Origin of the sequence: Pseudomonas putida (genome assembly GCF_028682175.1) — a bacterium.
GTDB lineage: Bacteria > Pseudomonadota > Gammaproteobacteria > Pseudomonadales > Pseudomonadaceae > Aquipseudomonas > Aquipseudomonas putida_AD.
The window spans coordinates 1-57,671 of record NZ_JANHKS010000021.1; the positions used below are offsets into that span (position 1 = coordinate 1).

Annotated in this window: 42 protein-coding genes (1 of these 42 running past the window's edge); 15 read left to right on the forward strand and 27 right to left on the reverse strand. The window is 62.0% G+C overall.

Features of this window, described 5'->3' with window-relative positions; translation table 11 throughout:
- Window positions 1-109 precede the first annotated feature (109 nt).
- From NPS29_RS15835 to NPS29_RS15855, 5 genes are all read right to left on the reverse strand, one after another.
- Window positions 110-658, reverse strand: coding sequence for an adenine phosphoribosyltransferase (locus NPS29_RS15835; protein ID WP_274133675.1), 549 nt, complete (start codon window positions 656-658; stop codon window positions 110-112).
- 64 nt (window positions 659-722) lie between these two features.
- Window positions 723-1,457, reverse strand: a complete 735-nt coding sequence (fnr, locus tag NPS29_RS15840) for a fumarate/nitrate reduction transcriptional regulator Fnr (RefSeq protein ID WP_274133676.1) — start codon at window positions 1,455-1,457, stop codon at window positions 723-725.
- A 121-nt stretch (window positions 1,458-1,578) separates the two neighbouring features.
- Window positions 1,579-2,961 (reverse strand): oxygen-independent coproporphyrinogen III oxidase, encoded by a 1,383-nt coding sequence (hemN, locus tag NPS29_RS15845; protein WP_274133677.1) that lies wholly within the window; start codon window positions 2,959-2,961, stop codon window positions 1,579-1,581.
- 93 nt (window positions 2,962-3,054) lie between these two features.
- Entirely contained in the window at window positions 3,055-4,419 is a 1,365-nt protein-coding gene (locus NPS29_RS15850; protein ID WP_274133678.1) for a heavy metal sensor histidine kinase, read from the reverse strand.
- Complete coding sequence (locus NPS29_RS15855; protein ID WP_274133679.1) at window positions 4,419-5,099, reverse strand: heavy metal response regulator transcription factor; 681 nt, start codon at window positions 5,097-5,099, stop codon at window positions 4,419-4,421. Before NPS29_RS15855 ends, NPS29_RS15850 begins: the two co-directional genes overlap by 1 nt.
- Before the next feature lie 160 nt (window positions 5,100-5,259).
- Between NPS29_RS15855 and NPS29_RS15860 the strand changes: the two genes are divergently transcribed.
- A complete protein-coding gene (locus tag NPS29_RS15860; RefSeq protein WP_274133680.1) occupies window positions 5,260-5,775 on the forward strand; it encodes a cupredoxin domain-containing protein in 516 nt (171 codons plus the stop codon).
- Between the two features lie 99 nt (window positions 5,776-5,874).
- Window positions 5,875-6,705, forward strand: coding sequence for an NADPH-dependent 7-cyano-7-deazaguanine reductase QueF (queF, locus tag NPS29_RS15865; protein WP_274133681.1), 831 nt, complete (start codon window positions 5,875-5,877; stop codon window positions 6,703-6,705).
- Window positions 6,706-6,911: 206 nt separating this feature from the next.
- Here queF and NPS29_RS15870 read toward each other — a convergent pair whose 3' ends face one another.
- Both NPS29_RS15870 and NPS29_RS15875 read right to left on the reverse strand, forming a co-directional pair.
- Window positions 6,912-7,175, reverse strand: a complete 264-nt coding sequence (locus NPS29_RS15870) for a DUF4404 family protein (RefSeq protein ID WP_274133682.1) — start codon at window positions 7,173-7,175, stop codon at window positions 6,912-6,914.
- 116 nt (window positions 7,176-7,291) lie between these two features.
- On the reverse strand, window positions 7,292-7,927 hold the full coding sequence (locus tag NPS29_RS15875; protein ID WP_274133683.1) for an HAD family phosphatase: 636 nt from the start codon (window positions 7,925-7,927) through the stop codon (window positions 7,292-7,294).
- A 205-nt stretch (window positions 7,928-8,132) separates the two neighbouring features.
- Here NPS29_RS15875 and NPS29_RS15880 point away from each other — a divergent pair, with 205 nt between their 5' ends.
- On the forward strand, window positions 8,133-8,834 hold the full coding sequence (locus NPS29_RS15880) for an MlaA family lipoprotein (protein ID WP_274133684.1): 702 nt from the start codon (window positions 8,133-8,135) through the stop codon (window positions 8,832-8,834).
- A 99-nt stretch (window positions 8,835-8,933) separates the two neighbouring features.
- On the opposite strand, the gene NPS29_RS15885 is transcribed toward NPS29_RS15880, so the two are convergent.
- Window positions 8,934-9,233: a PilZ domain-containing protein gene (locus NPS29_RS15885; protein WP_274133685.1), complete on the reverse strand. Its 300-nt coding sequence runs from the start codon at window positions 9,231-9,233 to the stop codon at window positions 8,934-8,936.
- Window positions 9,234-9,499: 266 nt separating this feature from the next.
- Between NPS29_RS15885 and rssB the strand changes: the two genes are divergently transcribed.
- Together rssB and rssC are read left to right on the forward strand one after the other, a co-directional pair.
- Window positions 9,500-10,681, forward strand: a complete 1,182-nt coding sequence (gene rssB, locus NPS29_RS15890; protein WP_274133686.1) for a two-component system response regulator RssB — start codon at window positions 9,500-9,502, stop codon at window positions 10,679-10,681.
- Window positions 10,681-11,163 carry an anti-sigma factor antagonist RssC gene (gene rssC, locus NPS29_RS15895; protein WP_081569474.1) on the forward strand — a complete coding sequence of 161 codons (483 nt, stop codon included), beginning with the start codon at window positions 10,681-10,683 and terminating at the stop codon, window positions 11,161-11,163. Before rssB ends, rssC begins: the two co-directional genes overlap by 1 nt.
- A 237-nt stretch (window positions 11,164-11,400) precedes the next feature.
- Here the strand turns inward: rssC and tal are convergent, their stop codons facing one another.
- On the reverse strand, window positions 11,401-12,327 hold the full coding sequence (tal, locus tag NPS29_RS15900) for a transaldolase (RefSeq protein ID WP_274133687.1): 927 nt from the start codon (window positions 12,325-12,327) through the stop codon (window positions 11,401-11,403).
- Between the two features lie 551 nt (window positions 12,328-12,878).
- Here tal and dusA point away from each other — a divergent pair.
- Window positions 12,879-13,889, forward strand: a complete 1,011-nt coding sequence (gene dusA / locus NPS29_RS15905; protein ID WP_274133688.1) for a tRNA dihydrouridine(20/20a) synthase DusA — start codon at window positions 12,879-12,881, stop codon at window positions 13,887-13,889.
- A gap of 81 nt (window positions 13,890-13,970) precedes the next feature.
- On the opposite strand, the gene NPS29_RS15910 is transcribed toward dusA, so the two are convergent.
- From NPS29_RS15910 to xylA, 7 genes are all read right to left on the reverse strand, one after another.
- Entirely contained in the window at window positions 13,971-14,255 is a 285-nt protein-coding gene (locus NPS29_RS15910; RefSeq protein WP_274133689.1) for a type II toxin-antitoxin system RelE/ParE family toxin, read from the reverse strand.
- A complete protein-coding gene (locus NPS29_RS15915) occupies window positions 14,245-14,487 on the reverse strand; it encodes a CopG family ribbon-helix-helix protein (RefSeq protein WP_274133690.1) in 243 nt (80 codons plus the stop codon). Before NPS29_RS15915 ends, NPS29_RS15910 begins: the two co-directional genes overlap by 11 nt.
- Before the next feature lie 108 nt (window positions 14,488-14,595).
- Window positions 14,596-15,186 (reverse strand): DUF4157 domain-containing protein, encoded by a 591-nt coding sequence (locus NPS29_RS15920; protein ID WP_274133691.1) that lies wholly within the window; start codon window positions 15,184-15,186, stop codon window positions 14,596-14,598.
- A 187-nt stretch (window positions 15,187-15,373) separates the two neighbouring features.
- Window positions 15,374-16,510 carry a sugar ABC transporter permease gene (locus NPS29_RS15925; protein WP_274133692.1) on the reverse strand — a complete coding sequence of 379 codons (1,137 nt, stop codon included), beginning with the start codon at window positions 16,508-16,510 and terminating at the stop codon, window positions 15,374-15,376.
- Window positions 16,511-18,079: a D-xylose ABC transporter ATP-binding protein gene (xylG, locus tag NPS29_RS15930; protein WP_274133693.1), complete on the reverse strand. Its 1,569-nt coding sequence runs from the start codon at window positions 18,077-18,079 to the stop codon at window positions 16,511-16,513. It lies immediately after the preceding gene.
- Between the two features lie 137 nt (window positions 18,080-18,216).
- Window positions 18,217-19,218 carry a D-xylose ABC transporter substrate-binding protein gene (gene xylF / locus NPS29_RS15935; RefSeq protein ID WP_274133694.1) on the reverse strand — a complete coding sequence of 334 codons (1,002 nt, stop codon included), beginning with the start codon at window positions 19,216-19,218 and terminating at the stop codon, window positions 18,217-18,219.
- Between the two features lie 224 nt (window positions 19,219-19,442).
- Window positions 19,443-20,759, reverse strand: a complete 1,317-nt coding sequence (gene xylA, locus NPS29_RS15940; RefSeq protein WP_274133695.1) for a xylose isomerase — start codon at window positions 20,757-20,759, stop codon at window positions 19,443-19,445.
- A gap of 171 nt (window positions 20,760-20,930) precedes the next feature.
- Between xylA and NPS29_RS15945 the strand changes: the two genes are divergently transcribed.
- Both NPS29_RS15945 and NPS29_RS15950 read left to right on the forward strand, forming a co-directional pair.
- The gene (locus NPS29_RS15945) at window positions 20,931-22,118 is read left to right on the forward strand and encodes a XylR family transcriptional regulator (protein ID WP_274133696.1); all 1,188 of its coding nucleotides are present in this window, start codon (window positions 20,931-20,933) and stop codon (window positions 22,116-22,118) included.
- A gap of 54 nt (window positions 22,119-22,172) precedes the next feature.
- Window positions 22,173-23,099: a Gfo/Idh/MocA family protein gene (locus NPS29_RS15950; protein ID WP_274133697.1), complete on the forward strand. Its 927-nt coding sequence runs from the start codon at window positions 22,173-22,175 to the stop codon at window positions 23,097-23,099.
- Between the two features lie 151 nt (window positions 23,100-23,250).
- On the opposite strand, the gene NPS29_RS15955 is transcribed toward NPS29_RS15950, so the two are convergent.
- From NPS29_RS15955 to NPS29_RS15965, 3 genes are all read right to left on the reverse strand, one after another.
- Window positions 23,251-24,348 (reverse strand): D-alanyl-D-alanine carboxypeptidase family protein, encoded by a 1,098-nt coding sequence (locus NPS29_RS15955; protein ID WP_425312515.1) that lies wholly within the window; start codon window positions 24,346-24,348, stop codon window positions 23,251-23,253.
- A 181-nt stretch (window positions 24,349-24,529) separates the two neighbouring features.
- Window positions 24,530-25,930 (reverse strand): sensor histidine kinase, encoded by a 1,401-nt coding sequence (locus NPS29_RS15960; RefSeq protein WP_274133699.1) that lies wholly within the window; start codon window positions 25,928-25,930, stop codon window positions 24,530-24,532.
- On the reverse strand, window positions 25,908-26,585 hold the full coding sequence (locus NPS29_RS15965) for a response regulator transcription factor (RefSeq protein ID WP_274133700.1): 678 nt from the start codon (window positions 26,583-26,585) through the stop codon (window positions 25,908-25,910). Before NPS29_RS15965 ends, NPS29_RS15960 begins: the two co-directional genes overlap by 23 nt.
- Window positions 26,586-26,742: 157 nt before the next feature.
- Here NPS29_RS15965 and NPS29_RS15970 point away from each other — a divergent pair, with 157 nt between their 5' ends.
- Window positions 26,743-27,546 (forward strand): molybdate ABC transporter substrate-binding protein, encoded by an 804-nt coding sequence (locus NPS29_RS15970; RefSeq protein ID WP_274133701.1) that lies wholly within the window; start codon window positions 26,743-26,745, stop codon window positions 27,544-27,546.
- Between the two features lie 11 nt (window positions 27,547-27,557).
- Here the strand turns inward: NPS29_RS15970 and NPS29_RS15975 are convergent, their stop codons facing one another.
- The 3 genes from NPS29_RS15975 to tnpB form a co-directional block, all read right to left on the reverse strand.
- Window positions 27,558-27,857, reverse strand: a complete 300-nt coding sequence (locus tag NPS29_RS15975) for a hypothetical protein (RefSeq protein ID WP_274133702.1) — start codon at window positions 27,855-27,857, stop codon at window positions 27,558-27,560.
- A gap of 128 nt (window positions 27,858-27,985) precedes the next feature.
- Window positions 27,986-29,713 (reverse strand): OPT family oligopeptide transporter, encoded by a 1,728-nt coding sequence (locus NPS29_RS15980; protein WP_274133735.1) that lies wholly within the window; start codon window positions 29,711-29,713, stop codon window positions 27,986-27,988.
- A gap of 238 nt (window positions 29,714-29,951) precedes the next feature.
- Window positions 29,952-30,203: an IS66 family insertion sequence element accessory protein TnpB gene (tnpB, locus tag NPS29_RS15985; RefSeq protein WP_274133703.1), complete on the reverse strand. Its 252-nt coding sequence runs from the start codon at window positions 30,201-30,203 to the stop codon at window positions 29,952-29,954.
- Window positions 30,204-30,213: 10 nt separating this feature from the next.
- Here tnpB and NPS29_RS15990 point away from each other — a divergent pair, with 10 nt between their 5' ends.
- Complete coding sequence (locus NPS29_RS15990) at window positions 30,214-30,432, forward strand: SDR family oxidoreductase (RefSeq protein ID WP_274133704.1); 219 nt, start codon at window positions 30,214-30,216, stop codon at window positions 30,430-30,432.
- A 68-nt stretch (window positions 30,433-30,500) separates the two neighbouring features.
- Here NPS29_RS15990 and NPS29_RS15995 read toward each other — a convergent pair whose 3' ends face one another.
- From NPS29_RS15995 to NPS29_RS16015, 5 genes are all read right to left on the reverse strand, one after another.
- Window positions 30,501-31,766 (reverse strand): hypothetical protein, encoded by a 1,266-nt coding sequence (locus tag NPS29_RS15995; RefSeq protein ID WP_274133705.1) that lies wholly within the window; start codon window positions 31,764-31,766, stop codon window positions 30,501-30,503.
- Window positions 31,767-31,795: 29 nt separating this feature from the next.
- Complete coding sequence (locus NPS29_RS16000; protein WP_274133706.1) at window positions 31,796-32,815, reverse strand: nucleoid-associated protein; 1,020 nt, start codon at window positions 32,813-32,815, stop codon at window positions 31,796-31,798.
- A 180-nt stretch (window positions 32,816-32,995) separates the two neighbouring features.
- Entirely contained in the window at window positions 32,996-33,661 is a 666-nt protein-coding gene (locus tag NPS29_RS16005) for a DUF2931 family protein (RefSeq protein ID WP_274133707.1), read from the reverse strand.
- Window positions 33,654-35,522 carry a PAAR domain-containing protein gene (locus tag NPS29_RS16010; protein ID WP_274133708.1) on the reverse strand — a complete coding sequence of 623 codons (1,869 nt, stop codon included), beginning with the start codon at window positions 35,520-35,522 and terminating at the stop codon, window positions 33,654-33,656. The genes NPS29_RS16005 and NPS29_RS16010 overlap by 8 nt, the downstream gene beginning before the upstream one ends.
- 128 nt (window positions 35,523-35,650) lie before the next feature.
- Window positions 35,651-36,136 carry a hypothetical protein gene (locus tag NPS29_RS16015; RefSeq protein WP_274133709.1) on the reverse strand — a complete coding sequence of 162 codons (486 nt, stop codon included), beginning with the start codon at window positions 36,134-36,136 and terminating at the stop codon, window positions 35,651-35,653.
- A gap of 582 nt (window positions 36,137-36,718) precedes the next feature.
- Between NPS29_RS16015 and NPS29_RS16020 the strand changes: the two genes are divergently transcribed.
- From NPS29_RS16020 to NPS29_RS16040, 5 genes are all read left to right on the forward strand, one after another.
- The gene (locus NPS29_RS16020; RefSeq protein ID WP_274133710.1) at window positions 36,719-37,222 is read left to right on the forward strand and encodes a sigma-70 family RNA polymerase sigma factor; all 504 of its coding nucleotides are present in this window, start codon (window positions 36,719-36,721) and stop codon (window positions 37,220-37,222) included.
- 49 nt (window positions 37,223-37,271) lie between these two features.
- Entirely contained in the window at window positions 37,272-38,966 is a 1,695-nt protein-coding gene (locus NPS29_RS16025; RefSeq protein WP_274133711.1) for a multidrug ABC transporter permease/ATP-binding protein, read from the forward strand.
- Between the two features lie 162 nt (window positions 38,967-39,128).
- The gene (locus NPS29_RS16030) at window positions 39,129-40,457 is read left to right on the forward strand and encodes a lysine N(6)-hydroxylase/L-ornithine N(5)-oxygenase family protein (RefSeq protein WP_274133712.1); all 1,329 of its coding nucleotides are present in this window, start codon (window positions 39,129-39,131) and stop codon (window positions 40,455-40,457) included.
- 126 nt (window positions 40,458-40,583) lie between these two features.
- A complete protein-coding gene (locus NPS29_RS16035) occupies window positions 40,584-50,300 on the forward strand; it encodes a non-ribosomal peptide synthetase (protein ID WP_274133713.1) in 9,717 nt (3,238 codons plus the stop codon).
- A protein-coding gene (locus NPS29_RS16040; protein WP_274133714.1) for a non-ribosomal peptide synthase/polyketide synthase crosses the window boundary here: on the forward strand, window positions 50,300-57,671 show its start. 8,771 nt of this gene lie beyond the right edge of the window; 7,372 of the gene's 16,143 nt are visible here — the first part of the coding sequence; its start codon is at window positions 50,300-50,302; its stop codon lies beyond the right edge, outside the window. The genes NPS29_RS16035 and NPS29_RS16040 overlap by 1 nt, the downstream gene beginning before the upstream one ends.

Here is a 57,671-nt window from a genome sequence, read left to right on the forward strand (position 1 = left end):
TGTGCTCTTCCGATCTCCGGCGGGAGCGATCTTGAGGGCGCTCCCGCCGGCAAGCCGTGCTGCTACGGGACGGATGACACAATACGGGCGTGGTTCGGGCTCGGCGTTGTTACTTATCGGTCAACGCGAACTGCGTCAGGCAGAAGGTCGGGATTTCCATGTCTTGCAGGCGTTGCGAGCCGCCCAGTTCCGGCAGGTCGATGATCGCGGCTGCTTCGTGAACCTTGGCGCCCATGCGGCGGATCAGGCTGGCCGCAGCGATCAGCGTGCCGCCGGTGGCGATCAGGTCATCGAACATCACCACCGAGTCGCCGTCGCACAGGCTGTCGGCGTGCACTTCCAGAAAGGCTTCGCCGTATTCGGTCTGATAACCCTCGGCCAGCACGTCCGCTGGCAGCTTGCCTTGTTTGCGGAACAGCACCAGTGGCTTGTTCAGCTCATAGGCCACGATGGAACCCACCAGAAAGCCCCGCGCGTCCATGGCGCCGACGTGGGTGAAGTCCGAGTCGATGTAGCGTTGCACGAAGCTGTCGATTACCAGGCGCAGGGCCTTGGGCGACTGGAACAGCGGAGTGATGTCACGAAAGATGACGCCGGGCTTGGGGAAGTCCACCACAGGGCGGATCAGGGATTTGAAGCTGAATTCGTCGTAAATCATAAAAGTCCCGGGCAGACGGTTGGCACAAGGGTGCCAGTTTAAGCCCGCCCGGGATGAATCGCCATCAGCTTTCCAGCGAGCCGCCCGCCAGCGCGCACAGCGCAATAGGGTCAAGAATGTGGATTTCCTTGCCCTCGGCTGCGATCAACTGGTTCTGCTGGAAGCGGGTGAACACCCGGGAAACCGTTTCCACGGCCAGGCCCAGATAGTTGCCGATTTCATTGCGCGACATGCTCAGGCGGAACTGATTGGCCGAGAAACCCCGGGCACGGAAGCGCGCCGAGAGGTTGACCAGAAAGGTCGCGATGCGCTCGTCCGCAGTCTTTTTCGACAACAGCAGCATCATTTGTTGATCGTCGCGGATCTCCCGGCTCATGACCCGCATCAACTGGCGGCGCAACTGCGGCAATTGCACCGAGAGTTCGTCCAGATGATCGAAGGGGATTTCGCAGACCGATGTCGTCTCCAGCGCCTGGGCCGACACCGGATACGCCTCGGCGTCCATGCCGGACAAACCGACCAGTTCGCTGGGCAGATGAAAGCCTGTGAGTTGCTCTTCGCCACTGTCGCTCAGGCTGAAGGTTTTCAGGGCGCCGGAGCGCACCGCATAGACCGAATCGAAGCCGTCGCCCTGGCGAAACAGGAACTCGCCTTTTTTCAACGGGCGGCCGCGTTTGACGATTTCGTCCAGCGCATCCATGTCCTCAAGGTTCAGCGAAAGCGGGAGGCACAATGGCGCCAGACTGCAATCCTTGCAGTGAGCCTGGGTATGAGCGCGGGTTTTGACTGGCTCAGACATCGGAAAAATTCCTTGTGAAGAAACACACTTGAATCGTAAGGGTATCCCACGTGCCAATCCCCCGGCTAGCACATGCCCTCCATGGCGCGAACGTGGTTCCCACTGCGGATACAGAAATTTCCTATATCACTCTCGAAAATCTCTGACGGTTTTGCTGGCTCAGGTAGGCATCGAACACCATGCAGACAGAGCGCACCAGCAAGCGACCTGCGGGTTTCACCTGAATGCCCCGGGCGTCCAGATGGATCAGCCCGTCGCTGGCCATGCCCAGCAGTTGGGGCCACACAGCATTGAAGTAGTGACGGAAGTCGATACCGAAAGCCTGCTCGATGGAGGCGAAGTCCAGATTGAAGTGGCAGATCAACTGGGCAATCACTGCGCGGCGAATGTGATCGTCGGCGTTGCACACCAGGCCCCGGTGGATTGCCAGTTGATCGCCTGCCAGCAGGTTCTGGTACTCGGCCAGGTCACTGGTGTTCTGCGCGTACAGGTCGCCGATCTGGCTGATGGCCGACACGCCCAGGCCAATCAGGTCGCAGTGGCCATGGGTGGTGTAGCCCTGGAAATTGCGTTGCAGCGTGCCTTCCTCCTGGGCGATGGCCAGGTCATCGTCGGGCAGGGCGAAGTGGTCCATGCCGATGTAGCGGTAGCCGGCTGATGTCAGTTGGTCGATGGTGCGCTGCAGCATGTCCAGCTTGTGTTCGGCGCTGGGCAATTGCGCGGTGTCGATGCGCCGCTGGGGCATGAAGCGTTCGGGCAGGTGCGCGTAATTGAAAACCGACAGGCGATCCGGTTGCAGGGCGATCACCTCGTCCACGGTGCGGGCGAAACCTTCCGGGGTTTGCAGCGGCAGGCCATAGATCAGGTCAATGTTCACCGAACGAAATTGCAGCGTGCGTGCGGCTTCGACAATGGCGCGGGTCTCGGACAGGCTTTGCAGGCGGTTGATCGCCCGCTGCACCAGCGGGTCGAGGTCCTGCACGCCGAGGCTGACGCGGTTGAAGCCCAGTTCGCGCAACAGGCCCATGGTCGACCAGTCCGCTTCGCGAGGATCGATCTCGATGCCATAGTCGCCAGAGTGGTCATCGAGCAAATTGAAGTGCTGGCGCAGGTGGGCCATCAACTGGCGCAGTTCCACATGGCTGAGGAAGGTCGGCGTGCCGCCGCCCAGGTGCAGTTGCTCGACCGTCTGCTGGCCGTCGAGGTGGCAGGCGATCATGCGGATCTCCTGCTGTAACCGTTGCAGGTATTGCTGGGAGCGGCCGCGGTCCTTGGTGATGACCTTGTTGCAGGCGCAGTAGTAACAAATGTTGGCGCAGAACGGCACGTGCACATAGAGCGACAATGGCCGCGATTGCTTGCGGCTTTCGCGCAGTGCGTGAAGCAGGTCGAAACCGCCGATCTGATTATGGAATTGCACCGCAGTGGGGTAGGACGTGTAACGCGGCCCTGTCAGGTCATAGCGGCGGAGGAGTTCAGAATCCCAACGAAGGTCGTCGAGCATGCGGGCATTCCCGAAAAGGCTGGCGGTGCCGGCAGTTTAGGGAGTGCCCGGGCGGGTTTTATTGATCTGGATCAATGTCCGGCGGATGCCCGGTCAAACGACGCCGTTGGGTAGATCAATTGAAAATCGCGTCAGCCCCTCGCCCGATTCGCAGCGGATCGTGCCGCCATGGGCCTTGATGATCGACTGGGTGATTGCCAGCCCCAAACCCGCATGCTCGGTGCTCTCGTGGCGCGCGGGATCGGCCCGGTAGAAGCGGTCGAACAGGCGCGGCAGGGTCTCGGCGGGAATCGTCGGGCCGGTGTTTGCGATGCTGATCCGCACTTGGGCAGCGTCCGAATCCAGCCGCACCGACACCCGGCCCTGGGGCGGGGCGAAGCGCAGCGCGTTGTCCAGCAGGTTGGACAGGGCGCGCCGCAGCATGGAGCGGTCACCCAGCAGGCTGGCCTCGCCCTCGCGGCTCAGGTGCACCTGCGCGTCTTCGGCCAAGGGCAAAAAGAATTCCAGCAGTGCGTCGATTTCCTCCGCCAGTTGCAGGCGTTCGCGATGGGGGTTCAACAATCCGTGTTCGGCCTTCGCCAGGTACAGCATGTCGTTGACCATCTGCGCCATCCCTTGCAGCTCCTCCAGATTGCCCAGCAGCGCCTCTCGGTATTGCTCAAGATCGCGCGGACGGGTGAGGGTCACCTGGGTGTGGGTCAACAGGTTCGACAGAGGGGTGCGCAGTTCGTGGGCGATGTCGGCCGAGAACGCCGACAGCCGCTGAAAGGCATCGTCGAGGCGGATCAGCATGGCGTTGAACGCCTGGCTCAACTCGGCCAGCTCCGGCGGCATGTCGGTCTGGGGCAGGCGAGTGGTCAGGGAGCTGGCGGACACGCTGGCGGCCACCTCGGTCATCTGCCGCAAGGGGCGTAAACCGCTGCGTGCCGCCCAGGCGCCCAATAGCGCGGTGGCCAGCGCCGAGAGCCCGACCGTGAGCCAGATCAGCCGTTGCATGCGCTCAAGAAAATGCTGGTGATGGGTAATGTCCAGCAACAATGTCAGTTGTGGCGAATCGGGCTGCCCGGGCTGCAGGTCAAGGCTGTAGGCGCGGTAGGAAACGCCGTTGTCGCTTAGGGTGTGCAGCCCTGTGCCAAGGCTGTGGCTGGTGATGGTCTGCGGCAGGCTGTCGAACCAGACGTCGCCGTTGGGGCCGCGCACCCGCAACGCCAGGTCCGGCGAGTGGGCGAGTTCGCCGAGCAGCGCGGGTCTGTGCTCATTCAGTTGATCGACGCTGCTGGCGCCAGCCATGGCAGCGCGCAAGCCCGGCAACTTGCTGTCGAGCAACTGCTGATCCAGTTCGATGAAGTGGCTTTTGCTGGCCTGGCTGAACAACACGCCGGCGGTCAGCGAGACCACGGCGGTGCAGGCGGCGAACAGCAATGCCAGACGGTTGCCCAGTGAGATGCGCCTGAACATCAGAGACTGCGCTCTTCAAGCACATAACCCATGCCGCGCACGGTGTGGATCAGTTTGTTGGGGTATTCATCGTCGACTTTCAGGCGCAGGCGGCGAATGGCGACCTCGATCACGTTGGTGTCGCTGTCGAAATTCATGTCCCAGACCTGCGAGGCAATCAGCGACTTGGGCAGCACTTCGCCCTGACGGCGCAGCATCAGTTCCAGCAGGGCGAATTCCTTGGCGGTGAGATCGATGCGCTGGCCATTGCGCTCGACCCTGCGCCGCAGCAGGTCCAGACGCAGGTCGGCCAGTTGCAGGTGGGTCTCCTGGCTGGTGCTGCTGCCGCGCCGCAACAGGCTGCGCACCCGGGCCAGCAGTTCGGAGAAGGCGAAGGGCTTGATCAGGTAATCGTCGGCGCCCAGTTCCAGCCCGCGCACGCGGTCTTCGACGGCGTCGCGGGCGGTCAGAAACAGCACCGGGGTGTCCAGCCCTGCGCTGCGCACCGCTTGCAGGATCTGCCAGCCATCGCGACCGGGCAGCATCACGTCCAGAATCAGCAGGGCGTAGTCGCCGCTCAGTGCCAGGTGCTGGCCGGTGGTGCCATCGGCGACCAGTTCGGTGTTGAAGCCGGCTTCGCACAGCCCCTGGCGCAGGTACTGGCCGGTCTTGGCTTGATCTTCGACGATCAGTAGTTTCATGGGTGGCTCAAGGTTCGTGATCACGTGGGGCAAGGGCGCTTTATAGCGCGAGCGGGGCAGGCCGCGGCGAAGCTTACAAAGTTGTAATCTTGCGGTCAGCTGATTGCCAGTGGCCCGGGCCTATCTTAAGGTCATCGATTGTCGTTGACTGGAGAGATTCATGTTCGCTCGTTTGACCGCTGCAGCCGTGTTGTTGGGTGTGAGCCTGTCGTCGCTGGCCTCCCCCGGGGCGCATTTCGATTTCGGCCATGCCGCGAAGGCCGACCAGGCCACCCGCACGGTCGAGCTGACCCTGGGCGACATGTATTTCGAACCCAAGGCGCTGACCGTCAAGGAAGGCGAAACCGTGCATTTCGTGCTGGTCAACAAGGGCAACCTGCTGCACGAGTTCAACCTGGGCGATGCCGCGATGCACGCGGCCCACCAGCAGGAAATGCTCAAGATGGTCGCCAGTGGCATGCTGACGTCCATCGGCATGAAGCATGACGCGATGCCGGGCATGGATCACGGCGAGCACGGCATGAAACATGACGATCCGAACAGCGTGCTGGTGGAACCGGGCAAGACCGCCGAGCTGACCTGGACCTTTACCAAAGCCACCGACCTTGAGTTCGCCTGCAACATTCCCGGCCACTATCAGGCCGGAATGGTCGGCAAGATCGCTATCGACAAATGAGTCAGCGACAATCAGGCGCTGAAAGCGCGGGACAAAACCTATAGACTTGGCGGTCAGGATTTTTCGATCAGCCATTCATATCCGTTTTCAGGTCCCGCCATGCATCCCGCAGCCGAACACTCGCCGCTGGGCAAGTCCAGTGAATACATTTCCACCTACACGCCGTCTCTGCTGTTCCCGATTCCGCGCACTGCCAAGTGGGCCGAGTTGGGGCTGACCGCAGAGACGCTGCCGTATCAGGGCGTCGATTTCTGGAATTGCTACGAGCTGTCCTGGCTGCTGCCGTCGGGCAAGCCTGTGGTGGCCATTGGCGAGTTCTGCATCCCCGCCGATTCGCCGAATATCATCGAATCCAAGTCGTTCAAGCTGTACCTGAATTCGTTGAACCAGACGCCGTTCGCTTCCAGTGATGAACTGGTCGCGGTGCTGGAGAAAGATCTGTCGGCAGCGGCGGGCAAGCCGGTGGGCGTGCGGGTTCGTTCGCTCAAGGACATCGAGGCGGACGGCATCGTGGCGGTGCCGGGCGTGTGCGTCGACGAGCTGGACGTGAGCATTTCCAGCTACGACCGGCCACAGCCGGAGCTGTTGCGTTGCGACGAGTCGCGCGTGGTCGAAGAAGCGCTGCACAGCCATCTGCTCAAGTCCAACTGCCCGGTCACCAGCCAGCCTGACTGGGGCACCGTGGCGGTGGAATATCGTGGTGCAGCGCTGGATCATGCAAGCTTTCTGGCCTACATCGTCAGTTTCCGCCAGCACTCGGATTTCCACGAGCAGTGCGTGGAGCGGATCTTCATGGACCTGCAACGCCTGTTGAAGCCGGAGAAACTGACCGTGTATGCGCGTTATGTGCGCCGTGGCGGGCTGGACATCAACCCGTACCGCAGCACCGAGAAGCTGACGCTTGAGAATGGGCGCCTGGCGCGCCAGTAGAATTTGCCCATGATCGCGTAGGAGCGCGCTTGCCCGCGATGGCGCAGGGTCATTCAACCTTGCGTCGCATGACCCACCGCCATCGCGGGCAAGCGCGCTCCTACGGGGTGGTGGGGCAAGGGTCGCGGATCCGGCCCGACAGGATGATCATTCCCACGCGAAACGTGGGAACGATCAGGGCAGGGTGGTGGGGCGGTATTTACGGATCAAATCCCGATATTGCCCAACGTTTGCACAATGTTACGCAACGTGCCGGCGATGGTCGGGTGATCGACTTCGAATCGTTCCACGGCCAGGTTCACGCCGTCGGCCAGGCTGTTGTCCTGGGTGGCGGTTTCCACGGCGATCTCGGCCTGGATCTGGGCCATCAAGGCGTGCAGGTCTTCGCGTTCTGCTTCAGTCAGCGGTGGGTTCTGATCCAGTTGCTCGCGCAGGGTGTCCAGTTGTTCTTGCAGTTCGCGGGCGGGCATAGCGTGCTTCCTTCTCGAATAGTCTCAGCATGGACAACGATGCCTTGGCAAAGGTCCTTGACGTCTTAAGACTAATCCAGTCGGCGCCACCTTGCATGGTGGCAGTCGCACGCGACTCAGGGCTTTTCCGACTTCTGCCGGCGCAGCGTGATGTCGGCCAGGCACGAATCCAGCTCGCCCAGGTGATCGATCACCGAATGCGCGCCGGCGGCATACAACTCCAGCGTTGCCCGGCCGCGCAGGCGCTCGCGTTCCAGATCGCTCAACGCCTCCCATTGCGCCGGTGACAGCCCGCACAACGGGCCGGTGGAGGCGATGCCCACTGTCCACAACCCTGCGTTGAGCCCGGACATGACCAGACGCGGATCGCCGCTGACCATCACGCAGCCGTCGATCTGCGCCACGTTGAGGCTCATCAGCGCCTGCCAGCAGGCGTCCGGCGCTGGCCAGTGATTGTTCGGGCCTGGAGTCGGCTGGATCAGATCCTTGAGGGGCGCGGCCAGTTGTTCGGCGATGCTGGCGGGGTATTCTTCGATCCAGGCGCAGGGTACGCCTTGCAGCTTGAGGTTCTTCAGGGCGCTGAGGGCCCCCGGTGTCGGCGCGGCAAAAGCCTTGGCGTCGTGGGAGAGCAGGGTGGTGCCGTCCTGGTCGCGCAATGTCCGCGCCTGTGCGCCGAAATCGACGAGGCAACCACTCAGGCCGAACAGCACGGCGGTGAACGATGGGGCGGGCGCGGCGACCGGGGCGAGCATGGAATTCCCTCTCAAATGGCAATGACGCTAAGGGATTTGCATGACAGAGAGATGACGGGATCGTGACTTTGTCAGCGGATGTTTTGACGCCTGTGCAAATGTGTCGGTTTTCAGCGACGTAAAACGTTACAGAAGGCTTTATACTCTCGCCTTTGGTTCGGGGGCGTAGCGCCCGCTTCATCACTTTTGACTGGGAGTCTCAGCTATGCCCGTGACCGGTGCAGGCTTTATCAATCGTCTGGCGTTAACCTGTTTGTGGGCCGGCCTGGCCGTGGTGCCGATGGCCGCTCAGGCAGCCGACGAAGATCCATGGGAAAGCGTCAACCGCCCGATCTTCCGCTTCAACGACACCGTCGATACCTACGCGCTCAAGCCGATCGCCCAGGGTTACCAGTTCATCACCCCGCAGTTTCTGCAGGACGGCATCCACAACATGTTCCGCAACGTCGGTGAGGTGACCAACTTCGCCAACGACGTGCTGCAGGCCAAGCCTGAGGCGGCGGGTGTCGATACCGCGCGCCTGATCCTCAACACCACCTTCGGCCTGCTGGGCTTCTTCGACGTGGGCACCAAGATGGGCCTGCAACGCAACGACGAAGACTTCGGCCAGACCCTGGGCAAGTGGGGCGTGCCGAGCGGCCCGTTCGTGATGCTGCCGCTGCTGGGCCCAAGCACCGTGCGTGACGGGCTCGCCAAGTACCCGGACACCTACACCCAGCCGTACCGCTACATCGATCACGTGCCGACCCGTAACACTGCATTTGGCGTGAGTGTGGTCGATACCCGTGCAAGCCTGTTGTCGGCCGAGAAGCTGATCAACGGCGACAAGTACATCTTCATCCGCAATGCCTACCTGCAGAACCGCGAATTCAAGGTCAAGGACGGCCACGTCGTCGACGACTTCTGATTGGTCCACGCATCATTGCGATACAAAAAAAGGCGACCTTCGGGCCGCCTTTTTTCTTCTGGGAATTTGCTGAAACTGTGATCTGGTTCCGATGTGCCATCACTTCATGGTGAGGATGGTCAGCCCCAGTTTCTGTTCGTCACCTTCGATATCGGCTACCCATACCACCTCGGTATCGGCTTCCAGGCCCTTGAGGGCGGCGTGGTCGGATTCGATTCGCACGCTGATCCTGTCACCCACCCGAAACGAGCGCGGCGCCTGTATCTGCATGCCAGTGCTGGATAAATCCACGCAAACGGCGGGGATGATCTGGCCGGCGTAGATCAGGCTGATGTCCGCGTCGACGCGCATGCGGATGTAGTCTCGTTTCTCGGCATAGTCACGATCAATCTGGCCCATGGGCTCATCCTTCGTTTTTGTTGCTGATTTAGCGGTTCTTATAACTCCGGGCGATTTGCGATGTAAAGACGCCCACCGACCACTGGAGCACGCTTGAAACGCCCGGCGGATGGGAGTACCGTCTGCGCCTTGAAGGGCACCTCTGACAAGTGAAGCGTTTGACCAAAAGTCCGCTACCGTTTCCAGAGAGGCTAGAAGCGAATCCAGTACACGGCCTGACAACCTCCGACCGCGTACGCCAACCTGATCTGGCGCCGTTTGCCCACATGCAAAAAACCAGTGCCACGCTGCTGATTATCGATGACGACGAAGTAGTGCGCGCGAGTCTCGCGGCCTATTTGGAAGACAGTGGGTTCAGCGTCCTGCAAGCCAGCAATGCGCTGCAGGGTCTACAGACCTTCGAGCAAAAAAAGCCTGATCTGCTGATCTGCGACCTGCGCATGCCTCAGGTGGGCGGTCTGGAGCTGATACGTCAGGTGACCAGCCTTGCCCCGGAAACCCCGGTAATCGTGGTGTCCGGTGCAGGCGTCATGAGCGATGCCGTCGAGGCGTTGCGCCTGGGTGCGGCCGACTACCTGATCAAGCCCCTCGAAGACCTGGCAGTGCTCGAGCACTCGGTTCGCCGTGCGCTGGACCGTGCGCGGCTGCTGCAGGAAAACAAGCTGTACCGGCAGAAACTCGAGACCGCCAACCGCGAACTCGAAGCCAGCCTGCATCTTCTTCAGGAAGACCAGGACGCCGGTCGTCAGGTGCAGATGAACATGCTGCCGACCAGCCCCTGGGCCATCGACTCGTTCGAGTTCGAACACGAGATCATCCCCTCGCTCTACCTGTCGGGGGATTTCGTCGACTACTTCCGCGTCGACGAGCGCCGCGTGGCGTTCTATCTGGCGGATGTGTCTGGCCATGGTGCGTCGTCGGCGTTCATCACCGTGCTGCTCAAGTTCATGACCACGCGGCTGCTGTTCGAGTCCAAGCGTGGCGGCATGTTGCCCGAATTCAAGCCTTCGGACGTGCTGGGCCACATCAACCGTGGCCTCATCAGCTGCAAGCTGGGCAAGCACGTGACGATGGTCGGCGGCGTGATCGACGAACAATCCGGCAAGCTGACCTACAGCGTGGGCGGGCACCTGCCGTTGCCGGTGCTGTACACCCCGGCCGAAACCCGCTATCTGGAAGGCCGCGGCCTGCCGGTCGGGCTGTTCAACGAGGCGACGTACACGGACCACGTGCTGGACCTGCCTGAGTCCTTTAGTCTGACGTTATTGTCTGATGGCATTCTGGACCTGTTGCCAGGTGATACACTCAAAGAGAAAGAAGCCAACTTGCCCGAACTGGTCAAGTCGGCGGGCGGCAGCCTGGATGGCCTGCGTGATAAATTTGGATTGGCCACACTCGGGGAGATGCCGGATGATATCGCCTTGTTGGTGTTGAGCAGGAACCTTTGATGAGTACCGGTAGAATCCAGTTTGCCGAGCAAGATGGCACCTTTGTCCTGAAATTCGTGGGTGAAGTGCGCCTGACGCTATGCTCGGCGTTGGATGCGACGATTGAGCGGATCTTCACCTCGATGAATTTTTCGACCGTGGTGATCGATCTGACCGAGACCCGCAGCATTGACAGCACAACCCTTGGCCTGCTGGCCAAGCTTTCCATTCTGTCCCGTCAGAAGGCGGGGCTGTTGCCGACCGTCGTGACCACCCACGAAGACATCACGCGCCTGTTGCAGTCGATGGGCTTCGATCAGGTGTTCAACATCGTTGGCCGACCGATTCCCCGTCCCGAGTCGCTGTGTGACCTGCCATCGCAGGACCAGTGCGAGGACGTGGTCAAGGCCAAGGTGCTGGAAGCCCACAAGATCCTGATGGGGCTCAACGATTCCAATCGCGAGGCATTCCGCGATCTGGTCAATGCGTTGGAACACCAGTAAGCCCGAAGCCTGAACCGAATCCGGCAGTAACGACGATCCCGGCCACAAAGTTATTCCTGTGGGAGCGGGCTCGCCCGCGAATGCGTCCTGTCTGACGCATCGGAGTTTCCTGACCCACCGCCTTCGCGGGCAAGCCCGCTCCCACAGGGACGTAGCAAGCCCTCAGACAGACCAGCAAGCCATAAAAAAGGGCAGCCCCCGAAGGAGCTGCCCTCTTTGTGCTTCAGGGCCTGCCGATCACGCCTTGGCGCGCAGCAATGCCTCAAGCTTTTCCTGGTCGCGTGCGAACTGACGAATACCTTCGGCCAGTTTTTCGGTCGCCATCGCGTCTTCGTTCGAGGCCCAGCGGAACTGGGCTTCGTTCAGCGTCTGGCGTGGCTCGCCCGGATTGCCTGGCTTGAGCTTCTGCACCAGGGTGCCGGTGTCTTCGGACAGCTTCTGCAGCAGGTCAGGGCTGATGGTCAGGCGATCGCAACCGGCCAGTTCTTCGATCTGGCTCAGGTTGCGGAAGCTGGCACCCATGACCACGGTCTTGTAGTCATTGGCCTTGTAGTAGTTGTAGATGCGGGTCACGGACTTCACGCCCGGATCTTCAGCACCGACGTAATCCTTGCCCTCGGCTTTCTTGTACCAGTCATAGATCCGGCCCACGAACGGCGAGATCAGGAACACGCCCGCGTCGGCACAGGCCTGCGCCTGGGCGAAGGAGAACAGCAGGGTCAGGTTGCACTGGATGCCTTTCTTTTCCAGCTGCTCGGCGGCACGGATGCCTTCCCAGGTGGAGGCCAGCTTGATCAGGATGCGGTCGCGGCCGATGCCGGCCTTGTCGTACAGGTCAACCAGACGCTCGGCGCGTTCGATGCAGGCGTTGGTGTCGAAGGAAATACGCGCGTCCACTTCGGTGGAAACACGGCCCGGCACCACCTTGAGAATTTCCTGGCCGATGGCCACGGCGAAACGGTCGCTGGCAAGGCCGATGTCACCCTTGGCGCCGCTGAAGGCTTCCTTCAGGCGCTCGGCATTGCTGTCGCTGGACGCAGCCTTGAGCAGCAGGGAAGGGTTGGTGGTGGCATCGACCGGCTTGAGCTTTTCGATGGCAGCGAAATCGCCGGTATCGGCAACGACGGTGGTGATCTTTTTGAGTTGTTCCAGCTTGGAAGTCATGAGCGTGCTCTGTCCTGTGGGTCTGATGACATTACCCGAGCACCGCCAGTCACTCAAGGGTATAAACCGCATCAAGGAGGCTGATTCAGAGGCCTGCGTTTGCGCAAACAGCAGACTTGCCCGTTCAGTCACGCGCCCTGCGAAACACGATCGTGAACGGATCAGCCAGGGTTGATGAGTTTTGATTGCCGAGGAGGGCGGATACTCGATCCAGACAGGTTGGAGCCTGTATCCGGCCAGTGGTTCCCGGCGGCTGGAACCGGACTCTCGCGTCACTGGTGTACCAACGCCGTAGTCAATGGCTTACACGCGCTGACGCGAACTCGCTCTATGAACTGTAACAATGGAGCGGTACATTGGATCCATCAACTGAAGCCAAGGATGCGCTTCGACGATCAGGACGATCAGCCATGGCGCGGAGCGCTACCGACAGGATGTTGGAATGGTGTTGAACTGAAAAACGACCCGCTTCGGCGGGTTTTTTTATGCCCGCCCGCCAGGCCCTGCGAACTGGTAAACTGTGCGGCCATTACGCTTGTCCGATCGCCCCCATGTTGCCGACCACCACCTCTGTTGCTGCAAGCCAGACCTTTGAGCCTTCCCGGCGTTTTTCCGTTGCCCCGATGATGGACTGGACTGACCGCCATTGCCGGTTCTTCCTGCGCCTGCTGTCGAAAAATGCCTTGCTGTACACGGAAATGGTCACCACCGGCGCCTTGCTGCACGGTGACAGCGAGCGGTTCCTGCGCCATGACCAGAGCGAACATCCGCTGGCGCTGCAGCTGGGCGGCAGCAACCCGGCGGACCTGGCCGCCAGCGCGCGGCTGGCAGAGGCGGCGGGGTATGACGAGGTCAACCTCAACGTCGGCTGCCCAAGCGACCGGGTGCAGTACAACATGATCGGCGCGGTATTGATGGGCCATCCGCAACTGGTGGCCGACTGCGTCAAGGCCATGCGCGACGCCGTGTCGATCCCGGTCACGGTCAAGCACCGCATCGGCATCAATGGCCGCGACAGCTACGAGCAGCTCTGCGAATTCGTCGGCACCGTGCGCGAAGCGGGCTGCACCAGCTTCACAGTGCACGCCCGCATCGCCATCCTCGAAGGCCTGTCGCCCAAGGAAAACCGCGAGATCCCGCCGCTGCGCTACGACGTCGCTGCACGCCTGAAACAGGATTTCCCCGATCTGGAATTCATCCTCAACGGCGGCATCAAGACCCTTGAACAATGCCGTGAGCACTTGCAAACCTTCGACGGCGTGATGCTCGGCCGCGAGGCGTACCACAACCCCTACGTGCTGGCCGAAGTCGACCGCGAACTGTTCGGCAGCACCGCCCCCCAGATTACCCGCGCCCAGGCCCTGGCGCAGCTACGCCCCTACGTCGAAGCCCACCTGCGCGACGGCGGCGCCATGCACCACATCACCCGCCACGTCCTGGGCCTGGGCACCGGCTTCCCCGGCGCCCGCAAATTCCGCCAGTTGCTCTCGGTGGACATCCACAAGACCGACGATCCGCTGGGCTTGCTGGACAAGGCAGGGGAGTTGCTGGAGGGGCGGTGAGGGCGGAAGGAGCCTGCGGTCACTCCTGACGGTCGGTCCGATCCATCATTGGGCTGACGGCGTCACCTTCGGCCACATTGCTCACCATTTGTGCCGTGGCCTTTGCCGGGTATGGAAAACGCCCAGGATCTGCAGGCGGTTGTTGTGTACACGATACGGAATCAGGTAAGGCCAATCGGGGACAACCCATTCTCGTGTGTTCTTTACCCTGCCGACCCGTCCCAAGGCCGGGAAGATGGCCAGCCGGTCGACGCTTGCGAAGATCGCGTCTGAAAAGTCGTCAGCTGCCTGAGGACTTTCAAGGGCCAGGTAATCGGATTCGTCCTCCAGATTTTTAAGGGCTTTTTCAAGCCACTCAACCTGCATCCTTGTTCCTGCGTCGTGCGCGGACAGCGGCTACCTGTTCATAGGTGGCGAACTTTCCGTCATCGGCCTCTTTAACTGCCAGTTCGATCTGACCGGCCAGCGTCGTTTCGTACTCGATGTATTCGCGCAGGATATCCAGGGCGAGGTAGCTCGCACTCTGTCCGTGGTTCTTGGCCAACGCAGTGAGGGAGTCAGACAGATCTTCCGGCAGGTTCAAGGATATCTCGGTCATGGGCACCTCGGTTGGTGGGGCTGGGACGGCACCTATCTTACACCCACCGATACCTAGTGGAGCGGGCAGGTTGTCGCGTTCTGTGTCGAGAGCAACGTTCGACAGTCATCAAGGATCAAGCCCCCGCATCACCCGCCCCACTTTGGCCTGTATCTCATACGCCGGTGCTTCGACCTCGTTGAAGTCCTGGGTATAGCGCTGGGCGAAGCCGTTGACGCCCCATTCCTGGTATTGCTGCACGTGCTTGAGTTCGTGGGCCCAGAGGGAGACGTTGTTTTCGGCATCCTGGGCGGTGCGGAAGACGATGATGTCGATCAGGGTGACGGCGCCGATGTCGGGGTTTTGCAGCATGGTGCGGGCGGCGCTGAGCTCGCCGTCGTCGCCGACCTTGTAGAGCGCGGCGTCGAGTACGCTGGGCGGGTACCAGCGCAGCAGTTTTTCGCGAATGCCTTCGGGTATCGGCTGGGTCAGGCCGCTGGCGGCTTCGGCGCGGGACTGGGTCAGCCACAGGGCAAGGGCCGGGCCGGCGATCTGGGTGACGTCGGTGGGCATGCCGCTGCCCAGCACCTGGCCGATGTCCGGCAGGCAGAAGCAGCCGTTGAGGCAGATGAGTTTTTCGCCGGTGGGGCAGGAGGTCGGGTCGGCGTGGGCGCTCGCGGTGAGGCAGGTCAGGAGCAGGGCGAGCAGGTGGCGGCGCATGGATGATTCCGGCGGAGGATTGCTGCATAGCCTAGCTGGTTGCACGCGATTTCCGTAGCAGCACGGCTTGCCGGCGGGAGGGGTGGATCAGTCAGCGATGTGTTGCCTGACACGACGCCCCCGCCGGCAAGCCGTGCTGCTACGAGGGCGTGGTGTGCAGGCAAGCCGGGTTGGTGGGGGCGGGCTCTTACCGGCGTCCGGCTCGCGTACTCACATCGACCCACACCGCCAGCACCAGGATGCTGCCCTTGACGATCATCTGCCAGTAGCTGTCGACGTCGAGCATCGACATGCCGTTGTCCAGGCTGGTGATGACCAGCGCGCCGAGCAGTGCGCCGTAGACGGTGCCCGAGCCGCCGCGCATGGAGGTGCCGCCGATGAAGCAGGCGGCGATGGCGTCGAGTTCGCCCATGTTGCCCGCCGACGGCGAGCCGGCGGCCAGGCGGGCGGTGTTGACCAGCCCGGCCAGGGCGCACATCACGCCCATGATGCCGAAGATCCACAGTTTCACCGCCTGCACGTTGATCCCGGACAGCCGCGTGGCTTCCATGTTGCTGCCCACCGAATAGATGCGGCGGCCAAACACGGTCTGGCTGGTGATGTAGCTGAACACGCCCAGCAGCACCAGCAGCAACAGCACCGGCACCGGAATGCCATCGTAGCTGTTGAGGGTGTAGACGAAACCGGCCAGCACCGCGCCGATTGCCACCACGCGCAAGACATCCCGCACCAGAGAGTGAGCTGCCAGGCCGTGCAGCGCCCGGTTGCGGCGCTGGCGCCAGGTAAGGAACAGCGTCAGGGCGAACAGCAGAACACCCAGGGACACGCCCACCAGCGGCGGCAGGTAGCCCTGGCCGATGTACACCAGTTGCGGCGAAACCGGCGCAATGGTGGTGCCGCCGGTGATGCCCAGCAGGATTCCGCGAAACGCCAGCATGCCGCCCAGGCCGACGATGAAGGAGGGAATCCGCAGGTAGGCGGTCATGCTGCCGTTGGCCAGGCCGATCAACAGCCCGCACAGCGCCACGATGGCCAGGTTCAGGGGCAGTGACAGGTGATAGACCACGTCGAGAATCGCCGCCAGTCCACCCAGCAACCCGAGCAGTGAACCCACCGACAGATCGATCTCGCCACTGATGATGACCAGCACCATGCCGCAGGCCAGAATCCCGGTGATGGACATCTGCCGCAGCAGGTTGGACAGGTTGCGCGGGGTGAGGAAGCCGCCTTCGGTCTGCCAGCTGAAGAACAGCCAGATCAGGGCGATGGCGATGACCAGCGCGAGCATCTTGTAGCGGGTGAACAATTGTTTGACCTGATTCATTTACAGCGTTCTCTCGGCAGTTGGCCGTTCGTTATTGTTATGGCCCGCAGGGGCGGTGAGCGCAGCGGCGAGGATCTGCTCCTGGGTCAGGTCCTTGTTGATGAAGTCGCCACGCAACTGGCCTTCGCCGATCACCAGCACCCGGTCGGAGACGCCCAGCACTTCGGCCAGCTCCGAGGACACCATGATGATCGACACGCCGTTGGCGGCCAGCGCGCCCATCAGTTTGTAGATCTCGTACTTGGCCCCCACGTCCACGCCGCGGGTGGGCTCGTCGAGGATCAGCACCCGGGGTTTGGTCAGGAGCATTTTCGCCAGCACCGCTTTTTGCTGGTTGCCCCCCGAAATGCTGGTAATCGGCAGGAAGGGGCTCGCGGTTTTCAGGTGCATGCGGGCGATTTCCTTGTCGATGCTGCCAAGCTCGGCTTCGGCGTCGATGCGCGTCATGTGGGAAAAACTGTCGAGCACCGCAAGGGTGATGTTCTGGCCGACCCCCAGATCCGGAATGATGCCCTGGCGCTTGCGGTCCTCGGGGACCATGCACAGCCCGGCACGAATGGATTTGAGCGGCGTGCGGCTGTCGATGAGCTTGCCCTCCAGCAGCACTTCGGCCTGGTAGCGGCCCGGATAGGAGCCAAACAGTGCCGACACCAGCTCCGTGCGCCCGGCGCCCACCAGCCCGGCGATGCCGAGGATTTCCCCGCGCTTGAGCGAGAACGAGATGTCGTCCACGCGCTTGCGGGCCGGGTTGTCGACGTCGTAGCAGGTGACGTTGCGCGCCTCGAACATCACCTCGCCAACGGCATGGGGCTCTGTGGGGTACAGGTTGCTCATCTCGCGGCCAACCATCTGGGTGATGATTTTCGGGATGTCCATGTCGGCCATGGCCGTGGTCGCGATGTGCTTGCCGTCGCGGATCACTGAAATGGTGTCGCAGACCGCCGCCACTTCATCGAGCTTGTGCGAGATGTAGACGCAGGCCACGCCCTTGGCCTTGAGGCCTTTGATGATGTCCAGCAGGACCTCGATTTCCGAGCGGGTCAGGGCCGAGGAGGGCTCGTCGAGGATCAACAAGCGGGCCTGTTTGTTCAGCGCCTTGGCGATTTCCACCAACTGCTGATAACCGCCGCCGTACTGCGAGACCGGCAGCGAGACGTTCATGTCCGGCACCTTGAGTTCGCGCATCAGGGCTTCGGCGCGGTGGATCATCGCCGGGTAGTTCATGCGCCCGCCGGGCAGGGTCAGCTCGTGGCCAATGAAGATGTTTTCAGCCACCGACAGGTCAGGCACCAGGGTCAGTTCCTGGTGAATGATGACGATGCCGGCCGCTTCGGTTTCACTGATGGACTGGGCCTTGAGCGGCTGGCCGTCCCAGAGGATTTCGCCTTCCCAGGTGCCGTGGGGGTAGACCGCTGACAGGACTTTCATCAGCGTCGATTTGCCCGCACCGTTCTCGCCGCACAGGCCGACGCATTCACCGGGGCGGACCTTGATGTCGATGCCGTTCAGGGCTTTGACACCGCCAAAGGTTTTGACGATGCCATTCATTTGCAGCAGGTAGTCGGACATGGCGCAGGTTCCAGAGTACGCAGGTGCGTAGCAGCACGGCTTGCCGGCGGGCGCGGTGGATCAATGGACTTTTACGTCACTGACACACCGCTCCCGCCGGCAAGCCGTGCTGCTACGGGACGTGATTGAGCCTGTGACTATTGCCCGGCCAGTTGCGCCTTGGTGTAGAACCCGTCCTTCTCCAGCAGATCGATATTGTCCTTGGTCAACGGCGTTGGGGTCAGGAGGATGGTGTCGACCTTTTTCGTGCCGTTGTCGTACTGCGAGCTGAATGCCGGTTTCTCGTTGCGCGCCAGTTGCACCGAGAGCTTGGCGGCTTCGGAGGCGATGAGTTTCAGCGGCTTGTAGACGGTCATGGTCTGAGTGCCGTCGAGCACGCGCTTGACTGCGGCAAGGTCGGCGTCCTGGCCCGAGATCGGCACCTTGCCGGCGAGCTTCTGCGCAGCCAGGGCCTGGATCGCGCCACCGGCGGTTGCGTCGTTGGAGGCAACGATGCCGTCGATCTTGTTGTTGTTCTTGGTCAGGGCGTTCTCGACGATGCTCAGCGCCTCGGTCGGGTTCCATTCCTTGACCCACTGCTGGCCGACGATCTTCACGTCACCCTTGTCGATGGCCGGCTGCAGCACTTTCATCTGCCCCTCGCGCAGCACCTTGGCGTTGTTGTCGGTCGGCGCACCACCGAGCAGGAAGAAGTTGCCTTTTGGCTGGGCCTTCAACACGCCGGCGGCCTGCATTTCGCCGACCTTCTCGTTATCGAAGGAGATGTAGGCGTCGATGTCGGCGTTGAGAATCAGTCGGTCATAGGACACCACCTTGATCCCGGCTTTCTTGGCCTCGGCCACGGCGTTGGTCAGCACGGTGGCGTTGAAGGGCACGATGACGATCACGTCCACGCCACGGGAAATGAGGTTTTCGATCTGGGAAATCTGCTTCTGCTCGTTGGCGTCGGCCGACTGCACGAAGACCTTGGCGTCCATCTTTTCAGCGGCGGCGACGAAATAATCGCGGTCGCGTGACCAGCGTTCAAGGCGCAGGTCATCGATGGAGAAGCCGATTTTCGGATGGGCCGAATCGGCCATGACCGGCAGGCTGAGAAGCGCCAGAGCACTGGCCAGGAGGGTGAGTTTCAGGTTTTTCATTGTGGTGCGTCCTTTTATTTTTGTTTAGAGGCACTTCCTGAGCGTGAAACGTATTGCCGGTAAAACTGTAGAGAGTTCGCTGGCGATGCGGTGCAGAGAATTGTCGCGAGATTGTCACCGTCAGAATGCATGTCGATCCACCCGTAGCAGCTGGGCTTGCCCGCGGGGCGATTTCAAGTCCGCCCCCGCCGGCAAGCCGTGCTGCTACGGTCGGTGTTAAACCGTTAGCGGTAAATAAACCGGTTCACCACCCCCTCCAGCATCTCCTGCCGCCCACTGACCGCCTGCGGGTCGAGGTCATGGGTCAGCGCGTGCTGGGCCAGGGACTCGAGGCTGTAATCCCCGGATAGCACCGCCTGGCCGAAGGGCTTGTCCCACCCGGCATAGCGCTGGGTCTTGAACTGTTGCAGCACGTCGTTCTCGATCATCGCGGCGGCGCGTTCCAGGGCCAGCGCAAGCACATCCATGGCAGCCACGTGGCCGTAGAACAGGTCGATTTCGTCCAGGCTCTGGCGACGTACCTTGGAGTCGAAGTTGAAGCCGCCGCTCTTGAAGCCGCCTGCCTTGAGAATTTCGTAAGTGGCCAGGGTCAGCTCTTCGACGCTGTTGGGGAACTGGTCGGTGTCCCAGCCGTTCTGCGGATCGCCGCGGTTGGCGTCGATGCTGCCGAAGATGCCCAGCGACGCCGCGGTGGCGATCTCATGGTGAAAACTGTGGCCTGCCAGGGTCGCGTGGTTGGCCTCGATATTGACCTTGATCTCCTTCTCCAGCCCGAACTGATGCAGGAAGCCAAACACCGTGGCGCTGTCGTAATCGTACTGGTGCTTGGTGGGCTCCTGCGGCTTGGGTTCGATCAGCAGGTCACCCTTGAAGCCGATCTTGTGCTTGTGCTCGACCACCATGCGCATGAAGCGCCCCAGTTGTTCACGCTCACGCTTGAGGTCGGTGTTGAGCAGGGTTTCATAGCCTTCGCGACCGCCCCACAACACATAGTTAGCACCTTTGAGCCGTTGGGTGGCGTTCATCGCACTGAACACCTGGGTGGCGGCGCAGGCGAAGATTTCCGGATCGGGGTTGCTCGCCGCACCTGCCGCGAAACGCGGATTGCTGAAGCAGTTGGCGGTGCCCCACAACAGGCGGATGCCGCTCTGCTCCTGGTGCCGCTCCAGTTCATCGACCATCTGCGCGAAGTTGCGGCTGTACTCTCTCAGGCTCGCGCCTTCGGGGGCGACGTCGGTGTCGTGGAAGCTGTAGTAGTCGATGCCCAGCTTGGAGAAGAACTCGAATGCGGCCTCTGCCTTGAACCGCGCCAGCTCCATGGCGTCACCGGGTTTGCTCCAGGGCCGCTTGAAGGTGCCGACGCCGAACATGTCGGCACCCGGCCATACGAAGGTGTGCCAGTAGCAGGCGGCCATGCGCAGGTGCTCGCGCATCGGTTTGCCAAGCACTTCTTTGTCGGCGTCGTAGTGGCGGAAGGCGAGGGGCGATTCGCTGTCCGGGCCTTCGTAGCGAATGCGGTCGATCTGGGGGAAGCAGGGCATCGTCAGGTTCCTTGTTGTTCTGGTTCGAGCTGCGATTGACCCGATACTAGCAACGGCCCCAGGCCTTCCGATTACGAAAATCACCAACCCGGTGTTCGATTTTGAGTATTGAGATTCCGCCTGCGCAGGCCTAGTCTGTGCCATCTGTTCGAGACAGGCCCGGGGAAAACAATGAAAACCGTCCCGCCCGTTCACCGCATCGCCTTGTTGTTCAATGGCGGCAAAATCTACGACCGCGGCATCATCACCGGCATCGGCAATTACCTGAGCAGCACCCGCGCGTCCTGGGACCTGTTCCTGGAGGAGGACTTTCTCTGCCGCCTCAAGGGCATCGAGCGCTGGCAGGGCGACGGCATCATTGCCGACTTCGACGACCCGCTGATCGGTGAAGCGCTGGCTGCGAGCAAACTGCCGGTGGTGGCGGTGGGCGGCTCTTATGAAGACCCGGACGCCTACCCGAAGAACATTCCCTACGTGGCGACGGACAACTTCGCCCTGATCAAGCTGGCGTACGAGCATCTGATCGAAGCCGGTTTGACCCGTTTCGCCTGTTTCAGCCTGCCCGAATCCCACAGCAACCGCTGGGCCCAGGAGCGCGAGCGGGCCTTTCGCCGCCTGCTCAAGCGCGACGGTTTGCACGGTGAAATCTATCGCGGCCTGGGCACCAGCGCGCCGCTCTGGGACAGCGCCGTGGAGCAGCAGATCGCCTGGCTGCGCAGCCTGCCCAAGCCGATCGGCATCATCGCGGTCAGCGACGCCCGCGCCCGACAGTTGTTGCAGGCTTGCCTGACCGCCGGGATCGCGGTGCCCGAGCAAGTGGCGCTGATCGGTATCGACAACGATCCCTTGACCCGCACCCTGACCCGCGTGCCTCTCAGCTCGGTGATCCAGGGCACCCAGAGCATGGGCCGCACCGCCGCGCGGTTACTGCATCAGATGCTGCACGGCGTGCCCTCGACCACCAGCCAGATCCTGGTGCCGCCCGAGGCGATCAACGTGCAGGCGTCCAGTCTGCACCAACCGCTGGGCAACCCTTACGTGATGCAGGCGCTGCACTTCATTCGCCAGTATGCCTGCCAGGGCATCAAGACCGCGCAGGTGGCGGGTTACGTCGGCATTTCACGGTCATCGCTGGAGTCGCACTTCCGCAAGGCGCGCGGTTGCAGCGTGCACGATGAAATCCTGCGCTTCAAACTGGCGGCAGCAGCGGCCCGGCTTGAGAAAACCGACTCGGCCATCGCCGACATCGCGCAGCACTGCGGCTTCAAGTCCGCGCAGTACCTGCATACGGTGTTTCGCCGGGAATTCGGCTGCACGCCACGGGAATACCAGCAGGACGTCACGGCGCCAGTTCACTGATTCGCTTTGAAGCGGGTTCTGTAAAAAACAACGACAACATCACAGGAGTCATCGATGCATCCGATTCGTTTAGGGCTGGTGGGCTACGGCAAGATCGCGCAGGACCAGCACGTGCCGGCGATACTCGCCAACCCGCAGTTCGAGCTGGTGGCAGTGGCCACACTGGGCCAGCCGTGCCCGGGCGTTGCCAATTTCAGCTCGCTGGCCGAGTTGCTCGGCACAGGACCGCACGTGGATGCGATTGCCTTCTGCACCCCGCCACAAGGGCGCTTTGCCCTGGTGCAGCAGGCGCTGGATGCCGGCAAGCACGTGCTGGTGGAAAAACCGCCGTGCTCGACCCTGGGGGAAGCCATGGCGTTGGTCGATGACGTGGAAACCGCCGGTGTGACGGGCCTGTTCGCCTGGCATTCGCGTTTCGCGCCGGGGGTGCAGACTGCCAAAGACTGGCTCGTGGGCAAGACCCTCAAACAGGTACGCGTGGAGTGGAAAGAGCAGGTGCGCAAATGGCACCCCGGGCAGACATGGATCTGGCAGGCGGGCGGGCTGGGGGTGTTCGATCCGGGGATCAATGCGCTGTCCATCGTCACGGATTTGCTGCCGGGTTCGCTGTTCGTCGAGTCCGCTGCGCTGAGCGTGCCGGACAATTGCCAGTCGCCCATTGCTGCGGACCTTAGGATTCGTGGCGCCGGGCAGGTAAAAGTCTTGGCCGAATTCGATTTCGACCACAGCGACAACGAGCTGTGGCGCATCGAGCTGCACTGCGAGGAAGGCACGCTGAGGCTGGATTCGGGCGGTGCCCAGGTCACCCTGGATGGTGTGACGCAGCGGGTGTCGGAGGAGGGCGAATACCCGGCGATGTACCGGCACTTTGCGCAGTTGGTCGCGGACCGCCAGAGTGATCTGGACCTGCAACCGCTGCGCATCGTGGCAGACAGTTTTTTTGTCGGCAGCAAGCATACGGTGGCGGCGTTTCATGAGTGACAAAACCTGACGCAAATCCCGTAGCAGCACGGCTTGCCGGCGGGGGCGGTGGATCAGCCACCGATGTATCGCCTGACACGACGCTCCCGCCGGCAAGCCGTGCTGCTACGGGTCCGAGGCGAGCCCGACATTCAACATTCGGGCGTCATGCTTACGCAGCCTCGGACCACTCCCCGAACAGATTCCCCACGAACAGCCGCAACGTGTCCCAGGCCCGGCTCAGCAGCGAGCCGGGTTCGGTGGCTTGCAGTGCGATGAGCGGCCGTTCGGCGAGTTTGGTCTCGCCTTCGTACAGCGCGTAAGTTCCTACCACGTCACCCACGGCGATGGGCGCCACCAGCGGTTTGTCGATGTGCAGGCGGGTTTCGGTCTTGCGGTGCGGGTTCTTGGGCAGCGTCAGGCTGACGTCATCCAGCAGGCCGACCTGCAGGGTACGACTGTCGGCTTTCCAGACCATGGGCGTGGTCAGCGTCTGCCCGGCTTTCTGGTAGGTCTGGGTGTCGTAGAAACGGTAGCCGTAGGTCAGCAGTTTTTCCGCATCGGCCGCCCGGTTGGCGATGCTGGTGGAGCCGAAGGTGGCGGTAATCAGGCGTCGGCCATCGCGTATCGCGGAGGTCACCATGCAGTAGCCGGCCGCCTCGGTGTGCCCGGTTTTCAAGCCATCGACCGTGTTGTCGCGCCACAGCAGCAGGTTGCGGTTGGGCTGCTTGATGCCGTTCCAGGTGAAGTGCTTGTGGGCGTACAGCTCGTAGTAGGCGGTCTCGTCGTTGATGATTGCCCGGGCCAGTCTGGCCATGTCATCGGCTGACGAATAATGCCCCTCGGCTGGCAGGCCCGTAGGGTTCATGAAGTGAGTGTTGTTCAGGCCCAGTTTCTGCGCGGTGTTGTTCATCAGCCCGGCGAAGCTGTCTTCGCTGCCGGCGATGTGCTCCGAGAGCGCCACCGCCGCGTCATTGCCCGAGTCGATGACCACGCCCTTGAGCAAGTCGTGGACCGAGACCTGGCTGCCGGGAACCAGGAACATACGCGAGCCTCCGGTGTGCCAGGCGTTCTCGCTGACGGTCACCAGGTCATCGGCCTTGAGCCCGCCGGCCTGCATCTGCCGGGTGGCGACGTACACCGTCATCAGCTTGGTCAGGCTCGCAGGGGGCAGGCGCTCGTCCGGCTCTTCGCTGGCGATCACATTGCCGCTGGCGGCGTCCATCAGCACCCAGGCCTTGGCGGTGAGTTGCGGCGGCGCCGGGATCATCGCGCCGGACGGGCCTGCCGGAATGGGCGCCGCAAAGGCGCAGGTCAGGTGCGAACAGACGAGAAACAGGCTGAGCCGCAGGATCGGATGCTTCACGGAATAGGGGCCTTGGCTGGACAGAAGGGCCGCCAAACTAGTGGCAGCGCGCCAGGGCCTCAAATGAAGCGAAGTTAAGAAAAGTTTATGTTGGCCCCCCCGCAGTGCCATGCAGCGGGCAAGCGATCAGCACCCGAGTGCCGCGGCCGCCTTCGCCATCCTCGATGCTCAGGTTGAAGCCATGCAGCCTGGCCACCGCCGTGACCAGCGACAGGCCAAGGCCATGCCCCGGTGTCTGGCGCGAAGTGTCGCCCCGATAGAGCCTGCGGGTCACGCTGCTGCGCTCGTTGGGTGCGATGCCGGGCCCGTTGTCGCTGACCTCGATCAGCACCCGGTCTGCCTCCTGACGGCATCCCAGCAGGATGGTCCCGCCTTGGGGCGTGAACTTGATCGCGTTGTCCAGCAGGTTTACCAGAGCCTCGAACAGCAGCGCCGCGTCGCCTTGCAACGGCGGGATATCAGCCGCCAGTTGCAGCAGCAGGACCTGGCCCTTGTCATGGGCCATGGGCTCGTAGAACTCATGGGCCTGACGCAGCAGTTCATCGGCGGCGAGCGTCTGGAAGGCGCCCCGGCGGCGAGTGTCTTCCAGCTCCGAGATGCGCAGCAAGCCCTGGAAACGCAGCATGATCGACTCGCTTTCTTCCAGTGCCAGGTTCAACGTGTGGCTGTGGCCGGTTTCCAGAGGCAGTTGCTGGAGTTGGTACAGCCGCGTGCGCAGGCGCGTGAGCGGGGTGCGCAGGTCATGGGCGATGCCGTCGCACACGCTTTTGACCTCGTGCATCAGTTGCTCGATGTGTTCGAGCATGATGTTCACTGCGTTGGCGAGCATGTCCAGTTCGTCGCGGCGGGTCGACAGCGGCAGGCGTTCGCGCAGGTTGCCCGAGACGATGCGTTCGGTACTGCGCTGCAAGCGTTCGACCCGGCGCAAGGGCCTGCGGCGCAACAGTCTCCATCCGATCAGCCCAGGAATCAGCGTCAGCGACAGACCCCAGAACAACGCCTGGCCGATGATCCCGCCAACGGCTGAAATCGAGCCGCCGTCGCGGGCCAGAATCAGGATCCGACCGTCCGGTCGATTCACCCGCAAGGCATGGCTGCTGCGGGTTTGCTCATCGGGCTGGGCAATGCTCAGGCCGCGCTCCAGATAGTGCACCCGGCCATCGTCGGGCAGGCTGGAGCGCAGCTTTAGCAGGTCGCCTGCGATGTGCGTGCCGTCCGCCTCGAACAGGCCGTAGGCGTCGATGCCGGTGACGGCGTAGGCTTCGCTGGCGGCCAGTTCACCGACCAGCGAGGCGTCGTCGATCTTCTGGTAGTAATGGGCCCGCTGCATCAGCGTGCGTTCGGCGACCTTGCCCAGGTACTGGGAGATTTCCCAGTACAACACGCCGGTGAACATCGCCCCCCAGGCCACGAAAAACAGTGCGTACAGGCCGATCAGCCGACTGTTGCTGGAGCGCCAGCGGTCAGTCCTTTTCGACCAGAACATAGCCCGCTCCCCGTACGGTCTGGATCACTGGCGTGGCAAGGCCTTCGATCTTCTTGCGCAAGCGCCCGATGTGCACCTCGATGATGTTGGTGCCCGGATCGAAGTGATAGCCCCAGACTTCCTGGAACAGCATGGTGCGGGTGACCAGTTGCCCGGCGTTGCGCAGCAGGTAGGTCAACAGCTTGAATTCGGTGGGCAGCAGGGCGATGGGGGTGCCGTCGCAGGTCAGGCGCTGGTCGATCAGCTCAAGCTTGAGGTTGCCCAGGCACAGGCAATGATCGGCGCCGGTGGCGGCGGGGTTGCGCAACAGCACTTCGAGGCGCGCCACCATCTCGACCATGGAAAACGGTTTGGTCAGGTAATCGTCACCACCGGAACGCAGCCCGCGCACGCGCTCGTCCACATCCGACAGCGCACTGATCATCAGCACCGGTGTCTGGATATTGAGCTGGCGCAGGGTGCTGACGATGGTCAGGCCGTCGAAGTCCGGCAGCATACGGTCCAGGGTAATGACGTCATGACCGCCGGCAATGGCCAGCGACAGGCCCTCGCGGCCATTGTCGGCCCATTGGGTGGTGAAGCCGTGGGCGGCGAGTTCGGCGATGATGCCCTGGGCGGTGACCTCGTCATCCTCGATGACCAACGCTCGGTTCATGGGGTGCTCCGGTTGGGATGACCGGCCATTGTACGGTCATCGGTACCCAAAACTGGACCGCCATAGGGCAAACTAAACTTTTCTTAACCTGGGTTAATGCTCGATGGGGCAGCTCTGGGTTAGCGTTCGACCCTTTACCCCCGAGGAAGCACCCTCTGTGAGACGTTCATTGACGGCCCTGGTGCTGGGCCTTTCGTTGCTGTGCTGCAGCCAGACTCAAGCCGCAGCGCCTGCAAAGACATCTGTAAAGTCAGCTGCAAAAACACCGCCCGTCACCCTGACGCTGTTCAGTGCCGATGCCATCACCGCCGCCGTGCAGAGCCTGGTCACCGAATATGAAACCGTCAGCGGGACGAAGCTTGCGGTGGTGCAGTTCTCCGAGGCGTCGCGTCAATCCACCGGTGCCGAACTGGCGGCGGCCCAGGCGGCAGATGTGGTGCTCAGCGCCCGTTCGACCATGGACACCCTGGTGGCCCAGGGGCGAGTGGACAGCGCGTCGCGGATCGATTTCGGCAAATCCTTCATTGCCGTAGCCGTGCGCGCAGGCAGCGCCAGGCCGGATATCGGCAGCCAGGCAGCGTTTCGCGAGACCCTGGTGAGTGCGCCGTCAGTGGCGTATTCCAACAACGCCAGCGGCATGTACCTGACCCACTGGCTGTTCCCGCACATGCAGTTGCCCGAGGATTTCAAGAACAGACTGGTGGAGGGGAATTCGGCCGGTGAAACCGTGGCCAGGGGAGAGGCGCAGATTGGGCTGCAGCAGATGAGCGAGTTGAAATCGGTGAGCGGCATCGAGGTCGTCGGCCTGATTCCCGACGCGCTCCAGCAGATGAAGCTCTACTCGGCAGGCCTTGTCAAAGGCAGTCCGCACCCGGCCGTGGCCGCGGCGCTGCTCGCCTGGTTGCGCTCCGGCGCCTCGAGCAAGGCCGTGGAACGAGGCGGGCTGATGCCGCTGCGCTGAGGGACACGATTTCAGAACTGCCCGACACCTGCCAATGCAATGGAGAAGGAAACAATCAGCATCAGCAGAATGGTCATGTTGATGGACATCGGGGGCAATCCTTGTTCGGGTTTTCGAGGTTGCCATGATCCTGAACTGCGCCGGCAAAATGAACGGCGATCTTGCGTATGTTGGTTATCGATACAATCGATAGTTTGAAGGGTTGATTGCGCGGGGATGTGTCCGTAGCAGTCCGGCTTGCCGGCGTCGGCGCCTTCAAGATCGCTCCCGCGGGCAAGCCCGGCTGCTACGGATGATTTGAGTGTTCGCAAGATTCGTGTCTCACCCCGGCCCCGTAGCAGCACGGCTTGCCGGCGGGGGCGTACTCAAGAACGCTGACGCCGGCAAGCGGAACGCCGCCCGGTCGTGCTGCTACGAGGCTGTGGCGATTGCGAATCCCTCAAAAACTCCTGAACATCTCCCAGAACGACGCACCCACCCCGACGATGCTTTCCCCGGCAATCAACCCGGCGGCGGCGGTGATTGCGAACCGTTCGGTGAGGCTGGGCCAGCGGCGGCTGACGATCCAGGTCAGCAAGGCGCCAAGCCCCATCATCAGCGAGGTTGACGCGGGCAACACGAACGCCAGCCCCAGTGCCGCAGTGCTCGGCAGCCAGCGAGCCAGGCGTTGCGGCAGCAGGCTGTCCAGCGTCCCCAGCAGTACGCCGGCCAGCGCGCCCAGGAAAATCGCCCAGCCAATCTCTGGCGACAGCGATTCCAGCCCATGGGTCAGGGTTTGCGCCACGGCCTTCCAGGTGGCAACGGCTGGGGCCGGCCATTGCTCGGTCAGCAGCATGTGCTGCGGATCGGGAATCAGCGCCATGTACACCAACACCCCCACCACGCTGCCGATGAAGATCCCGATGCACTGCGCCACTACCTGTTTCTTCGGCGTTGCGCCAATCGCCAGGCCCACCTTGAAATCGTTCATCAGGTCCGTGGACTGACCGGCCGCGCCGCCGGCGGTATTGGCGCTCATCAGGTTGATCGGCACCTGACCGGGGGCGATCAGCCCGAAGGTCAGTTGCGACAGCTTGCCAATGGCGCCAATGGGCGCAATTCCAGTGGCACCCACCACCCGCGCCGCCACCACCGCAAGACAGATCGCCAGCGGAATGCTCAGCAAGGCCATCCACAGATCGATTCCGAACAGCGCCGCTTGCAAGCCCACCACCAGCGCAATGGACAGCAGCAGCCCCAGCGCGGGACCAGCCGAGAAAGGCGCCTTGGCCTTAGGCGTGTCGCTGGCCGACACACGCCTCGGTGCCTTGAACAACCGCACCGCCAGAGCGGTGAGCGTCGAACACACCATCAGGCTCACACCGGGCCACAACAACCACTCCACCAGTTTGGCGAACTGCGGCCCGCTGGCATCAGGCGCTAGCAGCACCCAACCGTGCCCGATCAGCCAGGGCGCCAACCCACCCCAGGCCAGCAGCGCGCCGAACAGCAGCGTCAGCCCGACACGAATGCCGATGATCCCGCCAAAACCTACCAGCAATAGTGACGGATCGAGGGTGAAGGTCAGCCGTTCCAGTTGCGCCGTCGGCGCCCAGCGCGGGATGGCCCAGATGAAGCCATCCACCCACTTCACCAACCCCGACAATAACGCCGCGCCGAACAACACCTTGATCCGCACTACTGCCTCCTGGCCATGGCGGTAGATGTGCTGCAGGGTTTCCAGCGTTGCCATGCCCTCGGGAAATTTCAGGCCGTGATCGTTGAGCAGGGAAGGGCGCAGGTACCAGGCGATCCAGATGCCCAGAAAACTCACGGAAAACACCCAGGCCATCATCGGCACCGGGTCCAGTTGCTGGCCGGTAAGCAAGGTGTAGGCGGGAATCGGCGCCACCAATCCCCCGGAAATGATCGACGCGGCAGCCGAAGCCACGGTCTGGTTGATGTTGCTTTCATGCAGCGTCCAGGCCGGCAGCTTGCCGTTGCGCCGCGCCAGGCTCTGCCACAGGCCAAAGCCCACCAGCAGCGCGATGATCGACATGTTGAACGACCAGCCGATCTTCAAGCCCGCGTACACGTTCGAGGGGGTCAGCAGGATACCCAGCACGGCGCCGGTGAGTACCGCGCGCGGGCTTAGTTCGCGCTCGATGCGGATGTCTTGCGGCGGCATTGCAGCGTGGCGACCCGGTGCTTTCTCAAAGCGCTTGAGTAGTGGAGGATCGTCACCGAGGTTTTCGGGCACAGTATTCATTCCTTGGACTATACCGAATTGGGCCACGAATCGCGGCGCAAAACCTGATGAGGACGGTTATGCCAGAGGTCAAAGCTGCCGACCATCCAGTTGATTTGCTGGGAGGTGGAAGCTCGCCTCTGCGTCACGTGGGGCGACGTTTTTAAACGTTTGGATTTCAAGCATTTGAGCCATAGGCAGAAGCCGTTGGTTCACAGTACAAGATCTTCATGCGGTTGCGCGGCTTGTTGAGGAAAACAACAAGCACTGGGTCAAAGACCGCGACCTTGATATGCAGCTCGACCAACCCCGCCAAGCCGTCAAGGGATTTTCGAAAGTCGACGGGCTTGGGTAAAGACAGACATTTTCGACTTTTGCATCGGGTCGCATCACGACGAACGGGCTCCTTAGAAAATCGAGAGCACAGCATCGAGCATCAGATGAAAGCTTGGAATGTAGGGGGCATGCATCGCTTGTACATCGATCAGGAAAACTTGGCCGACGAGAAGCTCGCCTATATAAGCTCACGCACACCACTGGGTCGTCTTGGCCAGCCAGAGGACGCCGGTCCCATCGTGTCTCTGGCCTCAGAAGTGGCCGGATACGTGACTGCCGCATCTTTGCTGGTGGATGGCGGTCGGTTTGTGAATTTGCCGTAAGTGGGGCCCATCTCGTTACCCTACTTCCAAGAGGGTGCGGGGAATTCGTTTACCGAAATCTTCCTGATTTATCGGCGGAAGATTGCAAGGACATGCACTAGCTGATTGTACTTGCCGAGCAGCCAGCCTGTGCATTCGGTTACTGAGTCTCGTGCCGCATCGACCATCCAAAATATTTCGTTGGTTTTCACCAAGAAAATATGCCATGTCACAAATGTAAACAGGAACGACAAGATGATAAGAATCCAAGCCATTCGCAAGTTGAGTTTACAGTCGGATTTCAGGCTGTCGAATATCGCCTTTACTTCGAGGAATAGTCTAGGCAGCTCAAGTTTGAATCGTTTTTCTTTCTGCATTATTTCGGATTCGATCGATTTAATAGCAAGCATTTGGCTTCTGATAAGCCATACGATAATAACCAAGAAAAACAGTGAGGAGGCCATGATGGAGGAATTTACTATCACGTAATTGGCGTCACCTTCGTCCTTTAATTGTGTTGTCGCCAATATTGTAGATGCGGGGATGGCAAGAAGCTTGCCTTGTATTCCAATAAGCAATCCGTTCAGCTTGACACTAAAGTCTCGTTTTTGCTCTTGGAGTTTTTCCAAATCGTTTTGGAATGAGAAGCCCGAGACGAATAATTCGTAGTTGTGTTGCGCGTTATTGATTATTTCTGCACTGTGAAGGAGGAAGTGCCCAAGTCGCTGATTTTCATCGCATGCTTTTAAGCTGGATAATAACGCGTTGCGTAAAATACGTTTTTTTTCGGATGAGTGTAGGGAGTCTGCGAAAAGCTCCTTGAGGCCGTCGATTGCGACTTTGACGGACTCCGATGATCGATGGATCGTTTCAGTCGCGACTGTGTAAGGTATCGTTATTTTACTATCGTAGTTGCTCAGCACAAAACGTCCATCGAGGGTTTCTACAATGGTTTCCGTCTGTAGGTGTTTGAGCAAGTCAGAGGCTTTGACGATGGAAGGTCTATCGCATTCGGCTATTGAAGAATCCCATGACTTGTAGCCGGTTTGTGTGAGTGCAAAATTTTCAGGCAGTGAATGAATATTGGCAATTGAAAGCAAGTCTTCATCATTTTTTGCAAGGGCGCACTGCCAGCCTCGCGGCGGAGAAATTTCAACGGAGAATTCGAGGTTTGGGCCGATATCCGTAATAGAAGTGATCCGTGAGCCGATACGAAATTGGATCTCTGTAAAGTCTGACTCATTGAGCTTTTTTACTAGCTCAAATGTTCGCTTGGAACCAGTTAGCTGGCCATGCAGTTTTCCGCCGTTCCAGCCAAGCTTTGCCAACGTGCAAAGCTCCAAAATTACTTCCAAGTCTTGGATTGCTATAATTGTAGTCGGCATCAAAATTTAGGTATCGCTGCTTTGATATGCTCAGGAATCTTGGTGATGACCAAGTTCTCATCAGCATTCAAATAGATCGTTTTGTTCTCGAGGGCTGTTTGCTCGAATGATAAGGTGTATTCTTTATTGGGGCCCGCCACTCGGTATTTAATCAACTGCTTGAGGTATTTGGATACAGGCTCGAACTCTGATGGTATTTCAATTTTGTGTTCTGTCAGATAATTAATGAAATTCTTCGGGTCGCCGGGCTCAAGTTGGTTGGCGACTTCATTTAGGGTGATAGGTTCATTGTTGGCTATTTTAATGTCCGCCCACTCTTGTATCGCGCGACGACTGGCGAGGGCTTCATCCTCGCTTTTGTAAAGTTCGCAGTAGTTTTTAATGGCGGCGACAAGCTGCTGAGTGTGTTTTGATGGGTCAAGGTATGCATTTTCATCAATCCCAAGAAAAGTTTTGAAATACCCCACAACCGTATCTTTTCTACTTTTTCCTTTTAAAAACGACACATGAGGAGAGTTGTCATCTTCGTCGTGAGTCGCCCAACGAGCAAGATCAATATTTGCAGCGAAGTGGAGCTTGTCAATGTCTAAAGTATCAATCTCTTCAAGGTCTAGCTCATCGTTAATACCAATACCCTTGGCGTTTTTAATTAAAACCACCATCAGGTTGGGTGTTTCATCAATGAGGTAGTCGATGATGGTTAGAAACCCTCCTGTCGAAGCTGGCTCTTTGCTCATCTCATTTTGAAGCTGAGCAAGTGCATCTCTCGAATACTTATAGAAATCCAGTTCTCCGCTTGTGTATTGCTTGGTCTTCGTATCAAACCAGCTGGCAGGTAAGATTCGAGCATATGCCATATTGCCTTCGCCCTGATAACTGGAGAGAATGCTCTCTACAAGCTTATTAGCTCGTGCGTCGGGCAAGTCAATCTGCTTTTCTCGCGGGACGACAGTAACCAACTTATTGTGTTGGATGGTTTCGATCTTGTGGAAAACAAATCCTTTGAGAACTGCTAGCATGGGCTTCCTTATCGTTTCCCATCAAATATGAGGGCGTTTTAAACGTTTCATTTGTGAATTAATAACGAATAATGGCACGAAGCCACTCTCAGATAAAGCGCTTTTCATCTGTTTTTAGCTGTCTTGTCAGTCACCGCCAAGATGGTGCTCTGACTCAGTAAAAAGAATGCTGCGCATCCATCACCACGAGTCATAGGGAATCCCGAACTTGTCGATGTAGGCTTGAGATTCAGGCTCCAACTCCAGCGCATAACGCCCGTTGGAGCGTCCTAAGTCAGGGCCTTTCGTGACTACTGCGCCTTGCACGCGACTCACTTCAATAGGGTCGAGGCAACCACCATGCAGCCAGGTCTTGGCAACGCCTCCGGGTGCTAAACCCACGGTAATCGCCTCCCTATAGCCCGTGATCCATTTGCCATCAGCCTTGCAAAATGCTCGCTCACCTTTGACCATCGCTTTGCGAATGGCCTCAGGTATTTCGATGTAGGCCTGGTAAGTCTGGGGTTCTGCCAACGATTGCCAGCGCACGTAGATGAAGCGAGGAAGATTTGCCCCTGAAACCTGTTTGCCGGCCCCCGCGCCAGGGCGCTGTGGCCAACCGTTCGGTCTTCCCTTCAGATTCGGTGGGGTCTGAATCGCTGCCACCCCGCTCATCGCACGCTTGAACCACCTGTCCTTGATATCGACGACATCGGCGGTTTCGATCCACACTTCCATATAGTTGGGGGCGAAGAACCCCAGTCGCCACGAATCGTAAGGAAGCGGCGAGGCGTGACCGGGATTACTGCTGCATCCGATGAGGACCATTATCAACAGCAGCCACAATGCTGTTTTGCGTTTATTCATTGGCGTGTGTAACCCGCTGGTGCTCATCGGCAGGCCGATTGACGAACAGGATTCGGACATCGGTATTGTTCCGGTCTTTGATGGCGTTCCAACTCGCAGACAGGTGGATATACCGTCGAAGCAGCAACGACTCTTCCGCCTCGGTCAAGCGCGAATTGTTTGATTCCCCCAGCGCGTAAGCCTGGAGCTTTGTCGCGATAGATTCTAGGTCCGGCGGTAAAGCCGTTGATTGAGATTGGGGGATTTTTCTGAATGGCACGCCATGACGCACGCCAAGCTCGCGCATCACCCGCAAATAAACCTTCGACAAATCCCCATACACTTCACGCTCAATTCTGGTCACGACGTAGACGCGTTTTTTATCCGGAATCAGATTGTCCCTGATGCGCTGTTCATCCACCGACCAGGTATGCATGTCCAGCGCGATTCCCTGTGTAACCAAACTGCTGACCAATGGGCCGATGGAGCTACGTGCCCATGAATAAGCGACCGAACGCTCGTTGGGGGTAGTTTTCATTTCCAGGCTGCTGGTCGGTTTGCTGACCAGCAACCGTTCGCGCATTCGGGGCAGGTAGCCGCCTCCAATGTCCGAATGCGATCCGGGGAGAACGATATCGTGCTCAGTACGAATCAGGGCGAAATTCAGGCGATGCTCATCGCGCGCGACCAGTTGCACGATTTTGCGGGCAGAGCCCAACGGCAACCCTAGGTTGAGGCCGGCGTTACGATTGTTGCCAGGACTAAAATCGCCTGTCAGCGGAGAAACGATGCCGGGAACCGTGTCGAACAAGCCTATAAAGTTCAGGCTGACATCGCGGTGAACCTTCCAAGCGAAACCTTCCACCAACACTGGAGAACCGGCTGGCAAAGCGTTGGCCAGCATGCTGCTAGCTCCATTACGAATATCGTTGGCAAAGTGACGAGCCGCAGCTGCTCCACGGCTAAAGCCGAAGACATCAACCTCAATCTGTTTGATCCGGACATCTGGGTTGTTCTGGATGAATAACCGCAGACTCCTGAGGATCAACGATGGACTCTGCTCTACCCGAGCAAGCACCCCGGTTTTTCCACGCCCGGTTGCCTGAGCGTATAAGGCGTCGGCACTTCCACTGACTGTCCCAATCCCCTCTAAGTAAACCTTCAGGGATGCCTCTTCTGCCTCCGGGCCAATCGCTACGTCCGACTGATCCGTGTACAGGTCGTACAGCCGAGCGATGTTGCTGGTGTCATTGCCGTAACTATTGTCCGGGGTACTCCCGTCCACACCGTATCCATGCTCCGCACAGAACCGCTGAATCTCCTCGGCCTGGTCCTCCAATCCCACATCACGCGCCATGCATCCCGCGACGCTTTCGCTGTTTGCCTGATTGTTACCGGTGCCGTCGAAGAACACGCCCAGGCGCAGTGTGATCAGTTGCTCCAGTTCGACTTCTTCCTCTTCTTCCTCGATCTCCACAGCTTGTGGCTTGGAAGGGGGGCGGCTGTTGGTTGAGCTGACTGGTGTACGCGCGACCAGCGGGGCGGGACTCGTTTCACCTCGCGCTTGCGGCGTACTTGCCGGCCGGTGTGCCGCAGGAGTGCTCGCTTTGTAATAGAAACCCGCATGACTGGAAGCAATCAATGCTGCCCGGCAGGGGCAAGTACTGAAGCTGTCCAGTGTCCCCGCCACGGGTCTGCCATGGCTGATGATGTAAGAAACGCCACCTTCGATTCGATAGGCCTTGCCATCTACACCGCAGGTGACCCGGTCACCTTCGCGAACATGAGCCTTACCGCGCATGACGACGCGAGGGTCCGAATCCAGCACGATCCCGCCGCAGGTGGTGCGGTCATTTTCGCGAATGAAATATCCTTTGATCATTTGGTTTTTATCCCTGTTCAGGATCCGCGTCCGTGCGGTTTTGGAGGCTTAAGCTGCGGCGGTCGACGTTGGGGATGCCTGGCTGGGGTGTGATTGAAATCACTGCAGCCAAGGGATCGGCCAAAAGGTCAGTCGCTAACTGGCGGGAGAAAATCTTCGGGCATGGATACGCCTTTGCGCATCACCAGGACGACGTCCCATTGAAGCGTGTTGATGATTTCGTCGCCGTTGTCGAGGCGACTACCGACCAGTGCGATGTCGGAGTATTCGCTACCTGCACCAGTGATTATTCTGGCGCTGCTGCCATCGGGATAGATCGCTTGATCACCCTTGTGCACGCCCCGGACCTTTTGGTCATCATCGAGCGTGAATGTCACAACTGAACTGGTTTTCTCGATTACACCGCCGTCGCGCGTCTGGCTGCCCTCCGTCGCGAGTCGGTAAATACCGGTCACTGGGTGGGCCTTGCAGTACTCCTGTTGCTGACGAATCATCGCTTGGGACTCGACGTCAAATTCTGCGATCTGTTCGTCAGTGAAGACAGCTTGATCCATTCGCAGCAGTAACTCAGGTGTGGCTTCGTTGGTATAGGGAGAGGGGGTTAGAGGCTTCATATCGGTATCCATTTCCGTGACGATGTCGTGCTTCTCCGTGCATGGAGGAAGCGTGATCGGGATCAGAATGGCGTGAGGCAGGCAGCGCGGGGGAGGAGGGAAAGGTAGGCTGTGGTGAGGGCTTTTCTTTCAGATCACTAGTCCATTTCCTACAGATAGGGACTCATCGACTTCACGGGGTTTAACGCGAAAAGGTCAGACTGGCCTGACCAAATCTGCGACGCAAGTCTCAGCTTCAAATCGAAATGTATCGTCCATGAAACATTTTTTTGACAGGCAAAAATCCTCGTCTAGCCTGAATAATCCCTTCGTCCGACAATCTTCTATAATCGGAAAAACGCTTAAAAATCAGTTGCTTGAATTGATTTGGCCATCATCTTGCCGCCACTCGTCGGACAACAAAACGACCACGCCGTTATAACGAAAGTTTCACAAGACGGTAAATTTTCTTACATTGCAATGAGAATCGTTTGCGTTATTCTTCGCGTTCCTTTGTATCCGGGGATGTCGAAAAACATGGAATTTCGTCCTGCAATGAGCCAGCCAGTCAGGCTTCGCGCAACCGGACCTGGCGGGGGCTGTGTGGCGATCGATCCTCATCTCGATGCCTTGATGGGCACCTACAACACCCATCGGGAAGGGCTCTTGCGCCTGGCTGCAAAATTCCTCGGCTGTCGTGCCCGCGCCGAAGACGTGGTGCAGGATGCCTTCGTGAAAATGCTCGAAAGCGACCTGGCGTCCATCGAGCCTGCGCGCTACATGTTCCGTGTGGTGCGCAACCTGGCCATCGATCGCCTGCGCCGTCAGCGTCTCGAGCGCAACCACGGTGTCGAAGCCGAACTCGACGAGCAGCAACGCTTCGAGGTCTCGCCGGAACGGGTGCTGGCGGGCCGCGAGTCGGTCAGCCAACTGGTCGGCGCCCTCAACGAGCTGCCCAAGCGCATGCGCATCGTCTTCAACCTTAGCCAGATCCAGGGTTACACCCAGCGCGACGTGGCCAAGGTCATCGGCACTTCGCCCACCATGGTCAATTTCCTCCTGCGCGACACGCTGTCCCACTGTCGTTCGCGGCTGGGCGAGATCTGAGCGTGATTTTCACTTTTTCTGTCTTTGCTTTTACTGCCCGGAGTCATCCATGAAATTAGTTCGTCTGGTCTTCCAGCAATACCGCTGGCCGCTCGCGATGGTGATGTTGCTGAGCATCAGCAGCGGCCTGCTGAGCGTGGGCGTGATTGCCTTCGTCAACCAGCGCATGATCAGCACCCACGACGGTCTGGGCACCGCGCTGTGGCAGTTCGGCCTGATGCTGGTGGTGCTGCTGGCGCTGGCGTCCGGTGCCTCGCTGTCACTGACGGCGCTGGGGCATCGCTTCGTCTACGGCCTGCGCCGGGTGATGGTCAAGCGCCTGCTGGACACCAACATCGAACGCATCGAGTCCATCGGCGGGGCGAAGATCTTTGCCAGTCTGTCCAGCGACATCCGCGCCGTGACCATGGCCTTCGTGCAGTTGCCGGACCTGATCTACGGCACGGTGTTGAGCGTCGCGGCGTTCAGTTACCTGGCCTGGCTTTCGCCTTCGCTGTTCGTCACCACCCTGTGCTGGATGGCCTTCACCCTGGGTGTCGGCTGGCTGCTGGTGGGCAAGCTCAACGCGCACATCCGGGCGCTGCGTGAGTCCGAAGACAAGCTGTACCAGAGCTATCAGGGCGTGATCGACGGGCGCAAGGAACTGACCCTCAACCGCGACCGCGCCCGCCGCCTGTACGAAGAAACCTTCGACGCCGCCGCACTGCGCTACCGCGAGCATTTCACCCTGGCCGACCGCTACCACGGCCTGGCCAGCAACTGGGCGAACATCATGGTGCTGGGCACCATTGGCCTGGCGTTCTACCTGGCCAACGGCCTGGGCTGGGCGCCGACGGAAGTGGCAGCGACCTACGCGCTGACCGTGCTGTTCATGCGCACGCCGCTGGTGCTGGCGGTGGCGGCAATTCCGGCCCAGGTCTCCGGGCGCGTGGCGCTGGACAAGGTCGAATCCCTGGCCCTGGCCGAGCACCACGACAGCTTCGAAGTCGCCCCGAGTCACATCGCCGGCCATTGGCAGACCCTGGAATTGCGTGACGTGGAATATCACTACCCGCCCCAGGGCGACGAGCCTGGCTTCGACGTCGGGCCGGTCAACCTGACCCTGCGCCGTGGCGAAACGGTGTTCCTGATGGGCGGCAACGGCAGCGGCAAGTCCAGCCTGGCGCGCCTGCTCAGCGGGCTGTATCGCCCCTCGGCCGGGGTGATCCTGATCGATGGCCAGGCGATCGGCGCCGACGACTGGCTCGCCTACCGTCACCTGTTCGCCAGCGTGTTCACCGACTTTCACCTGTTCTCGCAGTTGCTGGGGGAGAAGGGCGAGAACGCCGACGCGCCGCACATCGAGCATTGGCTTGAACAACTGCACATGAAGCACAAGGTGCAGATCGGCGACGGGCACCTGCTCGACACCCGTTTCTCCCAAGGCCAGCGCAAGCGTCTGGCGCTGTTGCTGGCGCTGCTGGAGAAGCGCGACATCCTGCTGCTGGACGAGTGGGCCGCCGACCAGGATCCGCTGTTTCGCCGCTTCTTCTACCGCGAGCTGCTGCCGATGTTCAAACAGGCAGGCATTACAGTATTCGCGATCAGCCACGACGACCAGTACTTCGACCTGGCCGACCGGCTGGTGAAGATGGAGTCCGGCCAGCTCAGCGAATTGCAGGGCGATCGCCGGGAAAACGCCAGCCGCGATGCGGTGCATGAGATCGGCGGCGCGTACCGGATGCAAAACGTAAAGGCTTTGTAAGTTTTTCATCGCAAGAGACTAAACAGCCTGAAGGCTCAGGCGTCTTTGTAATGATAATCAGTCTTACTCATTCTCGATGCGCTCTCACTGCCCGAATGCCGCTGTGACCTGGGTCACGCAAGGCTCCACCTGAGGGCGCATCGCTCCAAACGAGAGGGAAGCATGGAACTCGTCTACGACTACATCGGCATAGGATTCGGCCCGTCCAATTTGGCACTGGCCATCGCCACCCAGGAGCATGCGCTGCGCACCGGTCTTGCGCCCAAGGTGTGTTTCCTGGAGAAGAAGCCAGCGTTCAACTGGCACGAAGGCATGCTGATCGACGGCTCCACCATGCAGATTTCCTTCCTCAAGGACTTGGTCACCCAGCGCAACCCGGCCAGCCGCTTCACCTTCGTCAATTACCTGAAGGAGCGCGGGCGCCTGCAGGACTTCATCAACCTCAAGACCTTCTTCCCGACCCGCGAGGAATACACCGACTACCTGAGCTGGGCCGCCTCGCACTTTGCCGAGCAGGCGCACTACGGTGAGGAAGTGATCTCGGTCGAACCGCATTTCCAGGACGGCCGATTCGTCGCGGTGGACGTGCTGTCCCGTGGGCCGAGCGGTGGCATTTCCCGGCGCCGGGCGCGCAACCTGGTGTTCGGTATCGGTGGCATCCCCCAGGCGCCAGCGGCATTCGATGGCCTGAGCGATCCGCGCGTACTGCACTCGGCCGGCTACCGTGGCGGCATCGAAAAACTGCTGACCAACCGCCCGGGCCCGGTGCGGGTGGCGGTGGTGGGCGGCGGCCAGAGCGCGGCGGAAATCTTCGAAGACCTGGCCAGCCGTTTCGACAACGTCGAGGCCAGCCTGGTGATTCGCGGCAGCGCGCTCAAGCCGTCCGACGACAGCCCCTTCGTCAACCAGATCTTCAACCCGTCGTTCACCGACACCATCTTCAACCACAGCGAGGAGCGCCGCGACGCGCTGTTCGCGGAGTTCCGCAACACCAACTATTCGGTGGTCGACAACGACCTGATCGAGACCATCTTCCAGCGCCTCTATCACCAGAAGGTGCGCGGCGAGCAGCGTCATCGCCTGCTGACCAACCGCGAAGTGGCCCACGCCGAAGTCAGTGCCGCCGGCATCGAGCTGTTCCTGCGCGACGCTCCCCATGACCAGATGCACAGCGAGTCCTTCGACATCGTGGTGCTGGCCACCGGTTACCGCCGTGACTACCACCTGGAGTTGCTGGCAGGCGTGCAGGACCACATTCAGGGTGCAGGCGTTGACCGCAATTATCGCCTGCCACTGACCGCCGGCAGCGACGCAGGCATTTTTCTCCAGGGCTGCTGCGAAGACAGCCACGGCCTGAGTGACACTCTGCTGTCCGTGCTGGCGGTGCGTTCCCAGGAAGTGGTCGAGTCGATTTTCGACGGGCACGAGCAGTCCTGCGCCAGCCGACCGGCCAGCGCCCACGAGCGCGTGGCGTTGAAACTGGCGCGCTGATCCGCGCCCGCCACACCCGTCGTCACGGTGGCTGCTGGTCGGCCACCCACTCTTTTCTCACAACGTTGCGGGCGGCCCGAGAGGCTGTCTGTGGGTTGAGCCTTGCCGAAACAAATAGGTGAAAGAATGAAATCCATACGAGATCAGGCCGCGCATTTTCCCGAACTGGTGGGCCTTTATGCGCAGAGCCAGCCGGATCGGATTGCCCTTCGACACATCGTTTCCGAAGACCATGAACCGCTGCTGACCAGCTACGCCGAGCTGGACTTGCAGGCGCGATCCATTGCCGGATTGCTGCAGCATCACCTGGGCGTCCAGGGTGGCGAGCGCTGCGTGCTGATCCTGCCCACCGGTGCCGACTACGCGGCAGCGTTCCTGGGCTGCCTGCATGCCGGGGTCATCGCGGTTCCGGCGTTCGCGCCCGAGTACAACCGCCAGACGCACCTGGACCGCCTGACCGGCATCCTGCAAGACGCCGCCCCCGGCATGGTGCTGGGGCGCCGCGAAGACCTGGATAAATTCCAGCACCTGCTGCAACCCTTCATGCCGGCGGGCGGGCGTTTTGTCGCCATCGAAGAGGTCCACGGCTGGCAGGCATCGTTCCAGCCCTCGCTGATCGACACCTCGTCGCTGGCGTTCCTGCAATACACCTCCGGTTCCACCAGCGCGCCCAAGGGCGTGATGGTCTCGCACAACAACCTGATGGCCAACGAAGTGGCCATGGCCCGGCACTTCGTCACCGATGCCGCCACCGAAAGCTGGGTCAGCTGGCTGCCGCTGTACCACGATATGGGCCTGATGTGCGGCCTGCTGCTGCCGCTGTATTACGGCGGCACCCTGAACCTGATGTCGCCCAATTATTTCCTTGGTCGCCCGGCGCGCTGGCTGGAAGTCATGAGTCAGTACGGCGGCACTTTCTCCGGCGGCCCGGATTTCGCCTATCGCCTGTGCGTCGAGCGGATCAAGCCGAGCGCCGTGAAGAACCTCAGGCTCGACAACTGGAGCCTGGCGTTTTCCGGCTCCGAGCCGATCCGCATCGCGACCCTGGACGCGTTCAGCGAGCACTTCGCCGCCGCCGGTTTCGACCGTCGCGCCTTGACCCCCAGCTATGGCCTGGCCGAAGCCACGCTGTTCGTCGCCGCGGCCATGCGTGACAAGCCGTTCGGCATCAAGCGTTTCGACGGCAATCAACTGGCGCCGGGGGACTCTGCCGAAGCGCTGTTCGCCAACGGGAACGCCACCAGCCGCCTGCCGGGTTGCGGCTGGTGCCGTGACGATCATGACCTGCGCATCGTCGATCCGGCCACCCAACAGGTGTTGCCGCAAGGGCAGGTGGGTGAAATCTGGATCGCCGGCCCAAGCGTTGCCGAAGGCTATTGGCAGAACCCCGAGGCCACTGCCCAGACCTTCGTCCAGCACGACGGCCAGCGCTGGCTGCGCAGCGGTGACCTGGGGATTGCCAGTGCCGGTGAGCTGTTCATCAGTGGCCGCTTGAAGGACCTGATTATCCTCAACGGCCAGAACCTCTACCCGCAGGACATCGAACAGTCGCTGGAGAAGAGCGTCGAGTTGCTGCGTCGCGGGCGCATCGCCGCCTTCCCGGTGACCGACGAGCAGGGCGCCGAAGGGGTGGGGCTGGCCCTGGAAATCAGCCGCAACGTGCGCCGCCTGATGAAGCCGCAGATGATCTGCGAAGCGGTGCGCGATGCGGTGTCCGAACTCTTTTTGGTGGCGCCGAAAGTCATTGTGCTACTGGAACCGGGCGCCTTGCCGCGCACCACCAGCGGCAAGTTGCAGCGTTCGGCCTGCCGGGCCGGTTGGCAGAACGGCAGCCTGGACAGCTTCGCCCTCTGGCAGGACGGCCGTCTGCTCGACACCGCCGGCGAGCAAGGCCCTGCCGACGCCCAGCCGGTTCTGCCCGAAGTGCTGGCCGCCTGGCGTGAAGTGCTGGGCAAGCAGGACCTCGCCCCACACGACCACTTCTTCGCCCGTGGCGGCGACTCGGTGGGCGTGGTCCAGGTGCTGTCGCGTCTCAACCGCGAGCTGGTCCTGAAGCTGGAACCCGCGCACCTGTTCGAGCACCCGACCCTGTGCCAGTTCAGCGCCCATGTCGCAAGCCAGACCCGCAGCGGCGAACGCCCACAGGCCGTGGCCCGCATCCCGCGTGATCCTGCGCCGGAGCAATCCTTCGCCCAGCAACGGCTGTGGTTCCTCGCGCAACTGGAACCTGACAGCAGCGCCTATCACCTGTGCGGGCAGTTGAGCCTGAACGGCGCGGTGGACGACCTCGCCCTGCAGCGCAGCTTCGACGATCTGGCGGCACGGCATGAAAGCCTGCGCACCACCTTTGCCATCGACGCCAACGAAGTGCTGGTGCAGCGCATTCATGCACCGCAACCGGTCATCATCGAACGTCATGATTTGAGTCTGCATGCCCAGCCGGTCGAGGCCCTGGGCGAGCTGGCCAAGGCTGCGGTCGAGCAACCGATGGACCTGCAGACCGGTCCCCTGTGGCGCGTGCTCAACGTGCGTCTGGCTGCCGACCAGCAACAACTGGTGCTGGTGCTGCACCACATCATCGCTGACGGCTGGTCGGTGCAGGTCATCCTCAAGGACTTCGCCGCGCTCTACCGCGCCCACGCACAAAACCGCACGCCCGCATTGCCGGAGTTGCCGATCCAGTACGCCGATTTCGCCGCCTGGCAGCGCGAGCGTCTGGCTGCGGGCGAGCGTGAGCGTCAACTGAGGTACTGGCGCGAGCGTCTGGGCGACACCCAGCCGGTGCTCGACCTGCCTGCCGACCGCCCGCGTGCGGCGCAGCAAAGTCATCGCGGCGCACGTTATGCCATCGCCTTCGACAGCACGCTGAGCCAAGGGCTGCGGGATCTGGCCGCCGGTCACGGCGCCACGCTGTTCATGGTCATGCTGGCGGCCTACAAGACCCTGTTGCAGCGCTACAGCAGCCAGACCGACCTGCGCGTCGGCGTGCCGGTGGCCGGGCGTACCTGCACCGAAGCCGAGGGCCTGATCGGCCTGTTCGTCAACACCCTGGTGCTGCGCACCGAAGTCCTGCCACAGCAGTCGTTCAGCGCGCTGGTCGCGGCGGTCAAGCACAGCGCACTGGGCGCGCAGAACCATCAGGACCTGCCGTTCGAGCAACTGGTGGAGGCGCTGGGCGTGAGCCGCAACCTCAGCCACAACCCGCTGTGCCAGGTGAAATTCACCCAGCAGTTCGTGCTGCCGCAGAACGTGGACATGGGCGACGTGCGCATGGACGTCAACCAACTCGACGACTTCTCGGCGCACTTCGACCTGGGCCTGGACATCACCGACAGCGCCGACGGCATCCAGGCGGTGTTCACCTATGCCTGCGACCTGTTCGACGAGCCGCGCATCGCCGGTTTCGCTGCCGACCTGCTGCGCATCTGCACGCAAGTGGTGGCTCGCCCCGAGGGGCGCCTGAGCGATCTGCAGGTGTCGGCCGTGCCGTCACGGCTGGACGCCGAAGCCGTGTCGTTCCCCGCCACTGACGTGCTGCAACTGTGGAACGCCAGCGTCAAGGCACAGCCGAACACGACTGCCCTGCAGCATGAAACGCAACGGGTTGATTTTGCCGAGGTCGACGCCCGGGCCAACCGCCTGGCGCAGTACCTGCGTGAGGCGGGTGTCACTGCCGAGAGCCGCGTCGGGGTGCTTCTGGAGCGCTCGGTGGAGTTCGTCGTCGGCCTGCTGGCCATCGTCAAGGCCGGTGCTGCCTACGTGCCGCTGGACCCGAAATGGCCCGCCGAGCGCCAGGCGTTCGTGCTGGCCGACAGTGGTGCGCGCTGGCTGGTAAGCGATGCGCAGGCCCCGGCCGATTACCAGGGCGAAGTGATCGCGGTGGACGCGCAAGCGGCCTGGCGCGGTCAGCCGGACGTGGCGCCGCAGGTGCAGATTCATTCCGAACAGGCCGCGTACCTGATCTACACCTCAGGCACCAGCGGCACGCCAAAAGGTGTTGTCATCAGCCACGGCGCACTGGCCGACTACGTGCAGGGCCTGCTCAAGCGCGTTGAATTCGACGCCCCGGCCAGCATGGCGATGGTCTCCACCGTCGGCGCCGACCTCGGTCATACCGTGTTGTTCGGTGCCCTGTGTTCGGCGCGCACGCTGCACCTCATCAGCCCCGAGCGCACCAATGACGCCGACCTTTTCGCCGCCTACATGAGCGAGCACAAGGTCGGCGTGCTGAAGATCGTGCCGACTCACCTGAGCGGCCTGCTACAAGCGGCCAACGCCGCGGACGTGTTGCCGGAACAGGTTCTGATTCTGGGGGGTGATGCACTGCCCTGGGAGCTGGTGGCCCAGGTCAAGCGCCTCAAGCCTGCCTGCCGGGTGATCAACCACTACGGCCCGACTGAAACCACCGTCGGCGTGCTCAGCAATGAACTGCCTGACGCCACGCCCACCGCGCAGTCCGCGCCCATCGGCCGTCCGCTGCCAAACGCCGTGGCATTGGTGCTAAACGACCAGCTTGAACCAGTGGTGCAGGGCGACGTCGGCGAGCTGTACATCGGCGGACCGGGCCTGGGCCGTGGCTATCAAGACCGCCCGGCGCTGACGGCTGCGGTGTTCATTCCCGATCCAAATGGTTCGGGCGCTCGCCTGTACCGCAGCGGTGACCGCGCGCGCCTGCTGGCCAACGGGCAGATCCAGTTCCTCGGCCGCGCCGACGATCAGGTCAAGGTCCGGGGCTATCGCGTGGCCTTGGGTGAAATCGCCCAGCGCCTGCGCACCCTCGATGGCCTGCGTGATGCCCATGTGCGGGTCGATGATCGCGGCCAGTTGATCGCCTATGCGCTGGTCGGCAAGGGCAAGCAGGTCGATGGCGAGGCGCTGCGTGCGCAGTTGGCCGAGAGCCTGCCGGACTACATGGTCCCCAGCCACGTGTTGACCCTTGAGGCCTTCCCGGTCACCGCCAACGGCAAGCTCGATCACGCTGCCTTGCCGACACCGCAGCTGGTTTCGCAAAGCTTCGAAGCGCCCCAGGAAGGCGTCGAAGCGACCTTGGCCGAACTTTGGCAAAAAGCGCTGAACGTCGAGGCCGTGGGGCGTCACGACAACTTCTTCACCCTCGGCGGCGACTCGATTCTGAGCTTGCAGATCATCGCCCGGGCCCGTCGTCAGGGCATTCGTCTGACGCCCAAGCAACTGTTCGAAAAGCAGACCATCGCAGAACTTGCGCAAGTGGCCGTGGTGTCCGAGGCCAAGCCTGCCGCAATCCCGGCTGCCGCGCCTGTGGCCCCCCGTGACTTCCCCCTGACGCCGATTCAGGCGCGCTTCTTTGCGCTGTCGGTCAGTGAGCGTGCGCACTGGAACCAGTCGCTGTTGCTGAACCTACCCCAAGCGCTGGACGTCGCGCTGTTGCAGCAGGCGCTGGCTCAGTTGCTGGCCCAGCACGACAGCCTGCGCCTGAGCTTCCATCAAGGCAGCGACGGGCAATGGCTGCAGCGCTATCGCGACAGCGAAAGTGCCGAGCGCGTGCTCTGGACCTGCGAACTCACTCGCGAACAAGACCTGGCCTCCCTCAGCGATGAAGCCCAGCGTAGCCTGAACATCGAAACCGGCCCGTTGCTGCGGGTGGTGCATGCGCGCCTGCCTTCAGGGGAAGGTCGCCTGTTGCTGGCGATCCATCACCTGGCCGTGGACGGCGTGTCGTGGCGGGTGTTGCTTGAAGATTTGCAGCACGCTTACAGCCGTCTCGCGGCAGGGCAACCTGTGGCGCTGGCTGAAAAGACCGCCAGCTTCCAGGCCTGGTCGCAGTCACTGCAAAACCTGTCCCAGAGTACCGAGTTGGCCGCGCAACTGCCGTACTGGCAGGCGCTGCAGGTCGATGACGCCTGTCTGCCGGGGGATGCCTCCATTCAAAGCCTGGTCGGCGATGGCGAAACCCTCAGCCTGACCCTCGATGCACAGGAGACCCGCCGTCTGCTGAGTGAAGCCCCGGCGGCCTATCGCACGCGTATCGACGACCTGCTGCTGGCGGCGCTGTCCCAGGCCTTATGGCAATGGAGCGGGCGCCGTCGGCATGTCATCAGTATGGAAGGCCACGGCCGTGAAGACTCAAGCGGTGCCTTGGACCTGAGCCGCAGCGTGGGCTGGTTCACCAGCCTCTATCCAGTGGCGCTGGACGCCTGCGATGACGCCATCGCCACGCTCAAAGCCGTCAAGGAAACCGTGCGCGCGGTGCCGGACAAAGGCCTGGGCTACGGCGTGCTGCGTTACTTGTCGAAAGCCGAGCTGCCCGAACTGGTGGGGCAGGGCGTGACCTTCAACTACCTCGGCCGCTTCGACGATACCGAAGGCGCGTTGTTCTCCCTGTCGGGCCAGGCGCCTGGCAACCTGCGTGACCCCAAGGGTCCGCTGGCCAATGCCCTGGCGGTGGATGGCCAGGTGCGGGACGGCCAGTTGCATCTGGACTGGACCTTCAGCAGCCGCCGCTTCAGCCGCGAGACCATCGAGCAGTTGGTAGCGCTGTACCGCGAGCAACTGCTGCACCTGATCGCCCATTGCAGCGACGAGCACAACGCCGGGCTCACCCCGTCGGACTTCCCATTGGCTGGCCTCACTCAGGCTCAGTTGGACGCCCTCGACATCCCGGCGCGGGACATCGAGGACATCCTGCCGCTGGCACCCATGCAACAGGGGATTCTGCTGCACAGCCTGCTGGAGCAGGGCAACGGCATCTACCTGATGCAGGACCAGTACGAAGTCGGCAGCCACGTCGATTTCGACGCCTTCAAGTTCGCCTGGCAGCAAGTGGTGCAGCGCCATCCGGCCCTGCGCACGGCATTCCATGGCCTGGAGAGCGGCGTGCAGCGCCAGGTGGTGATGCGCCGCGTGCCGTCGCCTGCGCAGTTGATCGATCTCAGTCACCTGTCCCGCGAGGCGGCCGAAGCGGAACTTGAGGAGGTGCTCGCCGCCGAGCGCGAACAGGGGTTCGACTTCGCCCGCGCGCCGCTCTTGCGTTTGCGCCTGGTGAAGTTTGGCGAGGCGGATTTCCGCATCGTCCAGAGCCACCACCATGCGCTGATCGACGCCTGGTGCCGTGGCCTGATGCTCACCGAGTTCTTCGCTCATTACCGTGCACACTTGGAGGGGCGTCACGTCAGCTTGCCGGCCGCGCGGCCGTACCGCGACTTCCTCGCCTGGCTGGCCGAGCAGGACGAAGCGGTCAGCCGCGACTACTGGCGCCAGGCGCTGGCCGGGTTCACCGCCGTCACGCCGCTGCCGTACCGCCACAGCCCGCACGGTGAGCCGCAGATGCGCGACGTTACGCTGGCGTTGGGCGTCGAGCAAACCGCGAAGCTCGCCGATCAGGCCCGCCAGCATCGCCTGACCGCCAACACTTTCGTGCAGGCCGCCTGGGCATTGTTGCTGATGCAGCACGCAGACCGCGACGAGGTGCTGTTCGGCGTCACTGTCGCCGGTCGTCCCACCGAGCTTGAGGGCATCGAAGGCGCGCTGGGCCTGTTCATCAACACCTTGCCCTTGCGCCTCAAGCGTCCGGGTGCGGGCGCTCCGGCGCTGGAGCTGCTCAATGCCTTGCAGGCGCAGAACGCCGAGATGCGTCAGCACGAGCATATGTCCCTGGCTGACATCCAGCTGCTGGCCGACACCCCGCGTGGCCAGCCGCTGTTCGCCAGCCTGTTCGTCTTTGAAAACGTTCCGTTGGGCGCAGAGGTTCAGCAGGCCGTGAACGAATACCGGATCAACCCCCTGGCCAACCGCACCCACACCAACTATCCGTTGACCGTGGTACTGCTGCCGGGCGAATCGCTGCAACTGCAACTGACCTACGACAGCCGTCACTTCCACGACCACGACATGACCACCCTGGTGGGGCATTTCCGTCGCCTGCTGACGCAACTGATCGACAACCCCCAGCAGACCCTCAGCCACTTGCAGTTGCTGGAGCAGGCCGAGCGCGAGCAGCTGTTGCAACAGGGGCAGGGACCGGTGGAAAAGCACTGGTACGGCATCAGTTATCTGGAGCGTTTCGAGTCTCGGGTGCAGGCCCATCCTTCGCTTGAGGTCGCGCGTTGCCAGGGCCAGAGCCTGAGCTACAGCGAACTCAACCGCCAGGCCAACCGCATCGGCCACGGCCTGATCGCTGCGAATGTTCAGGGCGACGACGTGGTGGCGCTGTACGCACCCCGTGGCCTGGCGTTGCTGAGTATGATCATCGGCGCGTTCAAGGCCGGTGCTGCCTATCTGGCACTGGACGACCGTCATCCGGCCGGGCGCAGTGCGCGGATGCTGGTGAGCAGCCGGGCGCAGGTGTTGATCACGCCCCGCGACTGCCTGGCGCAGGCGCGGGCCATTGTCGAGCTGGCCGAGGTCAAGCCACGGCTGCTGATTCTCGAAGACCTGCTGGCAGGCGCCGCCGAGAGCAACCCCGGTCGCTACGCCAGCGCCGAACAACTGGCCTACGTGATCTACACCTCCGGTTCCACCGGCGAGCCAAAAGGGGTGATGGTCAACCAGCGCGGCATGCTCAACAACCAGATGTCCAAGCTGCCGTACCTGCGCCTGGCCGAGGGTGATGTGATCGCCCAGACCGCCGCCACCGGTTTCGATATCTCGGTGTGGCAGTTCCTCACCGCACCGCTGTTCGGCGGGCGGGTGGAGATTCTGCCGGATGCGGTGGTACACGATCCCCAGCGCCTGCTGGAGGAAGTTGCCGCCAATCAGGTCACCGTTCTGGAATGCGTGCCTGCGGTGATCGACGGCATGCTCGCGGTGGCCCCGCACAAACTCGATGCCCTGCGCTGGTTGCTGCCGACTGGCGAAGCGCTGACGGTGGACCTGGCCTCGCGCTGGTTCGCACGCTACCCCGACGTGCCGCTGGTCAACGCCTATGGCCCGGCCGAGTGCGCCGATGACGTGGCGCTGCACACACTGACGGCGGCGCCGGCAGCCAGGTCGAACATGCCGATTGGCCGGGCGACCGACAATAACCGGCTGTACGTGCTCGATTCCAGCCTGCAACTGGCAGCGCCCGGCGTGGTGGGCGAGCTGTACATCGGCGGCGTCGGGGTCGGTCGCGGTTATGCGGCGCGCCCAGGCCTGACCGCCGAGCGCTTCCTGCCCGATCCGTTCGGCGAGCCCGGTGCGCGGCTGTATCGCAGTGGTGACCTGGTGCGCTGGAACGCCGAAAGCGCGCTGGAGTACGTCGGCCGGGCGGACTTCCAGGTGAAGGTCCGCGGCCAGCGCATCGAGCTGGGTGAAATCGAAACCGTGCTGCTGGCCCAACCCGCCGTTCATGACGCGGTGGTCAGTGCGCAACCGACGGCCCATGGCCCGCAACTGGTGGCGTACGTGGTCGCGCAGGCCTCGCACAGCTTGTCTGTGGATGTCCTGAAAACTGCGCTCGCTCTGGAGCTTCCGGCGTTCATGGTGCCGGCCCACGTGATGCTGCTCGACCGCCTTCCGCGCAACGCCAACGGCAAGCTGGACCGCAAGGCCTTGCCGGCGCTGACGTTGCAGGAACGCCACTTCGAAGCGCCCCGGGGCGAGCGCGAGCAGGTGCTCGCCGAACTCTGGCAGGGCCTGCTGAAAATCGAGCGGGTAGGGCGCGACGACAACTTCTTTGAACTGGGTGGGCACTCGCTGCTGGCGACACGGCTGTTGTCGCGCATTCGCGAGCGCCTGGGGGTGAGCATTCCGCTGGCGCAGGCCTTCGAAGCCACCACCGTCGCCGCGCAGGCGGCCCTGATCGACACCTTGCAGGGGCAGACCCTGACGCTCGAGGGGCTCGATGCCCTGGACGAGTTCATGAATGAGCTGGAGGAAAGCAACTGATGTCGCAACCGAGCATGACTTCGCAAAGCAAGCTGCTGGCCCTGGCCACGCGCTTTCTCAGCCTGGGTGCGGCACAGCGCCGGGTGTTTCTGGGCAAGCTGCGCGAACAGGGGCTGGATGCGTCGGCGCTGCCGATCCCGTCCGGCGTGGCGGGCGAGCGCAGTCCGACGTCCTTTTCCCAGCAGCGCCTGTGGTTCCTGGAGCAACTGGAACCTGGCAACAGCACGTATTACCTGCCGGGTGCTCTGCGCCTGAAGGGCGCGTTGAACATTGCAGCCGTGCAATCGGCCTTCGAACGCGTGGCCCAGCGTCACGCCAGCCTGCGCACGGTGTTCGACACCGCCGAGGACGGCACGCCGCAACAGGTGGTGCTAGTGCAGCAGACGTTGCCCTTCGAGCGCCTGAGCGCGGTCAGCGAAGACGACCTCAAGGCGCTGTCCGACGAATTCGCCCGTCGCCCATTCGATCTGGTGCAGGGCCCCCTGTGGCGCGTGGCGCTGGTTGACCGCGCGGCAGACGAGCATGTATTGCTGGTCTGCCTGCACCACATCATCGCCGACGGCTGGTCGATTCAGGTGCTGTTGCTGGATTTCGTCCAGGCCTACCGCGCAGCCCTTGAAGGCGAGGATCAAGCCTTGCCGCAGCTCCCGCTAAGCTACGCCGATGTCGCCCTGTGGCAGCGCGCTTGCCTGGAAGCGGGTGAGGCTGATCGTCAGCTGGAGTACTGGAAACAGCAACTGGGCGATGAACCGCCGGTGCTGGAACTGCCCGCCGACCGTCCGCGCCCGGCACGCCAGAGCTTCCGCGGTGCGCGCCTGCCGTTCAGCTTCGACGCAACGCTTGCAACCCGCATGCGCGAGCTGGCCAGGCAGCGCGGTGTGACCCTGTTTACCGTGATGCTGGCGGCCTATCAGGTGCTGCTGCAGCGCCTGAGTGGCCAGAATGACCTGCGCATCGGCGTACCCATCGCCGGACGTCAGCGGGCGGAAACCGAAGGGCTGATCGGCTTCTTCGTCAACACTCAGATCCTGCGCGGCGACGTCACGGCCGACGCCAGTTTCAACCGCATCATCGATAACGTTCGCCACGCCTCCCAAGGCGCCCAGGCCAATCAGGACCTGCCGTTCGAACAGCTGGTCGATGCCCTGGCGCCCGAGCGCAGCCTGAGTCACAACCCTCTGTTCCAGGTGCTGTACAACCATCAGCAGCGCCAGGACGAGGCGCTGCAACTGATGCCTGGCCTGAGCGCGACCCTGATGCCGCTGGACAGCGGCAGCGCCCAGTTCGACCTGGCGTTGCACACTTGGGAGAACGCGGCGGGTGAACTGGCGGGCAACTGGAATTACGCCACGGATCTGTTCGACCACGGCACGGTCGAGCGCCTGCATCAGCGTTTCGTGCAGCTGTTCGCTCAGTTGCTGGAGCAGCCGGATGCGGCGATTGGTGATTTTGAATTGCTGGATCTGCAGGACCGGGCGCAACTGGCTTTGGTCAATGACACGGCGCGGAGTTGGGTGACTGACGAGTTCGTCGTGCATCGGCAGTTTGAGCGCCTGGCTCAGTTGCATCCTGATCGTGAAGCTCTGTGCTTTGGTGAGCAGGCGGTGACCTACGCTCAACTGGATCAGCGGGCCAACCAACTCGCTCATTACTTGCGCGCTCAAGGTGTGGGGCGTGAGTCGCTGGTGGGCGTGGCTGCCTTGCGCTCGATTGAAATGGTGGTTGCGCTGTATGCGGTGGTGAAGGCGGGCGCTGCTTATGTGCCGCTGGACCCTGAATACCCGGCAGATCGTTTGCGCTACATGCTCGAAGACGCTGGCGTTGGCCTGGTATTGAGCCATGACGCGGTGATTGATGACTTGCCGGCAATGGAAGGCGTGCAGGTGCTGAATCTGGATCGTCTGGATGTCAGTGGTCAGCCTGTTACCTCGCCGGTGGTTGAGATTCACCCTGAGCAACTGGCCTACATGATCTACACCTCCGGCTCGACCGGTAAGCCAAAAGGGGCGGGCAACACCCACGCAGCGCTGTTCAACCGCCTGGCGTGGATGCAGGACGCGTATCAACTCGATGCAACCGACGCCGTCCTGCAAAAGACCCCATTCAGCTTCGACGTCTCGGTCTGGGAGTTTTTCTGGCCTCTGATGGTCGGCGCGCGGCTGGTCATGGCGCAGCCGGGGGATCATCGCGATCCTGCTTTGCTGGCTGCGTTGATCGACCAACAGCAGATCACGACGCTGCACTTCGTCCCATCGATGCTGGCGGCGTTCATGGCGCAGGACGATCTGTCCAACTGCACTTCGCTGAAACGCATCGTCTGCTCCGGCGAAGCCTTGCCTGCGGACTTGGCCCGGGACACCCTACAGCGTCTACCCAACGCAGGCCTGTTCAACCTCTACGGCCCCACCGAAGCCGCCATCGACGTCACCCACTGGACCTGCCGCAGCGAACCGGGCGCCTCGGTGCCCATCGGTCGTCCGATTGCCAACCTGCAAGTCCACATCCTCGACAGCCGCCTCAACCCGCAACCTATTGGCGTACCGGGCGAGTTGTACATTGGCGGCGACGGTCTGGCCCGTGGTTACCATCTACGTCCGGGCCTGACGGCTGAACGTTTTGTCGCCAGCCCGTTCGGCAAGGGCCAGCGCCTGTACCGCACCGGTGACCTGGCGCGCTGGCGTGCCGATGGCGCGGTGGAATATCTGGGTCGTCTCGATCACCAGATCAAGCTGCGCGGCCTGCGTGTGGAAATCGGCGAGATCGAATCGGCGCTGCTGGATCATCCGGCAATCAGCGAAGCGGTGGTGGTGGCCCGGCAACTGTCCACCGGCATGCAACTGGTGGGCTACGTCGTCGCACAGGCTTTCGACGAGGAACAACTGCGCGCTCAACTCAAACAACGCTTGCCGGACTACATGGTCCCGGCGCACCTGGTGACGCTGGACAAATTCCCGCTGTCGGCCAACGGCAAGCTGGACCGCAAGGCCCTGCCGGAACCGCAGGTGCAGCAACGGGCCTTCGAAGCGCCGCTGGCCGGTGTGGAAAGTACACTGGCCGAACTCTGGCAGGATCTGCTGGGCGTGAAGCAGGTTGGCCGGCAGGACAATTTCTTCGAACTGGGCGGCGATTCGATTCTCAGCCTGCAAATCGTTTCCCGCGCCAAGAAACGCGGGATCGGGCTGTCGCCACGGCAGATGTTCGAACGGCAGACCATTGCCGAGCTGACGCAAGTGGCCCAAGTGGTCAACCACAGCGAAGCCGCTGCGCTCTCGCGCATCGAATTCAACCGCGACATCCCGCTGACGCCGATCCAGCACTGGTTCTTCGAGCAGCCCATGGCCAACCGCAGTCACTGGAACCAGTCGCTGCTCCTCACGCCATCCGAGGCTTTGGACCCAGTAGCCTTGGGCCAGGCGCTACAGGCGCTGGTCAATCATCACGACGCGCTGCGCATGAGCTTCGTCCAGCAGGACAACGGCCACTGGCAACAGCGTTATCGCGTCGAGGAAGACGCCGCACGCTTGCTCTGGCAGCGTGAGGTCGGGGCCCGGCAGCTCGCTGAAATCTGCGATGAAGCCCAGGCCAGCCTGCGCTTGAGCGACGGCCCGCTGCTGCGCGCCGTGCAGTTCAAACTGGCAGAAGGCGGCGAGCGTCTGCTGCTGGTGGTGCATCACCTGGTGGTGGACGGCGTGTCGTGGCGCCTGCTGCTCGAAGACCTGCACAACGCCTACGTCCAGGCCCAGGCGGGTTTGACCATCGACCTGGGCGAGAAGGGCCTGCCGTTTCAGCGCTGGGCCAATCGCCTGCTCGACTTTGCCTACAGCGACGCGCTGCTTGCCGAAGCGGACTACTGGCGCAACTTGCCCGCCGCGCCGCAACTGCCGTGTGCCAACCCGCAAGGCAAGGCGCAGCAAAGCGGTGTGCAACATCAGCACCTGCAACTGGATGCCGCTCGCACCCAGGCGCTGCTCAACCAGGCGCCGGCGGCCTATCGCACCCAGATCAACGATCTGCTGCTGACCGCATTCACCCGCGCCCTTGCCCAGTGGAGCGGCCAGCCCCGCGCCTTGATCGCGCTGGAAGGCCATGGCCGCGAGGACCTGTTCGACGGCATCGACCCGGCCCGTACTGTGGGCTGGTTCACCAGCCTGTACCCGGTCAGCCTGCAGGCCGACGACAGTCTCGATGCGGCGCTCAAACACACCAAGCAAACGCTGCGCGCCGTACCCAATGGCGGCCTGGGCTACGGTCTGCTGCGTCACCTGCGCGGCGAGGCGTTGCCGTCGCTGGAAGGCTGCGTGCTGTTCAACTACATGGGTCGCGTGCAGGACAGCAGCGGGCTGTTCAGCCTGTCCGCTGAAGGCAGCGGTGCCCAACGTGCCGCCGATGCGCCGCTGGCCTGCGAATTGTCCATCGATGCCCAGGTGCGCGACGGCCAGTTCAGCCTGACCTGCAGCTACAGCGGCGAACGTCACGAAGCAGCGTCGATCCAACGCCTGCTCGACGCCTACTCGGCAGCGTTGGACGAGGTCATCGAGCATTGCCGCAGCCACTCGGCGGTCACACCCTCGGACTTCCCCGCGCTGGAGTTGACCCAGGCGCAACTGGACGCACTGCCGGTCGCCGCCCGCGATATCGAGCAGTTGTATCCGCTGACGCCGATGCAGCAGGGCCTGCTGTTCCACAGCGAACTGAGCGACGTGCAGTCCGCTGACGATGCCCGCGACCTGTACATCAATCAGGTCGCGCTGGATGTCGATCACCTGCCACTGGCGCGATTCAAGTCGGCCTGGGCGGCAGCGGTGCAGCGTCATCCGATTCTGCGCGCCTCGTTCCTGCGCTTGAGCGGCAGCCAGCAACCGGTGCAACTGATCCGCCGCGATGCGCAGCTTGAGGTCCGCGAACTGGACCTGCGCGGGCGCACCGAAGCACTCGGCGAAGTGCTGGCGGCCGAACGGGAAACCCCCTTCAACTTGCAGCAAGCGCCGCTGATGCGTGTGTTGCTGGTGCGCCAGAGCGAGACCCTGTGGAAACTGGTCTGGACCTTCCACCACATCCTGCTCGATGGCTGGAGCAGCGCGGCTGTGCTGGGCGAGGTGATCCAGGCGGCGATGTCCGATGCCGCGCCTCAGCCTGCCGGGCACTACGGCGATTACGTGCAGTGGCTCAACAGCCGCGACGCCGAACACAGCGCGCGGTTCTGGCAGACCCATCTGGCCGGTTTCGAACAACCGACGCTGATGGCCACGGCCCTGACCGCACCGACTTCGAGCAATGGCGAGCCGCTGCCGACCCAGGTGCTGGTCAAGACTATGCATCTGGACAGCGAGCTGCTAGGCACGGCCGCCCGCCGCCAGCGCGTGACCGCCAATACCCTGATTCAAGCGGTCTGGGTGCTGCTGTTGCAGCGCTACACCGGTCAGCAGCGCGTGGCCTTCGGCGCCACGGTGTCTGGCCGCTCGGCCCAGGTGCCGGGCATCGAGCGCATGCTCGGGCTGTTCATCAACACCTTGCCGCTGGTGCAGGCACCCCAGGCGCAGCAGACGGTCGGTGACTGGCTCAATGAGCTGCAACAGCACAACCTCGAACTGCGTGAGCACGAACACACGCCGCTGTTTGAGGCCCAGCGCTACGCCGGGCATGCGGGCCGCGATCTGTTCGACAGCCTGGTGGTGTTCGAGAACTACCCGGTGGACGCCGTGCTGCGCGACAAGCAAGCCGGCGGCATCGAACTGGGCGCGGTCGAACTCAGCGACAAGACCCACTACCCGCTGAGCCTGGCGGTGGTGGCGGGCGAGCGCGCGCACATCCATGTGAACTACCACAGCAATGTGTTCAGCGCCGAACAAATCGAACGCCTGTGCGGGCATTTCCAGACACTGCTCGACGGCATTTGTCGCTTCCCTGAAGCGCGCATCGGCGACCTGTCGATGCTCACCCAGGATGACGTGAAGGAGATGCACGGCTGGAACCAGCCACCATTCTCGCCGTACGTTGATCGCCCGATTCACGAGCTGATTGCCGACCACGCCCGCTTGCGTCCCGATGCCTTTGCTCTGGTCCATGGCCAGCAGCGCCTGACCTTCGCCGAGTTCGACCGTCGCGCCAACCAGTTGGCCCACGCCTTGCGCGCTCGCGGCATCGGCACCGAAGTTCGGGTGGCGATTGCCATGGAGCGCGGGGTCGATCTCTGGCTGTCGTTCATGGCAGTGCTGAAAGCCGGTGGCGCCTACATCCCGCTGGACCCGGACTACCCGACCGAGCGCCTGCGCTACATGCTCGAAGACGGCGGCGTGAAGCTGCTGATTTCCCACGACGCCGCGCTGGATAGGGTGCCGGTGGGCGATGTGCCGTTGCTCAATCTGGACCAGTTGGACGTCTCCGATGAGCCCGAAACCGCGCCCGAGGTGACGATTCATCCGCAGCAACTGGCGTACCTGATCTACACCTCGGGTTCCACCGGCAAGCCAAAAGGTGCAGCCATCGCCCATGGCGACATCTCGATGCACATCCAGACCATCGGCGAGCGCTATCGCTTCACTGCCGAGGACCGGAAATTCCACTTCCTGTCGATCAGCTTCGACGGCGCCCACGAAGGCTGGATGATGCCGATGTGTTACGGCGCCCGCGTGGTGCTGCGGGATCAGGAACTGTGGAGCGTCGAGCAGACTTACGAGACGTTGATCCACGAAGGCATCACCGTCGCGTCCTTCCCGCCAAGCTACCTGCGCCAGTTGTCCGACTGGGCCGGCTTGCAAGGCAAGGGGCCGGGGGTGAAAACCTACTGCTTCGCCGGGGAAGCCTTCAGCCGCGAGATGCTGCATGACGTGATCCGCAACCTGCAGCCGCTGTGGATCATCAACGGCTACGGCCCGACTGAAACCGTGGTCACCCCGACCCTGTGGCTGGCGTCCGCCGAGACCGCCGACTTCACCACGGCCTATGCGCCAATCGGTGACCTGGTGGGGGATCGTCAGGGCTACGTGATGGACGCGGATCTGAACCCGCTGCCTCAAGGCATCGCTGGCGAACTCTATCTGGGCGGCGCGGTTGCGCGGGGTTATCTGGACCGTCCCGGCGCCACCGCCGAACGCTTCCTGCCGCATCCATTCCGGGCCGGCGAGCGCATCTATCGCAGTGGCGACCGTGTGCGCCTGAATAGTCAGGGCCTGCTGGAATACCTGGGCCGTATCGACCACCAGATCAAGATTCGTGGCTTTCGCATCGAGGCCGGTGAAATCGAGGCGGCACTCAAGGGTTGCGAAGGCGTGCGCGAAGCGCTGGTCATCGTGCGTGACGGAGCGAACGGCAAACAGCTTCTCGGGTACGTCGGCGGCAACGATCTGAACGAAGAGCAGATCAAGCAGCAAC

Coding starts and splice junctions, on each gene's coding strand:
- NPS29_RS15835 (WP_274133675.1), bottom strand. CDS start 658: ATGATTTACGACGAATTCAGCTTCAAATCCCTGATCCGCCCTGTGGTG.
- fnr (WP_274133676.1), bottom strand. CDS start 1,457: ATGTCTGAGCCAGTCAAAACCCGCGCTCATACCCAGGCTCACTGCAAG.
- hemN (WP_274133677.1), bottom strand. CDS start 2,961: ATGCTCGACGACCTTCGTTGGGATTCTGAACTCCTCCGCCGCTATGAC.
- NPS29_RS15850 (WP_274133678.1), bottom strand. CDS start 4,419: ATGTTCAGGCGCATCTCACTGGGCAACCGTCTGGCATTGCTGTTCGCC.
- NPS29_RS15855 (WP_274133679.1), bottom strand. CDS start 5,099: ATGAAACTACTGATCGTCGAAGATCAAGCCAAGACCGGCCAGTACCTG.
- NPS29_RS15860 (WP_274133680.1), top strand. CDS start 5,260: ATGTTCGCTCGTTTGACCGCTGCAGCCGTGTTGTTGGGTGTGAGCCTG.
- queF (WP_274133681.1), top strand. CDS start 5,875: ATGCATCCCGCAGCCGAACACTCGCCGCTGGGCAAGTCCAGTGAATAC.
- NPS29_RS15870 (WP_274133682.1), bottom strand. CDS start 7,175: ATGCCCGCCCGCGAACTGCAAGAACAACTGGACACCCTGCGCGAGCAA.
- NPS29_RS15875 (WP_274133683.1), bottom strand. CDS start 7,927: ATGCTCGCCCCGGTCGCCGCGCCCGCCCCATCGTTCACCGCCGTGCTG.
- NPS29_RS15880 (WP_274133684.1), top strand. CDS start 8,133: ATGCCCGTGACCGGTGCAGGCTTTATCAATCGTCTGGCGTTAACCTGT.
- NPS29_RS15885 (WP_274133685.1), bottom strand. CDS start 9,233: ATGGGCCAGATTGATCGTGACTATGCCGAGAAACGAGACTACATCCGC.
- rssB (WP_274133686.1), top strand. CDS start 9,500: ATGCAAAAAACCAGTGCCACGCTGCTGATTATCGATGACGACGAAGTA.
- rssC (WP_081569474.1), top strand. CDS start 10,681: ATGAGTACCGGTAGAATCCAGTTTGCCGAGCAAGATGGCACCTTTGTC.
- tal (WP_274133687.1), bottom strand. CDS start 12,327: ATGACTTCCAAGCTGGAACAACTCAAAAAGATCACCACCGTCGTTGCC.
- dusA (WP_274133688.1), top strand. CDS start 12,879: ATGTTGCCGACCACCACCTCTGTTGCTGCAAGCCAGACCTTTGAGCCT.
- NPS29_RS15910 (WP_274133689.1), bottom strand. CDS start 14,255: ATGCAGGTTGAGTGGCTTGAAAAAGCCCTTAAAAATCTGGAGGACGAA.
- NPS29_RS15915 (WP_274133690.1), bottom strand. CDS start 14,487: ATGACCGAGATATCCTTGAACCTGCCGGAAGATCTGTCTGACTCCCTC.
- NPS29_RS15920 (WP_274133691.1), bottom strand. CDS start 15,186: ATGCGCCGCCACCTGCTCGCCCTGCTCCTGACCTGCCTCACCGCGAGC.
- NPS29_RS15925 (WP_274133692.1), bottom strand. CDS start 16,510: ATGAATCAGGTCAAACAATTGTTCACCCGCTACAAGATGCTCGCGCTG.
- xylG (WP_274133693.1), bottom strand. CDS start 18,079: ATGTCCGACTACCTGCTGCAAATGAATGGCATCGTCAAAACCTTTGGC.
- xylF (WP_274133694.1), bottom strand. CDS start 19,218: ATGAAAAACCTGAAACTCACCCTCCTGGCCAGTGCTCTGGCGCTTCTC.
- xylA (WP_274133695.1), bottom strand. CDS start 20,759: ATGCCCTGCTTCCCCCAGATCGACCGCATTCGCTACGAAGGCCCGGAC.
- NPS29_RS15945 (WP_274133696.1), top strand. CDS start 20,931: ATGAAAACCGTCCCGCCCGTTCACCGCATCGCCTTGTTGTTCAATGGC.
- NPS29_RS15950 (WP_274133697.1), top strand. CDS start 22,173: ATGCATCCGATTCGTTTAGGGCTGGTGGGCTACGGCAAGATCGCGCAG.
- NPS29_RS15955 (WP_425312515.1), bottom strand. CDS start 24,348: ATGATCCCGGCGCCGCCGCAACTCACCGCCAAGGCCTGGGTGCTGATG.
- NPS29_RS15960 (WP_274133699.1), bottom strand. CDS start 25,930: ATGTTCTGGTCGAAAAGGACTGACCGCTGGCGCTCCAGCAACAGTCGG.
- NPS29_RS15965 (WP_274133700.1), bottom strand. CDS start 26,585: ATGAACCGAGCGTTGGTCATCGAGGATGACGAGGTCACCGCCCAGGGC.
- NPS29_RS15980 (WP_274133735.1), bottom strand. CDS start 29,713: ATGCCGCCGCAAGACATCCGCATCGAGCGCGAACTAAGCCCGCGCGCG.
- tnpB (WP_274133703.1), bottom strand. CDS start 30,203: ATGCTGTGCTCTCGATTTTCTAAGGAGCCCGTTCGTCGTGATGCGACC.
- NPS29_RS15990 (WP_274133704.1), top strand. CDS start 30,214: ATGAAAGCTTGGAATGTAGGGGGCATGCATCGCTTGTACATCGATCAG.
- NPS29_RS16000 (WP_274133706.1), bottom strand. CDS start 32,815: ATGCTAGCAGTTCTCAAAGGATTTGTTTTCCACAAGATCGAAACCATC.
- NPS29_RS16005 (WP_274133707.1), bottom strand. CDS start 33,661: ATGAATAAACGCAAAACAGCATTGTGGCTGCTGTTGATAATGGTCCTC.
- NPS29_RS16010 (WP_274133708.1), bottom strand. CDS start 35,522: ATGATCAAAGGATATTTCATTCGCGAAAATGACCGCACCACCTGCGGC.
- NPS29_RS16015 (WP_274133709.1), bottom strand. CDS start 36,136: ATGAAGCCTCTAACCCCCTCTCCCTATACCAACGAAGCCACACCTGAG.
- NPS29_RS16025 (WP_274133711.1), top strand. CDS start 37,272: ATGAAATTAGTTCGTCTGGTCTTCCAGCAATACCGCTGGCCGCTCGCG.
- NPS29_RS16030 (WP_274133712.1), top strand. CDS start 39,129: ATGGAACTCGTCTACGACTACATCGGCATAGGATTCGGCCCGTCCAAT.
- NPS29_RS16035 (WP_274133713.1), top strand. CDS start 40,584: ATGAAATCCATACGAGATCAGGCCGCGCATTTTCCCGAACTGGTGGGC.